61 protein-coding genes, 1 riboswitch and 1 other annotated feature (1 of these 63 running past the window's edge) are annotated in these 57671 nt (G+C 35.1%); of the genes, 18 read left to right on the forward strand and 43 right to left on the reverse strand.

Annotated elements, in window-relative coordinates:
- Window positions 1-210 precede the first annotated feature (210 nt).
- Both cmk and ACFWDE_RS15635 read right to left on the reverse strand, forming a co-directional pair.
- Window positions 211-888: a (d)CMP kinase gene (gene cmk / locus ACFWDE_RS15630; RefSeq protein WP_002149374.1), complete on the reverse strand. Its 678-nt coding sequence runs from the start codon at window positions 886-888 to the stop codon at window positions 211-213.
- A gap of 131 nt (window positions 889-1019) precedes the next feature.
- A complete protein-coding gene (locus tag ACFWDE_RS15635; RefSeq protein ID WP_377893261.1) occupies window positions 1020-1193 on the reverse strand; it encodes a DUF5359 family protein in 174 nt (57 codons plus the stop codon).
- Between the two features lie 212 nt (window positions 1194-1405).
- On the opposite strand from ACFWDE_RS15635, the gene ansA reads away from it, so the two are divergent.
- A complete protein-coding gene (ansA, locus tag ACFWDE_RS15640; RefSeq protein WP_080019176.1) occupies window positions 1406-2380 on the forward strand; it encodes an asparaginase in 975 nt (324 codons plus the stop codon).
- 32 nt (window positions 2381-2412) lie between these two features.
- On the opposite strand, the gene ACFWDE_RS15645 is transcribed toward ansA, so the two are convergent.
- The 12 genes from ACFWDE_RS15645 to ACFWDE_RS15700 all read right to left on the reverse strand — a co-directional run bounded on the left by ACFWDE_RS15645 (window position 2413) and on the right by ACFWDE_RS15700 (window position 12422).
- A complete protein-coding gene (locus ACFWDE_RS15645; RefSeq protein WP_377893263.1) occupies window positions 2413-3393 on the reverse strand; it encodes a YpdA family putative bacillithiol disulfide reductase in 981 nt (326 codons plus the stop codon).
- Between the two features lie 109 nt (window positions 3394-3502).
- Window positions 3503-4033: a peptidoglycan recognition protein family protein gene (locus ACFWDE_RS15650; RefSeq protein ID WP_002149378.1), complete on the reverse strand. Its 531-nt coding sequence runs from the start codon at window positions 4031-4033 to the stop codon at window positions 3503-3505.
- A gap of 80 nt (window positions 4034-4113) precedes the next feature.
- Window positions 4114-4350: a DUF3961 domain-containing protein gene (locus ACFWDE_RS15655; protein ID WP_002149379.1), complete on the reverse strand. Its 237-nt coding sequence runs from the start codon at window positions 4348-4350 to the stop codon at window positions 4114-4116.
- A 94-nt stretch (window positions 4351-4444) separates the two neighbouring features.
- Window positions 4445-4654: a hypothetical protein gene (locus ACFWDE_RS15660; RefSeq protein ID WP_377893264.1), complete on the reverse strand. Its 210-nt coding sequence runs from the start codon at window positions 4652-4654 to the stop codon at window positions 4445-4447.
- Between the two features lie 80 nt (window positions 4655-4734).
- Window positions 4735-5997 carry an NAD-specific glutamate dehydrogenase gene (gudB, locus tag ACFWDE_RS15665; RefSeq protein ID WP_377893312.1) on the reverse strand — a complete coding sequence of 421 codons (1263 nt, stop codon included), beginning with the start codon at window positions 5995-5997 and terminating at the stop codon, window positions 4735-4737.
- Window positions 5998-6369: 372 nt separating this feature from the next.
- Window positions 6370-6978: a genetic competence negative regulator gene (locus ACFWDE_RS15670; protein ID WP_002011786.1), complete on the reverse strand. Its 609-nt coding sequence runs from the start codon at window positions 6976-6978 to the stop codon at window positions 6370-6372.
- A gap of 77 nt (window positions 6979-7055) precedes the next feature.
- Window positions 7056-7931, reverse strand: coding sequence for a MerR family transcriptional regulator (locus tag ACFWDE_RS15675; protein ID WP_377893265.1), 876 nt, complete (start codon window positions 7929-7931; stop codon window positions 7056-7058).
- A complete protein-coding gene (locus ACFWDE_RS15680) occupies window positions 7931-8707 on the reverse strand; it encodes a metallophosphoesterase (protein WP_377893267.1) in 777 nt (258 codons plus the stop codon). Before ACFWDE_RS15680 ends, ACFWDE_RS15675 begins: the two co-directional genes overlap by 1 nt.
- 69 nt (window positions 8708-8776) lie before the next feature.
- Complete coding sequence (locus tag ACFWDE_RS15685) at window positions 8777-9256, reverse strand: LysM peptidoglycan-binding domain-containing protein (RefSeq protein ID WP_002149396.1); 480 nt, start codon at window positions 9254-9256, stop codon at window positions 8777-8779.
- 22 nt (window positions 9257-9278) lie between these two features.
- Window positions 9279-9842 (reverse strand): CPBP family intramembrane glutamic endopeptidase, encoded by a 564-nt coding sequence (locus ACFWDE_RS15690; protein WP_002149398.1) that lies wholly within the window; start codon window positions 9840-9842, stop codon window positions 9279-9281.
- On the reverse strand, window positions 9842-11371 hold the full coding sequence (locus ACFWDE_RS15695) for a RecQ family ATP-dependent DNA helicase (RefSeq protein WP_377893270.1): 1530 nt from the start codon (window positions 11369-11371) through the stop codon (window positions 9842-9844). The genes ACFWDE_RS15690 and ACFWDE_RS15695 overlap by 1 nt, the downstream gene beginning before the upstream one ends.
- Window positions 11361-12422: a YpbB family protein gene (locus ACFWDE_RS15700; RefSeq protein WP_002149404.1), complete on the reverse strand. Its 1062-nt coding sequence runs from the start codon at window positions 12420-12422 to the stop codon at window positions 11361-11363. Before ACFWDE_RS15700 ends, ACFWDE_RS15695 begins: the two co-directional genes overlap by 11 nt.
- 297 nt (window positions 12423-12719) lie before the next feature.
- On the opposite strand from ACFWDE_RS15700, the gene ACFWDE_RS15705 reads away from it, so the two are divergent.
- Window positions 12720-12968: a ferredoxin gene (locus tag ACFWDE_RS15705; RefSeq protein WP_001151994.1), complete on the forward strand. Its 249-nt coding sequence runs from the start codon at window positions 12720-12722 to the stop codon at window positions 12966-12968.
- Window positions 12969-13081: 113 nt separating this feature from the next.
- Here the strand turns inward: ACFWDE_RS15705 and ACFWDE_RS15710 are convergent, their stop codons facing one another.
- The gene (locus tag ACFWDE_RS15710; protein WP_377893272.1) at window positions 13082-13660 is read right to left on the reverse strand and encodes an ECF transporter S component; all 579 of its coding nucleotides are present in this window, start codon (window positions 13658-13660) and stop codon (window positions 13082-13084) included.
- Between the two features lie 163 nt (window positions 13661-13823).
- A riboswitch (FMN riboswitch) is annotated at window positions 13824-13963 on the reverse strand.
- A gap of 247 nt (window positions 13964-14210) precedes the next feature.
- Between ACFWDE_RS15710 and ACFWDE_RS15715 the strand changes: the two genes are divergently transcribed.
- Complete coding sequence (locus ACFWDE_RS15715; RefSeq protein WP_002149409.1) at window positions 14211-14897, forward strand: hypothetical protein; 687 nt, start codon at window positions 14211-14213, stop codon at window positions 14895-14897.
- Between the two features lie 163 nt (window positions 14898-15060).
- Here the strand turns inward: ACFWDE_RS15715 and ACFWDE_RS15720 are convergent, their stop codons facing one another.
- From ACFWDE_RS15720 to ACFWDE_RS15785, 14 genes are all read right to left on the reverse strand, one after another.
- Complete coding sequence (locus ACFWDE_RS15720; protein WP_377893275.1) at window positions 15061-15675, reverse strand: peptidoglycan DD-metalloendopeptidase family protein; 615 nt, start codon at window positions 15673-15675, stop codon at window positions 15061-15063.
- An 85-nt stretch (window positions 15676-15760) separates the two neighbouring features.
- Window positions 15761-16342: a cob(I)yrinic acid a,c-diamide adenosyltransferase gene (locus ACFWDE_RS15725; protein ID WP_002149412.1), complete on the reverse strand. Its 582-nt coding sequence runs from the start codon at window positions 16340-16342 to the stop codon at window positions 15761-15763.
- Between the two features lie 141 nt (window positions 16343-16483).
- On the reverse strand, window positions 16484-18259 hold the full coding sequence (gene resE / locus ACFWDE_RS15730) for a sensor histidine kinase ResE (protein WP_002064501.1): 1776 nt from the start codon (window positions 18257-18259) through the stop codon (window positions 16484-16486).
- A complete protein-coding gene (gene resD / locus ACFWDE_RS15735; RefSeq protein WP_002064500.1) occupies window positions 18259-18975 on the reverse strand; it encodes a DNA-binding response regulator ResD in 717 nt (238 codons plus the stop codon). The genes resE and resD overlap by 1 nt, the downstream gene beginning before the upstream one ends.
- 301 nt (window positions 18976-19276) lie before the next feature.
- A complete protein-coding gene (gene resC, locus ACFWDE_RS15740) occupies window positions 19277-20434 on the reverse strand; it encodes a cytochrome c biogenesis protein ResC (protein ID WP_002064499.1) in 1158 nt (385 codons plus the stop codon).
- A gap of 14 nt (window positions 20435-20448) precedes the next feature.
- Window positions 20449-22071, reverse strand: coding sequence for a cytochrome c biogenesis protein ResB (resB, locus tag ACFWDE_RS15745; RefSeq protein WP_377893276.1), 1623 nt, complete (start codon window positions 22069-22071; stop codon window positions 20449-20451).
- A 124-nt stretch (window positions 22072-22195) separates the two neighbouring features.
- On the reverse strand, window positions 22196-22717 hold the full coding sequence (gene resA / locus ACFWDE_RS15750; protein WP_002064495.1) for a thiol-disulfide oxidoreductase ResA: 522 nt from the start codon (window positions 22715-22717) through the stop codon (window positions 22196-22198).
- 94 nt (window positions 22718-22811) lie between these two features.
- The gene (rluB, locus tag ACFWDE_RS15755) at window positions 22812-23540 is read right to left on the reverse strand and encodes a 23S rRNA pseudouridine(2605) synthase RluB (RefSeq protein WP_002064494.1); all 729 of its coding nucleotides are present in this window, start codon (window positions 23538-23540) and stop codon (window positions 22812-22814) included.
- Between the two features lie 289 nt (window positions 23541-23829).
- The gene (spmB, locus tag ACFWDE_RS15760) at window positions 23830-24360 is read right to left on the reverse strand and encodes a spore maturation protein SpmB (protein WP_002086660.1); all 531 of its coding nucleotides are present in this window, start codon (window positions 24358-24360) and stop codon (window positions 23830-23832) included.
- Entirely contained in the window at window positions 24357-24953 is a 597-nt protein-coding gene (gene spmA, locus ACFWDE_RS15765) for a spore maturation protein SpmA (RefSeq protein ID WP_016094459.1), read from the reverse strand. Before spmA ends, spmB begins: the two co-directional genes overlap by 4 nt.
- Window positions 24946-26070, reverse strand: a complete 1125-nt coding sequence (locus tag ACFWDE_RS15770) for a serine hydrolase (protein WP_377893279.1) — start codon at window positions 26068-26070, stop codon at window positions 24946-24948. The genes spmA and ACFWDE_RS15770 overlap by 8 nt, the downstream gene beginning before the upstream one ends.
- 112 nt (window positions 26071-26182) lie before the next feature.
- Window positions 26183-27097: a superoxide dismutase gene (locus ACFWDE_RS15775; protein WP_002064491.1), complete on the reverse strand. Its 915-nt coding sequence runs from the start codon at window positions 27095-27097 to the stop codon at window positions 26183-26185.
- Window positions 27098-27202: 105 nt separating this feature from the next.
- Window positions 27203-27694: a YpuI family protein gene (locus ACFWDE_RS15780; RefSeq protein WP_002158618.1), complete on the reverse strand. Its 492-nt coding sequence runs from the start codon at window positions 27692-27694 to the stop codon at window positions 27203-27205.
- A gap of 22 nt (window positions 27695-27716) precedes the next feature.
- The gene (locus ACFWDE_RS15785; protein ID WP_002064489.1) at window positions 27717-28106 is read right to left on the reverse strand and encodes a hypothetical protein; all 390 of its coding nucleotides are present in this window, start codon (window positions 28104-28106) and stop codon (window positions 27717-27719) included.
- Between the two features lie 186 nt (window positions 28107-28292).
- Between ACFWDE_RS15785 and mprF the strand changes: the two genes are divergently transcribed.
- On the forward strand, window positions 28293-30881 hold the full coding sequence (gene mprF / locus ACFWDE_RS15790; RefSeq protein ID WP_016094461.1) for a bifunctional lysylphosphatidylglycerol flippase/synthetase MprF: 2589 nt from the start codon (window positions 28293-28295) through the stop codon (window positions 30879-30881).
- A gap of 4 nt (window positions 30882-30885) precedes the next feature.
- Here the strand turns inward: mprF and ACFWDE_RS15795 are convergent, their stop codons facing one another.
- Window positions 30886-31680 (reverse strand): hypothetical protein, encoded by a 795-nt coding sequence (locus ACFWDE_RS15795; protein WP_002149422.1) that lies wholly within the window; start codon window positions 31678-31680, stop codon window positions 30886-30888.
- A gap of 173 nt (window positions 31681-31853) precedes the next feature.
- Here ACFWDE_RS15795 and deoD point away from each other — a divergent pair, with 173 nt between their 5' ends.
- From deoD to ACFWDE_RS15815, 4 genes are all read left to right on the forward strand, one after another.
- Window positions 31854-32558: a purine-nucleoside phosphorylase gene (gene deoD, locus ACFWDE_RS15800; protein WP_002149423.1), complete on the forward strand. Its 705-nt coding sequence runs from the start codon at window positions 31854-31856 to the stop codon at window positions 32556-32558.
- 204 nt (window positions 32559-32762) lie between these two features.
- A complete protein-coding gene (locus tag ACFWDE_RS15805; RefSeq protein ID WP_242237067.1) occupies window positions 32763-34580 on the forward strand; it encodes a sensor histidine kinase in 1818 nt (605 codons plus the stop codon).
- Window positions 34581-34687: 107 nt separating this feature from the next.
- Window positions 34688-35218 (forward strand): tyrosine-type recombinase/integrase, encoded by a 531-nt coding sequence (locus tag ACFWDE_RS15810; RefSeq protein ID WP_000806236.1) that lies wholly within the window; start codon window positions 34688-34690, stop codon window positions 35216-35218.
- A gap of 121 nt (window positions 35219-35339) precedes the next feature.
- A complete protein-coding gene (locus ACFWDE_RS15815; protein ID WP_016082292.1) occupies window positions 35340-35534 on the forward strand; it encodes a DUF3924 domain-containing protein in 195 nt (64 codons plus the stop codon).
- Between the two features lie 210 nt (window positions 35535-35744).
- Here ACFWDE_RS15815 and ACFWDE_RS15820 read toward each other — a convergent pair whose 3' ends face one another.
- The gene (locus ACFWDE_RS15820; RefSeq protein WP_016094464.1) at window positions 35745-36593 is read right to left on the reverse strand and encodes a DUF72 domain-containing protein; all 849 of its coding nucleotides are present in this window, start codon (window positions 36591-36593) and stop codon (window positions 35745-35747) included.
- 160 nt (window positions 36594-36753) lie between these two features.
- Between ACFWDE_RS15820 and ACFWDE_RS15825 the strand changes: the two genes are divergently transcribed.
- The 3 genes from ACFWDE_RS15825 to ACFWDE_RS15835 all read left to right on the forward strand — a co-directional run bounded on the left by ACFWDE_RS15825 (window position 36754) and on the right by ACFWDE_RS15835 (window position 40891).
- A complete protein-coding gene (locus ACFWDE_RS15825; protein ID WP_377893284.1) occupies window positions 36754-38025 on the forward strand; it encodes an ATP-binding protein in 1272 nt (423 codons plus the stop codon).
- A gap of 251 nt (window positions 38026-38276) precedes the next feature.
- On the forward strand, window positions 38277-40265 hold the full coding sequence (locus tag ACFWDE_RS15830) for a Gly-Xaa-Xaa repeat protein (RefSeq protein ID WP_377893286.1): 1989 nt from the start codon (window positions 38277-38279) through the stop codon (window positions 40263-40265).
- Between the two features lie 197 nt (window positions 40266-40462).
- A complete protein-coding gene (locus ACFWDE_RS15835) occupies window positions 40463-40891 on the forward strand; it encodes a hypothetical protein (protein WP_377893288.1) in 429 nt (142 codons plus the stop codon).
- A gap of 118 nt (window positions 40892-41009) precedes the next feature.
- On the opposite strand, the gene ACFWDE_RS15840 is transcribed toward ACFWDE_RS15835, so the two are convergent.
- Window positions 41010-43031, reverse strand: a complete 2022-nt coding sequence (locus ACFWDE_RS15840; protein ID WP_377893289.1) for a transglycosylase domain-containing protein — start codon at window positions 43029-43031, stop codon at window positions 41010-41012.
- Window positions 43032-43342: 311 nt separating this feature from the next.
- Here ACFWDE_RS15840 and ACFWDE_RS15845 point away from each other — a divergent pair, with 311 nt between their 5' ends.
- The 3 genes from ACFWDE_RS15845 to ACFWDE_RS15855 all read left to right on the forward strand — a co-directional run bounded on the left by ACFWDE_RS15845 (window position 43343) and on the right by ACFWDE_RS15855 (window position 45891).
- On the forward strand, window positions 43343-43963 hold the full coding sequence (locus ACFWDE_RS15845) for a DUF47 domain-containing protein (RefSeq protein ID WP_000231445.1): 621 nt from the start codon (window positions 43343-43345) through the stop codon (window positions 43961-43963).
- Window positions 43964-43974: 11 nt separating this feature from the next.
- Window positions 43975-44973: an inorganic phosphate transporter gene (locus ACFWDE_RS15850; protein WP_002149443.1), complete on the forward strand. Its 999-nt coding sequence runs from the start codon at window positions 43975-43977 to the stop codon at window positions 44971-44973.
- A gap of 117 nt (window positions 44974-45090) precedes the next feature.
- A complete protein-coding gene (locus ACFWDE_RS15855; protein WP_377893292.1) occupies window positions 45091-45891 on the forward strand; it encodes a sulfite exporter TauE/SafE family protein in 801 nt (266 codons plus the stop codon).
- Between the two features lie 293 nt (window positions 45892-46184).
- On the opposite strand, the gene ACFWDE_RS15860 is transcribed toward ACFWDE_RS15855, so the two are convergent.
- Entirely contained in the window at window positions 46185-46412 is a 228-nt protein-coding gene (locus tag ACFWDE_RS15860) for a hypothetical protein (protein WP_000883004.1), read from the reverse strand.
- 170 nt (window positions 46413-46582) lie between these two features.
- Between ACFWDE_RS15860 and ACFWDE_RS15865 the strand changes: the two genes are divergently transcribed.
- Window positions 46583-47089 carry a Crp/Fnr family transcriptional regulator gene (locus ACFWDE_RS15865; RefSeq protein ID WP_377893294.1) on the forward strand — a complete coding sequence of 169 codons (507 nt, stop codon included), beginning with the start codon at window positions 46583-46585 and terminating at the stop codon, window positions 47087-47089.
- Window positions 47090-47124: 35 nt separating this feature from the next.
- On the opposite strand, the gene hmpA is transcribed toward ACFWDE_RS15865, so the two are convergent.
- From hmpA to ACFWDE_RS15880, 3 genes are all read right to left on the reverse strand, one after another.
- A complete protein-coding gene (gene hmpA, locus ACFWDE_RS15870; protein ID WP_377893296.1) occupies window positions 47125-48333 on the reverse strand; it encodes an NO-inducible flavohemoprotein in 1209 nt (402 codons plus the stop codon).
- 216 nt (window positions 48334-48549) lie between these two features.
- Complete coding sequence (locus tag ACFWDE_RS15875) at window positions 48550-49068, reverse strand: hypothetical protein (RefSeq protein ID WP_002149447.1); 519 nt, start codon at window positions 49066-49068, stop codon at window positions 48550-48552.
- Between the two features lie 114 nt (window positions 49069-49182).
- Window positions 49183-50280, reverse strand: a complete 1098-nt coding sequence (locus ACFWDE_RS15880; RefSeq protein WP_377893298.1) for a site-2 protease family protein — start codon at window positions 50278-50280, stop codon at window positions 49183-49185.
- A gap of 151 nt (window positions 50281-50431) precedes the next feature.
- Here ACFWDE_RS15880 and ACFWDE_RS15885 point away from each other — a divergent pair, with 151 nt between their 5' ends.
- Entirely contained in the window at window positions 50432-50629 is a 198-nt protein-coding gene (locus ACFWDE_RS15885) for a hypothetical protein (RefSeq protein WP_000776287.1), read from the forward strand.
- 184 nt (window positions 50630-50813) lie between these two features.
- On the opposite strand, the gene ACFWDE_RS15890 is transcribed toward ACFWDE_RS15885, so the two are convergent.
- The gene (locus ACFWDE_RS15890) at window positions 50814-51665 is read right to left on the reverse strand and encodes a YhfM domain-containing protein (RefSeq protein WP_377893300.1); all 852 of its coding nucleotides are present in this window, start codon (window positions 51663-51665) and stop codon (window positions 50814-50816) included.
- Between the two features lie 107 nt (window positions 51666-51772).
- Between ACFWDE_RS15890 and ACFWDE_RS15895 the strand changes: the two genes are divergently transcribed.
- Window positions 51773-52549, forward strand: coding sequence for a class I SAM-dependent methyltransferase (locus ACFWDE_RS15895; protein ID WP_377893302.1), 777 nt, complete (start codon window positions 51773-51775; stop codon window positions 52547-52549).
- Window positions 52550-52588: 39 nt separating this feature from the next.
- Here the strand turns inward: ACFWDE_RS15895 and ACFWDE_RS15900 are convergent, their stop codons facing one another.
- Window positions 52589-52798, reverse strand: a complete 210-nt coding sequence (locus ACFWDE_RS15900) for a hypothetical protein (RefSeq protein WP_000880631.1) — start codon at window positions 52796-52798, stop codon at window positions 52589-52591.
- Between the two features lie 262 nt (window positions 52799-53060).
- Window positions 53061-53319, forward strand: a binding site (T-box leader).
- A 57-nt stretch (window positions 53320-53376) separates the two neighbouring features.
- Between ACFWDE_RS15900 and brnQ3 the strand changes: the two genes are divergently transcribed.
- Window positions 53377-54732 carry a branched-chain amino acid transport system II carrier protein BrnQ3 gene (gene brnQ3, locus ACFWDE_RS15905; RefSeq protein WP_377893304.1) on the forward strand — a complete coding sequence of 452 codons (1356 nt, stop codon included), beginning with the start codon at window positions 53377-53379 and terminating at the stop codon, window positions 54730-54732.
- Between the two features lie 24 nt (window positions 54733-54756).
- Here the strand turns inward: brnQ3 and ACFWDE_RS15910 are convergent, their stop codons facing one another.
- The 5 genes from ACFWDE_RS15910 to ACFWDE_RS15930 all read right to left on the reverse strand — a co-directional run.
- Window positions 54757-55113: a DUF3992 domain-containing protein gene (locus ACFWDE_RS15910; RefSeq protein ID WP_377893306.1), complete on the reverse strand. Its 357-nt coding sequence runs from the start codon at window positions 55111-55113 to the stop codon at window positions 54757-54759.
- Between the two features lie 10 nt (window positions 55114-55123).
- Complete coding sequence (locus tag ACFWDE_RS15915; protein ID WP_048526925.1) at window positions 55124-55756, reverse strand: response regulator; 633 nt, start codon at window positions 55754-55756, stop codon at window positions 55124-55126.
- Window positions 55753-56808 (reverse strand): sensor histidine kinase, encoded by a 1056-nt coding sequence (locus tag ACFWDE_RS15920; RefSeq protein ID WP_377893307.1) that lies wholly within the window; start codon window positions 56806-56808, stop codon window positions 55753-55755. Before ACFWDE_RS15920 ends, ACFWDE_RS15915 begins: the two co-directional genes overlap by 4 nt.
- Window positions 56808-57548, reverse strand: coding sequence for a cell wall-active antibiotics response protein LiaF (gene liaF / locus ACFWDE_RS15925; protein ID WP_070141476.1), 741 nt, complete (start codon window positions 57546-57548; stop codon window positions 56808-56810). The genes ACFWDE_RS15920 and liaF overlap by 1 nt, the downstream gene beginning before the upstream one ends.
- A 107-nt stretch (window positions 57549-57655) precedes the next feature.
- On the reverse strand, window positions 57656-57671 hold the 3' end of the coding sequence (locus tag ACFWDE_RS15930) for a PspA/IM30 family protein (RefSeq protein ID WP_377893309.1). Its footprint extends 647 nt past the window's final position; only the last 16 of its 663 coding nucleotides appear in the window; its start codon lies beyond the right edge, outside the window — the gene reads right to left on this strand; it ends in the stop codon at window positions 57656-57658.

Consider the following 57671-nt stretch of genomic DNA (forward strand, 5'->3'; position numbering starts at 1 on the left):
ATATATTAATTCTATATAAATAGTATACAGCAAAATCGTCTTGAATAAAGTATGTTTTGAAATATAATAGCGAATATATTCTGACAGTTTCATTTCTCTTTAACTAACTTCTAATAAATTGACTCATTTGTCAAGAAAAGCAACTCATAATTCACTTATCCTTTACAATTCTAAACAAACAAAAAAAGAAAGAGGATAATCCCCCTTTCTTTATTTCGCAAACACTCCTGAAACAATCCCCATAATTTTTTGGACAACCTCTTCAATTGATAAAGAAGTTGTATCTAATTCCAATGCATCATCAGCTTTTTTCAAAGGAGAAACTTCGCGTTCTGAATCTAATTTATCACGCCTAGCAATTTCTTCTTTTAACTGCTCTAAATTAGAATCGAAACCTTTATTCATATTTTCTAAATGTCTTCTTTCCGCTCTTTCTTCTACAGAAGCAAGCATAAAGATTTTCACTTCAGCATCTGGTAGTACATGTGTACCAATATCACGACCATCCATTACTACGCCGCCTTTTTTAGCTAACTCTTGTTGACGACGTACCATTTCTTCACGAACAAGACGATGCTTTGCTACAATAGATACTCGATTCGTCACATCTGGCGTACGAATCACTTCAGAAACATCTTGTCCATTTAAAAATACAAGTTGTGTATTTTCCCCTTGCTGAAATTCAATATTTACATTTTTTACAACTTCCATTAACTTTTCTTCATTTTCAATATCCACTTTTTGTTCAAGGGCTGCATATGTAATAGCACGGTACATTGCGCCTGTATCAATGTACACATATGAAAGTTTTTTCGCAACAACTTTTGCAACTGTACTTTTCCCAGCAGCCGCTGGACCATCTATAGCAATCGAAATTTGTTTATCCATTGTAACACCTCATTTTTCACTTATAAAAACAAAACGAAAAGCAGGTATTCTCCCCCTGCTTCTTCTCATTTGCCTCACGTCATTAAATCCTCAATTATTGTAGCATAATCCATCATAGAAGAAAATGAAAACTACTTATTCACCTGTAAGATTTCCGCCTTATTTCGCGTGACGACACCTTCGTAATAAACAATTTTCGATAAATATTTCACTGAAGATTTATGTATAAAAAGCAGTTGGACGACAGAAAGACAAATAAATTGAATCAGTAATATACGAATTATAATTTTCTCCACTTTTTTCAAAAAACTCACTCCTTCCCTCTCTACACTTACACATCGTCTCCTATAATTTTCCATAAACAAAACCTAACCTAATAACCACTTACCGAAGCACACTTAAAGTAATTTATTTTATTGTCATTTTCTAACCATACTTTTATACATTTTCATTGTCGAATTTACTCAAAACATGTTATGTTCTAAATGTATTTTTCAACTTGAAAGGGGTATAAGCATTGAAAAGAATCCTAGTTTTACACACAGGTGGAACAATTGCAATGGAGGAAGATAAAGAAACCGGGGTCGTACAACCAGGTGAAAAGAATCCTCTTTTAAAATTTATTCCTGATTTAGAAGGCGATGTTGATTTAATTGTCGAAGATGTGTTCCATCTTCCATCTCCTCACATGACTCCTAGCGAAATGCTACAATTACAAGTCATCATTGACGAAAGAGTAAGACAAGATGATATTCACGGCGTAGTCATTACGCATGGTACCGATACATTAGAAGAGACAGCTTATTTTCTTGATTTAACAGTTCAAGCAACGATCCCAATCGTTGTGACAGGAGCAATGCGTTCTAGTAATGAATTAGGCGCTGATGGTCTATATAATTTCTTATCAGCTGTAAAAGTTGCTAGTAGTAATGAAGCTGCTAAAAAAGGCGTTCTAGTCGTATTAAACGACGAAATACATTGTGCTACAAATGTAACAAAAACGCACACAAGTAATGTCGCGACATTCCAAAGTCCACAGTACGGACCAATTGGCATGGTAACAAAACGTGGTGTTGTTTTCCATCATGCTTTAGTGCATCACGAAACATGCACAGTACGACAAATTTCTAAAAACGTTGTCGTTCTAAAAGCATACGCAGGTATGGATGATACATTATTATCAGCAATTGAAACACTACCAGTAGACGGAATTGTTATTGAAGCACTTGGACAAGGTAATTTACCTCCAAGAACACTTCCAAGTCTAGAACGATTAATAGGCAAAGGAATTCCTGTCGTATTAGTGTCTCGCTGTTTCAACGGTATCGTTCAAGATGTATATTCGTATGAAGGTGGCGGCAAGCAATTGAAAGATATGGGCGTTATATTCACATACGGTTTAAATGCTCAAAAGGCGCGTATTAAATTATTAGTCGCATTAGAGAATACAAATTCTCATGAAGCAATCCAAAATATGTATATGCACGATTAAAAAAGAAGCTGTCGAATTTCGACAGCTTCTTTTTATTCTTCTCTTGATGCAATGGTTTGCGCAATCGCATCTCCATGGAATCTACCGTTCTCGATAAATATTTCATTTGCGTTATTCCCCGCAGCAATTACACCTGCAATAAAAATATTTTCAGCGTTTGTTTCCATACTACCCTGTGTATAAATCGGGCGTCCTGTTTCTTCATCAATCCGAACTCCCATTTTTGTTAAGAAGCTGTGGTCTGGATGGTAACCCGTCATAGCAAATACAAAATCGTTTTGAATTGTATTTGCCTCACCATCTACTGTATACGTCAACGTATGCTCAGTAATTTCTTTTACATGCGCATGGAAATGCATTTGAATTGTCCCATTTCGTACTAGCGCCTCAAATTCCGGCAAAATCCACGGCTTAATACTTGGCGAGTATTCCCCGCCACGGTATAGAACTGCTACACGTGCACCCGATTTAACAAGCTCTAACGCCGCATCTATACTTGAATTTTTACCACCTATTACGACGACATCTCGATCAAAATAAGGATGTCCTTCTTTGAAATAATGAGCTACTTTCTCAAGTTTCTCACCAGGTACATTCATATAATTCGGGTTATCATAATATCCAGTTGCGACAACAATGTATTTCGCCACATATATTTCTTTGTTTCCATCACGCTTCTTCGTTTCAACTTTAAAAACATCACCATCTTTTTGAACTTGTTCCACTCGTTCAAATGCATTTACACGTATAGATTTACGCTTTACTACTTCACGATAATACGCAAGCGCTTGATTACGAAATGGCTTACGATTTTCTGTAATAAAAGCAACTTCACCAATTTCTAATTTTTCACTAGAGGAGAAAAATGTTTGATGAGTTGGATAATTATAAATTGCATTTACTATGTTTCCTTTTTCGATTACTAACGGATTTAACCCCACTTTTTGCAACGAAATCGCCGCTGCTAATCCGCATGGACCGCCTCCGATAATAATAACTGTTTCTTTTTGCATACTCGGTTCACTCCTAGTCTTCTACCTCTGCTTTATTTATATAAACAAGAAAAAACCTACTTACAGCAGTAGGCACCTATCTTTATTGTATTCATTTTTCATATATTTGTCATCTAAACGAAACATACATCCGATAGACATCTGCTAAAAACTGCTGAAATTTAATTCCTTGTTGCCCTAATACATTTTCAGGATCGATTTTCCGAGTAGGATCCAACGTTTTGTGTGACACAATAGCCTTTTTAGGATTTAAACCGAAATTTTGACATAAATAAGCATGATACCATGTAAAACGAGTATATGCCTCCCAAAAGTTTACGTCGCCACCATAGCAAAGTTCAACCCCAATTGCGGCCTTATTCGCATCATAACCGAATAAATCATTATCCGTTGGCACATTGTATCTAACATGATACGCAACTTCATTTATAGGGACAATTTCTAATATTGTTTTATCATCAATAAATGTATGCGCTGAAGCTTTCGGTTGTATTTCATTAAAGTAATCCCGATTTCCTATCGCATTGCTACCAGGGTTCCCCGTGTCATGACTTACAATAAATCTTACTTTTGAAAGAGGAATTCCTGGTCGTGAATTTCCATACCCAATATAATTACGCTCAATAGGGAACATCGCCATTACTACCAACTCCCGCTCTAAAAAATTACCTTACTTCCTTATATATGTATTCGGTGGCAATGTCCTTATGGCATTATTTCTTATGCGAAGAGAAAATCGAAAATATTTGATGTGAATACCATAAATAATACAATACTTACAGCCACTCCGTAAAAACCGTAAAACCAAACACAATCTTCTTTCGTATCTAAACCGAAAAACTTATTTACTGATTGTAATAATGATCCACGCTTACTATGATTATTTCGTAAAACTTCCACTCGTTCCACAACATCTGCTGGCATCATAAATCTTTGGTCTACTGTCATTTTCATCATTTATCTCTCCTTAAAATCGTTTCCGTTTTGCTTATCTAAGGAAAGTATAGCACGTTTGTTCGTGTAGAACAAGCGTTCTTTTTTATTTTTTATTCTATTTTTCAACAAGCCAAGTAATAATTGTGAATATAAACGCGATAATTGGTCCAACTACAAATGCACCAAATATTAAAAACAATAATCCTTCACCGAACACCCGAACGATACTTGTTTTTCGGGCTCTCTTAGCTCTTGCAAGTTCACCCTCTAACACCTTAACCTTTTCTTCTAATTGGTCTACTCGTTCCATCATTTCATTCCCCATATACAACACCTCATTTAATACTTCAACAAAAAAACGTGATTCCCTCGAAAGGAAATCACGTTTTCTCAAAACATTATATATTATACCCAACCTCTGAAGCGACTAGCCTCAGCCATTTTACGAACACCAATCATGTACGCAGCTAAGCGCATGTTCACTTTACGAACTTGTGATGTTTCATAAATTGAATCGAATGATCTTACCATTACTTTTTCTAAACGTTGTTCTACTTCTTCCTCAGTCCAGTAGTAACCTTGGTTATTTTGTACCCACTCAAAGTAAGATACCGTAACGCCACCAGCACTTGCTAATACGTCTGGAACAAGTAAAATACCACGATCTGTTAAGATTTTTGTTGCTTCTAATGTAGTTGGACCATTTGCAGCTTCAACTACAATTTTCGCTTTAATCTTATCAGCATTTTTTTCTGTAATTTGGTTCTCAATTGCAGCTGGAACTAAAATGTCGCAATCAAGTTCTAACAGTTCTGTATTTGAAATTGTATTATTAAATAGTTTTGTTACAGTACCGAAGCTATCGCGACGATCTAGTAAGTAGTCAATATCTAATCCATTCGGATCATGTAGTGCACCGTAAGCATCTGAAATTGCAATTACTTTCGCGCCTGCATCATGCATAAATTTAGCTAAGAAGCTACCCGCATTACCAAATCCTTGAACAACAACGCGTGCACCTTTAATATCAATGTCACGTTTTTTCGCAGCTTCACGAATACAAATTGTTACACCTTTTGCAGTTGCTGTTTCACGTCCGTGTGATCCACCTAATACAAGTGGTTTACCTGTAATAAATCCTGGTGAATTAAATTCATCGATACGGCTATACTCATCCATCATCCATGCCATAATTTGTGAGTTTGTAAATACATCTGGAGCTGGAATATCTTTTGTCGGACCAACAATTTGGCTAATTGCTCGTACATAACCGCGGCTTAATCTTTCTAATTCACGGAAAGACATCTCACGTGGGTCACAAATGATTCCACCTTTACCTCCACCATATGGTAAATCAACAATACCACATTTTAAGCTCATCCAAATAGAAAGTGCTTTCACTTCATTTTCTGTTACGTTTGGATGGAAGCGAATTCCACCTTTCGTTGGACCAACAGCATCATTATGTTGTGCACGATATCCTGTAAATATTTTAACAGTCCCGTCATCCATACGAACTGGAATTTTCACTGTCATCATACGAATTGGTTCTTTCAATAATTCATATACTTCGTTTGGATAACCCAATTTTTCTAATGCTTCATTAATTACAATTTGTGTTGAATTTAACAATTCAAAATGTTGTTCCCCTTGTTGTTGTGTTTTCATTTGAGTTCCCTTTTCGGCTACCATAGTAAGTAAACCCCCTGTAATTTCACTTGTTTAGTAAACCTTCATTGCCTAGTATACACCGTTAAATTTGGAATGCAATAGAAAACGCTAACAAATATATACAAACTATTTTGCATTGCAAGCGTTTTCACTATTATTATAGTCCTTTTATTGCTTTTAGAAAAGTAAAATACTTAAATATTTAAATATTTTTTATTTTCATCAAAATACATTCGATAAAACAATTATTTCATCAAGAAATACTGATTACATTTTAACATACAGATCGGTTAGTCTTGTTACCTACACTTCGTTTTATAGATTTTAGATTTTCAGCTGAATAAAAATAAAACCTCAAGCTACGTTACATTAGCTGAGGTTTTGTTTTTTCACAAAGTAATTGTATATTTGTTCAATCGCTTGAGAATCCATTAATTCTTTACCATATTCCATTACGCGGTAAATTGTTGCTGTTGACGGATTACCGTACTCCGCTAAAATAGCTATAAAATCCGCCTTCAATAATTGAAATTGCTCTTCTTCTTCTATCCAAAGATAAAAACGATCATCCCACGTATACAACTTCCCATCAGTTACACCAAGGTTATATAAGCGATTTGACAAATTGATTACATCATCTAATGTAGCAAACTCGTAAAGTATATGTTCACTTTCATCAAGAGTCACTTGCATTTCAATAAACTCGTCACGGAACTCATCTTCTGTGTCCACTTCGTGATTTTCTTTTGTTACAATTACAACCATACCTTGAGCTTGTAGAGAAAATACTTCAACAGCAATCGGTCCATCCGCTTCAAACCCTAATTCTGTATTTGCTTCTTGCATCATATCACGGAATAGTTGCTGTACTTTCGGTGCATTTCTCCACAAATCTTCTTTCGTTAATCCTCGTTCAGATAAATCATCAAATGTTAGGAAAATTTTAATCTTATTATAATTTAAACGTTCCAGTCTCATCTCATACCCTCCCTACGTAACCATTGCATCTAATTTTTATTATATGAAATAGAAAATAGATGGTTCTTTTCGAACGACTATTCCGACATCTTTAACCATCCATCCCATTCTTCTTTCGTGTTACCAATTAGGATATTTTGAAGATTTAATTGATCTCCAATGCCTTTTCTTCCTATAAAACCACCAGAGATGTTTTCATTTTTTTCTTGCAACAAGTCAATAAATTCTACTGCCTCTTCAAGTTCTCGTTCATCATCAAAAGATATAAACAAATATTTAGGTTGTAATTGTTCAATAGCTAGTAAAATACCTTCTTCATCTAAACTTGTCCCCATATACATTGTTTGATATCCTTTTAGTCGTAAATACGTCGCGAAAATAAATCCTTTTAATATATTATTTTCTAAAACGAAAACTTTGTTAACGGAAGAATACACCGACGCATTATGATAGATCATTCCTAAACGTGTTTGTAAGAATGATACAACATATTTGAATTGCGACATTGTAATCTCATTATTACTTTTTAAGGTTAACAACTTGTTTGCCACTTGAAGAATGATGCTTGCAACAACCTTTTCCGTTGAATATATACTAAAAACCTCGTTTAATAATGCAGAAATTGTAATTTCATCAAATTCTAACAAAGCTTGTAGTATATCGTCCACTAAAACAACTTCTGTATCAGTAATTTTTTCTTTTTGAACGTTGTTCTGCAACCGATTCCCTTCTAATAACTGAACTGCTTGTCCAATCATCATCCCCTCAGAAACTTTATTCATTAACCATTTCAAAATATGAATATGCTCTTCTGTATATAAACGATGCCCCGCACGATTTCTCTTTGGGGCAATAATATGATAGCGTCTTTCCCATGCGCGAAGTGTACTCGGTTGAATTCCGAGTATATTCGAAACAGCTTTTATATTATATGTCCCATTTAAAGTCGGCATTATTTTCCTCCGCATAACGTAATGATATGTGTTTGGGAAGGTGCCCGAAAACGAAGAGGGAATAATGTTGTTCCATACCCATTACTAACAAAGAGAGTCGTATTAGAATGCTTATATACACCACCCTTTAAATACTTTTCAGATGGAAACAACCGAATCTGACCTCCATGTGTATGTCCACTTAATACGAGCGAAATTTGTTCGTTACCAGACATTTTCTTTATTATATCTGGGTTGTGACTAATTAAAATGCGAAAACCTTCTTCTTTACAATCAGACAACGCTAAATCTAAACGATCTCGTTCTAATCCAACATCATCGATACCGAGTAAGCAAATTTTCTCTCCTAATTCAGACTCAAATACAAATCTTGTATTATCTAATACCTTCACATTATTTTCTATTAATAAAGCATCTAATTCGTGATATTCAATTTCATAATCATTATTTCCCCATACAAAATATACAGGGGCTATTTCTCTTAATTTTTGAATATTTAAAGAGATTTGTGATAAAGGTACTCCTTTTTCAGCTAAATCGCCGCCAATAATTACGATATCTACTTTTCCTTTTACTCGTTCAATTAGCGCGCTAGAAATGACCCTTCTATGAATATCCGAAATAAAAAAAACATTAACTTTTTGAAAACTTTCCGGAAATTCTTCGAATACTAAAGTATGTTCCAACACTGTATTACGCATCGCTTCTTTATACATTCCAAGAAGACATACAAAACCAATGCATATGAGAGTACATAATAATATAATCCATGACATATATTTTTTACTCTCCCTCCTCGTAAAGTATAGTCCTTAATTTTATGTGCAGCTATATCACTCATTTAGCTAGCTCTCATACTTCGTGGACTTATCTTCTATAGGAATTTTCAATTCTTGTCCTACTTTCACTTCGTCTTCTTGTAAATCATTATACTTTTTTATTATTTCTATCCCATTTTCATCCGAGAAATATTGCTTCGCTATACTTTCTAAAGTTTCTCCATCTTTCACAACATGAGTTGCTACTTTCTCAGACTGCTTCTTTGATTCAGTCTTAGCTGAATCAAAAAAAATCACTTCAAACGCACTTTTCTCAGCATTATTACTATCACTTTTTACCTGTATATACTTATCCGTATACCATAGGATACTAATAGGTAACAATATGAATAAAAATGTTAACACTCGGACGAAAATGTGATTCATTTTAAACTTTGGTTTGTTCTCTTTATTTCTATGAATTTCACTACGCGGCGGTAAACCTTCATCTTCTTCCACTCGCTCAACTTCTAACTCCTCTTCAAAATCAGGAATTCGTTTTCTCACGTTGTTCACCACCACCTTCCATTTATTTTCTTAATTGGAGCCCCATTATAAAATCAACAAGAAAGTGTGCAAAGATTGTTATAAATAAATTTCCTGTCCACTCGAATACATAGCCAAAAACAAAACTAATAAAGCAGACGAAACAAAACAAAAAAGGCTTCGTTATATACCGAATATGTAACACAGCAAAAATTAAACTCGCTATTACAATTCCGAAATGAGTCTGCACTACACCTCTAAATAAAAACTCTTCCGCAAAGCCAATAATAAACGTGATAACGAGTAAATGCATGACAGAAATCCCTTGAAACATTCTATCGTTAATACCACCATCATCAAACCAAGATTCTGGAAAGACTCGCATTGCAACATAATCTAATAACACAATACAAATCGCTAACAAGCTACCTATTACAAGTATAGAAACCGGTTCCCATTTCCACAAACTATAAACTTCTCTTTTATCTTGAAATAATATATATGCTAGTAAACAACCGATACCAATAATGATTAGTTGTGTTATGTAGAGATTCAGTCTTATTTCTCTCGGACTCATATCTTCAACATTATGCCTTTGAATGTTCATCATTCCTCCATCTTCCCTAGGCCGAAAAGCTTTTGTAACTCTGTTTCCCAATTATAGTCGAAAACTAACTGTTGCGCTCGTCTTTTTTTATAATCCGTTTTTGTAATACCACAGTAATCACAACAGTTTTCTATCTCTTTTTCTTTTCTATAACCGAATTGTTGTAATAAATATTCACGTCTACATCCTTGAACTTGTATCCATGACTTCATATTTTCTAGCTCACTATATTTATTACGCAGTCTCACTTCCACTTCCGCTATTAATCTGTGCATTATTTCATCTGACAAGCTCTCTAGCATGAGATTTCGCTGTTGTATGATTCCAAGATGTTCGAGATGATAACGTGTAAAACGCCAATACTGTTCATTAAATCTTGCTGCATTATAACAAATTTCTTCTACATCTTCTAATGGTAATACTTTCGTTTGAAACATTCTTTCTTGTAGTAACGAAAATAAAAATTGTATTTGCGATTTACTTGGTAATTCATCTTCAATGATTGAAATTGGCAAATCGTGATCCAATGGACTACATAATAAAATGGCTATACTCAATTCTCCATCTCTTCCCGCTCTTCCAATTTCTTGTAAATAGGAAGCTACATTTGTCGGATATTGAAAATGAATAATATATCTTGTATTCGCCTTATTTACCCCCATCCCAAAAGCACTTGTACATATTACAATTTGCAACTGGTCATTCATAAACTGTTGTTGAATTAACATACGCTCTTCATGTTCCATACCACCATGATAAAAAGCTACACCTGTAATTCCTTTTCCTCTTAAATACTCGGTTAAACGCTCTGTCCAGGCCCTACTTGAACAATAAACAATACCAGGCCCTTGCAAATACATTACATGCTCAAAAAGCGCCTCTTTTTTTTCTTCTATTGTTTCCACAAATTGCACTTCCATCGCAATATTTGGACGATCAATTGAGTACACATGCTCAGCGATATTTTTCAGATTTAAACTTACCGCTATATCTCGCAGTACATCCTTTGTCGCAGTTGCTGTTAATGCTAGTACTTTCGGAGATCCGATACTCTCAATTACTTTATCTAATTTTTTATAATCTGGCCGGAAATCATAGCCCCATTGTGAAATACAATGCGCTTCATCTACGACAAATAATGAAATATGAATTTTTTTCAATTCTCTTATTAGAAGTTCCGACTGCAACATCTCTGGTGATACGAAAACAAATTTATAAAAAGATAGCTTTTTCATTGCTTCTCTTTTTTCAATTAACGTCCGAAAACTATTCAATGCAATAACTCGATTTTTCACGACATACTTTAATTGCGTAACTTGGTCTTCCATTAAAGATAATAATGGTGATACAACAAGCACCGTACCCTCTTGCAGAAGCCCCGGAAGTTGATAACACATTGACTTTCCCCTTCCAGTCGGAAGCATCGCTACAACATCTTTCCCTTCCAATAAGTCCGTAATAACTCCTTTTTGCCCCGGACGAAATTCAGAATATCCAAACCACTTATATAAATATTCCTCAAGCTTCATTTATACCCTCCATCCGCGCCAATACAAGACGGACTTCAAAATAAGAGATTTCCTCTCCAACCGCTTGCTTCAACACACGCAATTTACGTGTTTGTAATGCTTCAATTACTTTTGTTACTTTTTCTATTTTTTCTTTTTCCATAAACATCTCAATAGAAAATTCTTTTTCTCGTAAAGCAATTTCTACAAAATGGTCTTCTATCGTGGCAACCTTCAAATTCCGAATTGTTGCTATTTCTTCTAAAGAGCGTCCTTGTTTCCAAAGATTATATGTTTTTTTCGTTGATAAGCTAAATAAATCAGCTTTCTCATTTGGATAAGATATAATTTCAGCTAATAATGGAAACTCATTTTCTTTATTGCGAACTTCTTGAATAAGGAAATGAATTGTACCCCAAAATAAAAAATAAACTCGAAATATATCTTGTTTCGTAATTTCCGCTAATTGTTGTAAAGTACACCCAATGCGTTCATACCCAGTTAACCGATATGTTACGATTGTCGCCTCTACTGGATTATTTTTTTGTAAAAGAGTATGCATTTCCTTCCATAATCTTTTAGCCAATTCACTTCTCATATATGGTATTCCAGTGAGGAAGCGTTTCACCCACATCATTATTTCTGTATCCTGTTGAATTGGAATAAATTTCGTATTCGCCTGTTGTAAATTCGAAATGGTTTGAACTATCAATGATAATCTCCTCCAAAACGTTTCACCTATTTCACCATAGTGTAAACCATTTAAATACGTTGGAAAGGCAAAGTCACCTTCCCATTTGTTTAATTGCATGTTACCAGCAGTCGTTAACACATATGTATTATCATGTATACCTTGAACTAAATCCGTTCGTAACAACCTTGCAACTTCTTGATCATAATCAGCTCTATTTAATGACTTATAAATCCCAAACAAAAAAGAAATTTGAAACATATTCCCATCTTGTAATGTTTGCGACGATCTCTTTCCTTTTAATAAATAATAAATCGAAGAAACGGTTCTTTCACCATTCAATTGTTTTAAACAATATAATAAAGTATATTGTAGCTGCATTACCGCTTCCACCTCTCTGTCTAACTTCATTCCTTTTTCAATACGATTGCACATTAACTGCTATTCATTTAACTTATCATATTCACACTACATGCTTGTATATATTCTATTGTATCAAACGAAATAACATTTAAGTATTTTGAAAATCTTATGAAATAATTCAAAAATAAGTTGACACTCTAATTGATAAGCATTATCATTATAATTTTATGTTGAAAAGTTTTAAAAACCGTTTTACAATAAGGTTATAATTTTTTGGCGAACTTTTCACATACATATTATCAGGAGGGAAAAAAGATGGCAAAATATACAATCGTTGACAAAGATACTTGTATCGCATGCGGTGCTTGTGGTGCTGCTGCACCAGACATTTATGACTATGATGATGAAGGTATTGCATTTGTAACATTAGACGATAACCAAGGTATCGTTGAAATTCCAGATGTATTAATTGAAGATATGATGGATGCATTCGAAGGTTGTCCAACTGACTCAATTAAAGTTGCTGACGAATCATTTGATGGCGACTCTTTAAAATTCGAATAGTCTTTTATTAACTTCAAACCCCCCTCATAAGTATGAGGGGGGTTTTTGCTCTCTTTTTCATTCTCACTAACAAAAAAACCATTGGCAGCGTAACTGCTAATGGTTTAATATTTTTAAGCATTTTTCATTTTTGTAAATACCCATACTTTCAAGCGTGAAAATAATGCTACAAATACAATTGTTACAACAATCCCTTTAATTACATTAAACGGTAATATCGCCGTTACAATAGTTTGTCGCATAATATCATTAGACATAGCTGGTGAATTTAAAAACCAAGTGTACGCTGGTAAAATAATAAAGTAGTTTAACACACTCATAATAACTGTCATAGTAATTGTGCCTAGCATTAATCCTGTCGTTAAACTTTTTACTGTGCGATACTTTCGGAATAAGAATGCTGCTGGACCAATAAATAAACATCCCGCTATAAAGTTTGCTACTTCTCCTACTGGTACTCCCGTTAAACTTCCTTGAATCCCGTAATGCAAAATATTTTTTATCGCTTCTACAATTACACCTGCAATTGGACTAAAAATTATCGCCGCAATTAAAGCTGGCACATCACTAAAATCAATCTTTAAAAATGGCGGAAGCCCTGGGAATGGAAAATCCAACATCATTAGTAAATACGCAATACTACTTAGCATCGCTACACTCACCATCTGCACTACACTGTTTTTTTGTTTCATCTTTCTCTCTCCTTTTCCATCGATCTTCTCATGGAAAGTGGAAAGGTTCTGCTATGCCCATTTTTTCATAGAACGAAAAAACCCTTTGTGATTTACACAAAGGGAGAATTTTAAGGCACATCAAACAGACGTTCAAATACTTATCTTTTTTGAACGCTTGAACCTCCATCTTCTCCCATCCAGACTGTACTGTCGGCTTTGGAATCACACCAAATCCTGCCTTAACGGCTCGCGGGCTTAGAACGAAATTATTAACTGTTCATCACCGCCGGTCGGGATTTTCACCCTGCCCCGAAGATAGACCGATATTCTATTTTCCACTTCATTATACAACAACATGATCGTATTGTGAACAAAAAAAGTGTAACTTATTAAAAATAAGTTATTTATTTTATATTATTAAAGAAGCAATCACTATATTTTACAATACAACCCATATTTTTTATAATTCGGTATTTCTCTTATGAATCCCCTAGTCATATGTCGTCAAAAGTGATAAGATGTTGAATTGTTAAGATAAGAACATTTTCTGAATTATGGAGGAAATGTCATGAAGAAAGATAAAAGACACTCTATTCGAGAAGCAATGAAAAAGAACTTAAGAAAAGAATACTTTTATTTGAAAAAAGAATTACTTTTCTACTGTCCAATTGATCTAGGCACATTCTCAAGAGAGACATACTACGCTACTTTTGACCAAGATGGCATAAGTATTTATCAGTATGATAAAAAAACAGAAAGTAAATTAAAATTGTGTGAGCGTCATCCATGGAAGAGTTGGAATAAGGTAAAAGTTGATCACTATTTAACAACTTCTCAATTTATTTTCCAAGGTGAGCGAAACTGGATTTTATCCCTTTTCCAAAAAGGAAAAGAAGCTCAAAAAATAATTGAAGAACATACATCTTTACAAACAGAAGTTGTTTCCCGTCCTTTTTCCAAGAAACTTCCTGGTTTCCGTTCTGATACACCATTGAATAAATACATCGGTAGCATTTGTTACACTGCACTTATTGCATTTTTATTAAAATGGATGATTCCATTTCAAGCACCACAAATCGCCCTGTATTCTCTTTCAATTGGCTTTATGCTTCTTGGTTTACTTTGTCTTACAATTGGTCTAATCGAACCAACTATCGTACTATTTCGGACAAAAGAAAAAACAAGAACAAAAGTCTTTTACTTATATAGCTACTTAGCTATTTCTGGATTTATATGTGTCTTTATTTTTTGGTAAAAGAAACCGTCCCAAAAGATCTTTTGGGACGGTTTTTCGTTAGTAATAGATTGCTCTTATTGTCGCATTTTGTTATTAAGTCGATATAATTTCATTTACTATCGTAATCTTAACTAAGAAGAAAATAAATCTATTCAAAAGTTATGCTTTGGGGACGTTTCCTTTACTTAACGTATAGTTGTTGATTCGGATAGATTTGCTCTTGTCGCAATCCATTCCTCACTTTAATTTCTTCAACTGTCATACTAAATTTCCGACCAATGCCAACTAAAGTATCACCTTTTTGTACAACATATAGCGATGATGACACAACTTGATTTTTTTGTTCATTTAAAACAAGCAACGGATTCATCGCATTCCTTTTCTCCATCGTCCATCTCCCTTGATGCACTTCTAAATGTAAATGCGCTCCTCGCGATTCTCCTGTATTCCCTACCTCTCCAATTAGCTCTCCTTTTGAAATGTTATCCCCTTGAACTACATATCTCTTATTTAAATGCGCATAAACAGCCTCATATTCTCCATGTTTAATAAACACAACATTTCCATAACTACTTGAAAAATAAGACTTTGTCACCTTACCATTTTGAATAGCTGCAACAGGCGTTCCAATAGGCGCAGCTATATCAATACCATAGTGTTTCCCATGTCTTGTCCCAAAATAATCACTTAGCTGCCCATCAACAGGCCATAACCACTGATTCTCTTCAGCGTAAACATGTAATTGAGATAAAAATAATATACTCAATATCACCACGCCACATTTTAACGCTTTCATATACATCCTCCGTTTTCTAATAACCGTCATACCTTCTCTATTGTGGGATATTACAGAAAAAAGTATACAAAAAAAAGAAAGTGAATTACTCCACTTCCTTCTCTTCTTTATTACGAAAAACAAGTGCACTGCGGTTATATTCCACATCTTTCACTTGTAAACGTGCATTTATTACTCTAGCAAGCGCAAATAAATAATCAGATAACCTATTTACATACTTTAGAACAATTTCATTAGTTTCTCCTTCTTTTTGCAATGACACTATACAACGTTCTGCTCTTCTTATAACTGTACGTGCAATGTGTAGTGCAGCCGATACCTCGCTACCGCCTGGTAAAATAAAACGCTCTAACGGCGGCGCTTCTTCTGTATACGAATCAATTCGTCTCTCTAAATACTCGACCATCTCTATCGTTACTTTATAAGGGATTTTCTTCTCTACTATTGCTAAATCCCCTCCACAATCAAATAGTTCATGTTGAATATTTTCAAGTTCGTTATAGATGTTACGAAAACATTCCTCTTGTAATTTAGACATGGCATATCCGATATGAGAATTCGCCTCATCAATTGTGCCATAAGCTTCTACACGTATATGATCTTTATCCACTCGGCCACCTATGACACTCGTTTCCCCTTTATCACCTGTTTTTGTATAAAGTTTCATTTCATTATGGCACCTCTCTTTTTATTTTCATTCTGATTATTAAAGAAAAAAACTTTACCATTCTTTATTTAATTGCACTTACAAAAAAATAAAAAAACAGTAAAGCTTTTATTCATGATCAACTTTAAAAAACTTATACATCTAAATTATACGATTTGGTAAATATACAGAGAATATAGTTCCTTCTCCAACGACACTTGATACAAAAATCTTTCCGTCATGACCTTGAACAATATTTTTAGCAATAGCAAGCCCGAGTCCTGTTCCAACTTTTTTCCCGCGCGTTCTTGCTTTATCAGCTTTATAGAATCGATCGAACAAGAACGGAATATCTTCTTCTGGAATACCAGCACCTGAATCTTGCACTTCGAAAGTAAGGCCACTATTTTTCGTATTAATTACAAGTGTAACATGTCCACCTGCATTTGTATGACGGATTGCATTATCAATTAAATTCGTCAGTACCTGTTCCATACGGTCTGCATCAAACGGATATTGTTCAATTGGACTTTGGAAATCCACTGTTAATTGGACTTCTTTATCCTTTGCAATCCCTTGGAATTTACGGCCAATTTTTTCGACAAATGGATGAATATCTACTTCACCTATATGTAACTCTACATGCCCACTTTCCATACGGGCTAAATCTAATAACTCATTTACAAGTTTACCTAAACGAACAGATTCATCATAAATAATTTGAACAAACTCATTAATTTCTTCTTTCGTTTGCACAATATCATCTAAAATTGCTTCACTATATCCTTGAAGCATTACCATCGGTGTACGGAGTTCATGTGATACATTTGCAATAAAGTCTTGACGCATTTTCTCCAGACGACGCTCCTCCGTCATATCTCGCAATACTGCTACAGCTCCACGAATTTTTGTCTGATTGTAAAGCGGTGTCATAAGAACTACGTAGTTACCTTTTTGCAAATTAATTTCAACAACTTGTTGTTGCTCACTTTCTACAACGAGATGGAATAGTTCAACAAGTTCAGAAGGCAGTTTTTTACTTAACTCCACTTCTTTTTCTTCTTGCCAAACTTGTAAGAAATGTTCTGCCGGTGGGTTGATAACAACGACTTCACCTTCTTGGTTTAACGTAATAACACCATCTGCCATACTACTCAAAATGCTAGCTAACTGCTCCTTTTCTTGCTGCAGGGCATTCATATTAAACTTCAACTGTTTCCCCATTTGATTTAAAGCAGTTGCAAGCTCACCAATTTCGTCCTGCGACACCATAGGGGCTTTCGTATCAAATTTCCCGCGCGCTACCTCAAATGCAACCTCACGCATTTTGCGAAGCGGTGCCGTAATTCGAGTAGATAAGAAAAATGCAAAGAAAGTTGTTAAAATAATCGCAATCCCAGCTGATAAGAAAATAAAATCAGTCGTTCTCTCCATACCTTGTATTGGAACTTGCAATGATTCATATACAAACACCGCACTTTGATTTTTTGACTGTACTGGTTTACCGACGATCATAATATCATTTTCAGTGTTCTTATTCTTCCTACTATTGGAAGCTTTTCTAATATTATTCTTAATATCCTTTTTATCTGTAAAAACAGCTGCTAATTCTTTATCATTTTTCAGATCATCTATTGTAAGAGTAACTAATCCTTCTTGTTTCGGCGAAGAAGAAATTTCCTTACCATCTTCTACAATGATAATCCTTGAAAGTGGATCAGAAAATTTGTAAGCAATATCCTCAATCGTTTTTACATCGGCACCTTCTTCAATTAATTCCGTGACACTTGTTGCAACTTTCTGAAGCCTAGCTTGACTCATATCAACATAATACGTTCTAAAAAACTGTGAAAGTAAAATAGCAACAAATCCAAGAACAAACGAAACGAGAAGTAATATGGTCATCCATAACTTCCCTACTACACTTCTCCAAAGCATCAGTCGTTCACAACCTCAAACTTGTAACCAACGCCCCAAACGGTAACAATCATCTTCGCTGCATCTGGTGATTGTTTACTTAACTTTTCACGTAAACGCTTTACATGCGTATCAACTGTACGTAAATCTCCGAAGAACTCATATTGCCATACTTCTTTTAACAATTGCTCACGGTCAAAAACTTTATCCGGTGCTTTCGCTAAAAATAATAGTAATTCATATTCTTTCGGTGTTAAGTTTACTTCATTACCATCCGCTGTAACGCGGTGCGCATCATTATCAATTGTTAAATGAGGGAACACAGTAACATCTTTCGTCGTTGTATCTTGTGTAAAGAATGTCGTTGGTACAGCGCGGCGTAATACCGCTTTCACACGAAGTACTACTTCACGCGGGCTAAACGGCTTTACAATATAATCATCAGTTCCAACTTCAAACCCTTGTACCCTATTTATTTCCTCACCTTTTGCTGTCAGCATAATAATTGGTGTCGCTTTCTTCTCACGAATCCCTTTACACACTTCGATACCATCTTTACCAGGCATCATAATATCCAATAGGATTAAATCATAATCATTTTGTAACGCCATTTCTAAAGCTGTATCACCATTATCCGCTTCTTCAATTGTGTATTGCTCTCTTTCTAAATACATCTTTAATAAACGACGAATACGATCCTCATCGTCTACAATTAAAATTCTTGATTCATTTTCCATTTCTACCCGCTGCGTACTTTTACCACAACGGTTTACACCTACCCTTCTACAATATAATGTTGCACCTATCCTCGCTTAATTAAGCATTTTTTAACGTTCTACTTCCCATATTATGCTTCACAAGAATAATAAAGTTTGTTCATTTTTTTTCCAAAACTATGTATTTTTTTTGAACAGTATATTTGGTCCTCGACATCATTTTACAGAATCAACCGCTACTTTGTCATGTTTTTCTCAAAAAAGAAGAAAATTTGACAAAAATAAAATAGGAAAGTGACATACACTCTCCTATTTTATTTCTCTATGCATATGAATGTAAACCCGCGATAATTAAGTTTACTACAATAAAGTTAAACATAATGATTGCAAAACCAATTACTGCAAGCCAGGCGGATTTTTCTCCATGCCATCCTTTAGATAAGCGTAAATGTAATACCGCAGCATAAAAGAGCCAAGTAATAAGCGCCCAAACTTCTTTTGGATCCCAACCCCAAAAGCGCGTCCAAGCGATTTGAGCCCAAATCATTGCAAAGATTAATGCTCCTAATGTAAACACTGGGAATCCTATCGCAATAGAACGATACCCAATTTCATCTAATAAATCACTATTCGTATTCTTTACTAACGGCTGAAGTGCCGCTGACACTCGCTTACGTAAAACAAGTCTTAATACAATATAAAGTAGTGTTCCGACTAACACTGACCAAATAACAGTATTTAATTTTTTCGCATTTACAATCGCGGGGACTTCAACTGTTGGCTCTAATTTATTTTCTGTCATTAACTTCCCTTCATGCGGTCCAACTAAAGCAGGGAGATTATACTTCATCTCAACTTGTTGTTCATTTTTATCAACCCATTGAAACTTCGCTTCGTATTTCATACTAGAAAATACCGTTGTGATTCCAATAAATCCAACTGTACAAACAAGTGTAAAAACTACTGTCTCTAACCAAAATGTACGCTTACTTCTTATTGATTGATCTACATTTTTCAGTAAATACATTACGCCTGTAATAAAACTAATTGCTAATATTGCTTGTCCCGCTGCCGCTGTCGTTACATGAATATGTAGCCAATTACTCTTTAAAGATGGGATAAGCGGCGAAATTTCTCTCGGGAACATACTTGCATAAGCGATTAATAAAAGAGCTACCGGTAAAGCAAATAAACCAATAATACTTACACGATATACAAAGTACATAATGATAAAAGCTCCCACAAGCATCATGCCGAAAAATGTACCAAATTCAAAAAAGTTACTAACTGGTGCATGTCCTGATGCAATCCATCTTGTAACAAAATATACTATTTGCGCAATAAATCCTAAAATTGCTATAGTTATACCTATATTTGCCCATTTATGACCTTTTTCTTTAATTGCTCCTCCAAAAAATAAAGTTGCAATTAAATATAAGATGAACGCGGCGAACAGAAAATTACTACTTATTTGTACCATATCGTTTCCCCACCTTAACTAGTTTTTTTATCATTTATTTTATCGTGTGGTTGTGGAATCGCTGTTCCTTCTAGTACTCTTTCAATATCTTTCTTTAAGCCGAACCAATTTTTATTCGTATGGCCTGCAACCCACCATTCATCATTAACACGTTGTATCCAAATACGGCGATGGTTCCAATACATACCTTGAATCACACCAACCATAAATATAAATCCTCCAATACCGAGAATCCAAAGCGTCAAATCTTTTCTTACTGTAAGAGCTGTTGCATTTTGCATTTCCACACCTGCAAATGACATTTTATATTTATTATTCCCGTCAGGCTCTATGTTTTGCTGAATACCGACGAAACTAACTTCACCATCTGGTGTTTCCGGGGTAAACATTTTAAAGACGAATGCAGGATTATTCGGTAATTTTGTTTTCGTATTCGGCCTTCCATTCTCATCAAAATAAAAATCAGGAAAATAGCTTAATAGTTCTAGAGAATACCCATTTCCTAAATCATATTTTTCTGTAGGATTCGCTAAATCTACTTTAATCGGTCCCCACTTTTGATTATTTTCTTTGTTTTGCAAATGGAAAGACATGCTTTTAAATTCACTTTCTTTGTAATCCACTTGATAAACAGCAAATTGATCAAATTTCAGTGGCTCATTCACTCGAATTTCAGCTTCTTTTACCTTTTCTAATTTTGGTTTTTGACCCGCTATATTTTCTCCTACCGCTTTATATAATACAGCATTTGTTTGGAAGTTTTTCGCAATCATTTTATCACCAACACGATCAATTGCTTTATCAAAAACTTCTTTATCCTTACTCTTATCATAAACTTCCTTGATAAACTTTTCGTTTTTCAAATAGTATTGACCATCTGTTCCTGGTATTTCTTTCGTTTCACCGTCACGTAACCAAAGTGCTTCATCTACATACATACTCGGTAAAAAACGTAGCATTGCACCGAATAGAAAGATAATAAGACCAATATGGTTTATATATGGACCCCAACGGGAAAAACGTCCCTTTTCCGCTAAAACGTTCCCGTCTTCCACTTTCACATTATAATTACGTTTCTTTAAATTAATTTGAACTCGTTCTAAGTCACCTTCATGCGGCGTACCAGTCCCGTGCACTCTCTGTCTTTTTAAAAAACTTGGGTGTCTTTTCACCCCTTGTTTTTTTAAAGCTTTATAAAGAGGAATGACACGGTCTAAACTACATATAACAAGTGAAATACCAATGGAAGCAATTAAAATCATGTACCACCATGATCCATATAAATTATTAAATCCTAATTGATAGTATAATTGTCCTAAAAATCCATACTCGGTCTTATAATATTCAGCTGGTTCGATTCCTGGAGTTATGTACATTTCTTGGGGAAAGATAGTTCCTATTGCCGATGCAGCTAAAGTTATTACAATTAACCATACACCTACTTTTACAGAAGAGAAAAAACTCCAAATTTTATCGACTATCGTTTTTGTATGTGTGAGAGATCTCCGGGCACTCCCCTCATATCTCATATCCAATAATTTCATATTTTCATTACTTTCAAATGGTTTCCCACATGCTTCACAAAAAATGGTTCCTATCGGATTAACATGTCCACATTCACACTTAATCTCTTTCAAAGCTCTCACCGCCCTTTTATCTATATGTACTATTGTATATTCCAGCTCAGAGTTACCGCAATACTCAGAATTCTTAAAACGAAGGCGCTATACGTAAGCACCTCTTATGTAAAGGCTTTCTTAATTATGGAGTAATTTTCTTTAAGTACTCTTCCAATTGTTCCTTCGTTTGCTCACCTATAATTTGCTCTACTACTTTGCCTTCTTTATCAATTAAAAAGGTTGTTGGTAATGGGCCTACTCCATATGTACCTATGATCTTTTGCCCTTTATCAATTGCAACTGGGAATTTCAAATCATATTGTTTCACAAAGTTCTTCACTGCGATATCCGTTTCATCTGCATCTAAGGCAATAATTTCAACGCCTTTTTCTTTATATTTCGGATATAACTCATTCATATAAGGCATTTCTTTTTCACAAGGTTTACACCAAGTTCCCCAAAAATTTAAAAATACACCTTTTCCCTTTAAATCTTTTAATTCAATGTTCTTTCCTTCTAAATCAGTTACAACAAAGTTAGGTGCTTCTTTTCCAATTTGCATTTTCTCTTTATCAGTAAAAAATCCTTGATATAGCGTAAACCCTACCGCACCGCTTAAAATGAGCAAAATGATAACACGAAATAATAAGCGATTTTTTTTCATATTGTCTCCCCTCTCTTCGACGAGTGATAAATATATGTATTTTTTAATAAATCACCAGCGGAGCATTCCACTGGTGAAAGTTTCACACTATAGATTAACGAGGCTTTGTAGAAGCCAATGCACGTAATTGTTTCACCTCATGTGGTGTCAATTCTCTTGCATCACCAGGACGCAAGCTACCAACTTCTAAAAAGGCATAACGTTCACGTTTTAGTTTCATTACTTTACAATCTAACGCTTCAAACATGCGGCGTACTTGACGGTTACGTCCTTCATGAATCGTTAATTGTACAATCGCCATCTCTTTACGCTTGTCCCAAGAAATAATTTTCACTTGTGCTGGTGCTGTTTTCCCATCTTCTAATGCAACACCTCGTTCTAACATGCGAATTTTATCACCTGTTAATGGCCCTTTAATTTTCGCAACATACGTTTTTTCAACCTTATATCTCGGATGCATTAATACATTTGCAAATTCACCATCATTTGTCATCAATAATACGCCAGACGTATCATAATCTAAGCGTCCGATTGGGAATAAACGTTGTCTAATTTCAGGGAAAAAGTCTGTTACAACGTTTCTTCCTTTATCATCTGATACACTTGAAATTACACCAGTTGGTTTATATAGTAAAAAATAAACAGGTTCTTCTTTTTCAAGAGGGATGTTATTTACTTCCACTTTATCTTGAGGAGTTACTTTTGTTCCTAACTCCTTCACTATTTTTCCATTAACTTTCACTTTCCCTTGCTGAATTAATTCCTCAGCCTTTCTTCTCGATGCAATACCTGCTTGCGCAATCACTTTTTGTAATCGTTCCATTTCTTTTTTTCACCTCAAATTTATCTTACCTTACATTAGAAAGACTTGGCAACCGCCTAAGCTTTATGCCATTTACTTCGCCTACCTTTAACAACATAGCAATGATAATAAACGTATAAAGGCTATACCACGTTTTCACCCTTTATTATTATTTACACTTTTTCATGTTGTCCACGATAAAAGTTCACCATTTTGTCAAAAATACCGCATAAAAAAACCACTATTAAACTACACGTTAATAGTGGTCGTATACGTATTATAAGCGAAATAGCGCAAAAAATGAATAGCATTACCGAAACAATAGGGAAACAAACACAATCGAACAAATAATTCCGATTAAATCTGCAAAAAGTCCTACCTTTAATGCATCTCCCATTTTTCTAATACCGACAGCCCCAAAGTATACTGTTAATATATAAAAAGTCGTATCTGTGCTACCTTGCATCGTTGAAGCTAACCTACCAATAAACGAGTCTGGCCCATATGTAGCGATTAAATCGGTCGTAATACTTAAACCAGCAGATCCCGAAATCGGACGTATAAGTGCAAGTGGAACGATTTCGGCTGGTACATGAATAAAGTCTAACATCGGCTTCATTACCGATATCATCGCATCTAAAGCACCTGATGCCCGGAAAATAGAAATAGATACAAGCATTCCAACCATAAACGGCAAAATGGAAACCGCAATTTGAATCCCTTCTTTTCCGCCCTCAACGAACGATTCATACGTTGGAACTTTCTTTATCGTGCCATACAAAAGGATAAAACCAATTACACAAGGAATTACCCATAATGAAATTGTATTTACAATACTCATTTTTTCCGCCCCTTTCTACTCCTTCTCCGGTAAAAATAGCGGTCAATCCAAATCGCTCCAATCATCGATAACACTTGTGCTATAAATGTTACGCCAACGATTTCAGTAGGGTTTGCTGATTCATAAGTCATTCGAATTGAAATGACAGTAGTCGGAATTAATGTAATTGCTGAAGTATTTAATGCTAGAAACGTCACCATAGAACGACTTGCTGAATCCTTTCCACCATTTAACTCTTTCAATTGTTCCATTGCTTTAATACCTAAAGGTGTTGCTGCATTACCTAACCCAAAAAAGTTCGCCATCATATTTGATAAAATGAATCCCATTGACGGGTGATCCTTCGGTATTTCTGGAAATAATCTTTTTACTATCGGCATAAAAAGTGATACTAACTTCTTTAACAATCCAGCTTCCTCAGCAATTTTCATTAAACCGAGCCAAAATACTAAAACACTAATAAGTCCAATACAAATCGTTACAGCATCTTTTGACCCTTCAAATATTGCTTTGGTCACTTCTTCCATCGTTCCATTTATCATGGCATACACAATCCCTATAACTGCCATCGCTGCCCATACGAGATTAACCATCTATCCCAACACCTATCATGTAAGAGAAGATTTCTTTTACGTTATTCCAATACATTCCCGTTGTAGCTACTAACTTTCGTTTACTGTAAAACAAATTTCGTTCTCCAACTTTCTCGTTCCCTACATAAATTTCTGTCTTCCCAATCTTTACTCCATCCGTAAGTTTTTCACTTTTATCGAGCTCAACTTTCAATAACACGCTCTTTCTTTCCTCTTCAGTTAAAGGTACAGAAAAACTATTTTTCGTATAAACATGATTGGCATATTTCTTTTCATTTATTTCAGTGATTGCTCCTTGTCCTAAAACTTTCGCTTGCTTATAGCGTTCAAAGCCTTTATCAAACAAATTCATATGATCATCCCAGTCACTAGAAGCACTCAAAGTTACGACAATTAAATCTAGTCCATCTTTTGAAGCTGTTGTGACAAGCGTCCGTCCTGCTTTCTTCGTAAAACCTGTCTTTCCCCCTGTTGCAAATTCATAATAAGATGTCACAAGCTTATGTTTATTTTTCCACGGATAATCCCAAGAATCTGATTTATACGTTTTTGTTCCAAAAATTTTCTTAAAGGTCTCGTTCCCCATTGCATATTTCGTTAATAATGCCATGTCATAAGCCGACGAATAATGCGATCCATCCCCATCCAAGCCATGCGGGTTTGAGAAATGTGTATCTTTCATTCCGATTTCTTTCGCCTTTTCATTCATTAAATATACGAACCCTTCTATACTCCCTCCCACATTTTCAGCAATTACTTGTGCTGCATCATTACCAGATCTAAGCATTAATCCGTAAACTAAATCTTCTAGCTTCACTTTTTGTCCAGGTTTTAAATAAATTGCCGATCCTTCTACTCGTACCGCTTCATTACTAACCGATACTAACTCTTTCATTTTTCCTGATTCAGCAGCTAACAATGCTGTCATAATTTTTGTTATACTAGCAATTTTTTGTGGCTCATGTTCTAATTTTCCATATAGCACACGACCGGATTGTTGCTCCATTAAGACTGCGTTACGAGCACTGACACCACCGTTCATTTTTGCATATGCAGGAATCGGTATAACGCTTGCGTACATTATAATTAGCGTAATTATTATACAAATTCGTCTCATATTTCCCCCCACGTCCTTTTGGCACTTTTTGTACAAGTGTATGCTTGGCCTTTTAAAATATGAACGAAATCTTCCTGCTGCTTCCATTAAAAAAGACGCAGGGAATTTGCGTCTAATATGGTGTCCATTCAATTTGTTTCGCAGTTTCAAATCTTTTTTCTACATCAGGCCAATTTACAACATTCCACCAGTTTTTAATATATTCATCTTTTCGATTTTGGTATTGTAAATAATACGCATGTTCCCATACATCTAGTACAAGGAGCGGTATCGTATCCCATTGTGTAAACAATTGATGAAGCGTGCTTTGCAAAATTTCTAATCTTCCGGACCGAGGCACCCATACAAGGATCGCCCATCCAGACCCCTCAACTTTCGAGGCCGCCTCTGTAAAATGTTTTTGGAAACGTAAGTAACTCCCAAAATCCTTCTCAATTTCTTGTGATAATGCCCCTCGTGGACCCCCGCCCCCATCTTTTTTCATATTATTCCAAAATATCGTGTGTAAGTAATGACCTGATCCATGAAAAGCCGCTTCTCTTTCCCAATGCTTAATTAAATCAAATTGATTTGTTTTTCTCGCTTCTTCCATCATCTTCTCTGCTTTATTTAATCCTTCCACGTAACTACGATGATGTTTATCATGGTGTAACATCATAATTTCTCGTGAAATGTACGGTTCTAGCGCGTTATATGGATAAGGTAATGGCGGAAGGGTATGCCCCCCAATCGGAACAGCTCGTTCACTATCCCCTCTTTCACATAGTTCATATTCCTCTCCTTCTTGCATAAACACTTCCTGTAAATGGTGTTGAATATGTTCTACATCCTCACTTATTTCATACATAAACTCGGCATCTGTGTCGTATTCATGCTCTTTCATACGCTCTAATAACGTTTGAATTTTATAAGCAAGCATATGGACATCATACACTTCCATTGCACGGCTATCTAATACGTGAAGAACACTTTCACACCAACTTTCTACTTCATGAAAGTAATCTGTAAATACACCTTGCTGACTCATGTTACACCTCCTTATTGCTATCCACTTAAATATATTCAATGAAAATCCCTTATATAACTGTACAAAAGGAAAAGAAGCTAAGTCTCCTTAGCTTCTTTTCCTTAATTAATATTTGTGCAACATTTTTGTTTGGTAATCTGTCTCATAATATTCTAGTTCTTCACGCATCAATTGAAATTTCCCTTCTAACTCCTTCATCACTCGTTCTATAGATCCAGGAGGGATTTGCTGAAAAACAATAGAATTTTTCCCTGTATAAGCAGAACGACTATTTTCATACCAATGATCATTCTTTGGCGAAAAAAACTCTGCAATTACTTGATGGTAAATCTTATATAAAACTTTTTCAGCTGCGGTCTTTCGAAATGGTTGGCCATTCAACAAAACAAAACATGCATCAAGTCCTTCTTCACAAAAAACAAGAAGTCTTCTTATTGATGCTAATATACCTTTATAATATTGCTCGTTTCCTGTTGGTGTCTCCTCCAATAAAGAAGGTAACGTATGATAATTCACATAATTAGTTATCAAGGAAATTACATCTTCTAAAAATATAGAAACTTGTTCTGTTTGATTTTCAACCATCAAATTAGACATGGCTTCTCTCTCCTTTGCCGTTTTACGCTATTTCTACTCTTTTATTTTTATGTAATTCAGCTAATATTTCTTGTACTTTCACCACTGTTCCCTCGTCAAAGTATCGTTGAAAGTCTGTTACTTCATTGAGATACAAGCGTTTCTGCGTCCGTAGCTCTTTATTGTTCACTAAACAAGCAATCGCTACAATATCTCGTAAATATACGTCTTGTTCTTCTACTTTATAAACTGGATTTCCTTCAAAAGGGATAATTTCTTGTAAAATTTCTTCAAAATATCGAACATATAAGACAGAAAAGGTTTTCTCTTGATTATTTAATATATATGTCACTTCAGATCTATTAAAAAAATCTTCTGATGTATTCGGTTTTGCTTTTTCTAACTCATATCCTGCATAACCTATTATAATCATCTACTTCCCCTCTCTTCCTTCTTTTATCTTATATTAACTTAATTTTCCGATAAACGAAATATTCTTTTAAATATAACCTATATAAAAAATAGCTTCCCTATACAGGAATTTACCTTTTTATTTTTCTTGAAGTTTGTCATAATAATATTATTGTCTCAGTTTTCTTACACAAGGAGAGTTGTATTTATGTCGTTTTCATGGAAACGTTTCTTACAAATCGGGAAAATAATCTTCCCATTTGTTGTCTTAACAATTGTTTTCTTTCAAGCTAAAAAAGAATTAGCTGGCATTTCTTTTTTAGAAGCAATTGAAACAATTAAAAACATTCCAACTGGTGGGGTATTTTTAGCGATTACACTCGGTGCATTTGCCGTTTCAACAATGTTCTTTTATGACTTTGTTATGCTTCGTTACTTAAAAGCAGATATACCTGTACAAAAGATTTTCCGTATCTCATGGATTGCAAACACTTTAAATGGATTTATCGGTTTTGGTGGTCTTGTTGGTGCCGGTGTACGTACAATGCTATATCGCCCACATATAAAAGAGAATGGGAAACTTATTAAAAGCATTGCTTGGATGACAACCGCTTTTATTAACGGATTAGCCATTCTGTCATTCCTCGGCCTTATTGGAATATTAGACACTAGTTTTATTCTGCACGAAAAACCGTGGTTATGGCCTGTTCTTATCTTCTTTGCTCTTTTCGTTCCTATATATATTGGGTTTTCTAAAATTAAAAATAGAAAAACAAAACAGACAGACGGACAAGATGATGAAGAAGAAGAAGAGAAAAATCCAACTGTTTTATATTCATTAGTTTCATTAGTCGAGTGGATATCGGCTGGTATCGTTATGTACGTCATTTTAATATTGTTTGGAATTGATATCGAATTTCAAAAGTTTTTAGGTGTTTATGTAATTGCTGCTTTAGCTGGTGTCGTAAGCCTTGTCCCTGGTGGCCTTGGTTCATTTGATCTTGTTTTCTTAACCGGACTAGGACAATACGGAGTTGATACAGGCGTATTACTACCCGCTATGTTATTATATCGACTTGTCTATTACATCTTACCATTCTGCCTTGGTCTCATTTTTGCAGCATTTGAAATGACAGGAGCGGCCATAAAAAAAATTGAAGACAAACCATTTATTGCACCTGCATTAGAAACAACTGGTGTAATTTGGACTTTACAACGTGATTTTTTAGGAAAATTAGGTTCCTGGGCATCCGCCGCTTTAACCGTATTCGCTGGCTTAATGGTTATTCTATCAACAATTTTACCGACTAGTATAAATCGAGCTCACGCCTTACATATTTTAGCTCCAAAGCACCTTATTCAATTTTCTTTTAGCTTATCATTAACATTCGGTATTCTCCTCCTGATTCTTTCGCGAGGCATATATTATGGAACAAAGCGTTCTTACTATATGACGATTGTTTCTTTAATTGGAGCAGCAATCTTTAATACCCTAAAAGGAATTGATATTGAAGAAACCTTTATTTTATTAATCGTACTTGCTGTGTTGTATATGCTTCGTAAAAGATTTGCACGCGAGAAAATGGAAGTCTCTCTTTCTGACATCGTAAAAGTTTTTATCTTCTTATTACTTACGTTATATTTATATAAAAACTTAGGTATTTTATTTGCGGGTGCAAAAGAAGCATTCCAACCTGATTTTGTCGTTCGAAATATTACACAAGTTAAACGAAGTGCATTAGCAGCAGCCTTTTTCGTTCCTACTTTTTTACTTATCGGTTCACTAATTGCCAATCGTTACCGTAGTCAATTTCCCGGGCAACCAGCAAATGATAAAAGGTTAGAAAACTTCTTAGATGAACATGGTGGGAACGTACTTAGTCATTTAGGTTTTTTAGGAGATAAACAGTTCTTCTTCAGTAGTGACGGAAAAGCACTTCTTCTCTTTTCAATTACTGGAAAACGTCTTGTTGTACTAGGTGATCCAATTGGTGATCCATCCTCCTACCGCACTGTGTTGCAAGAATTTTTAGCTGAGGCTGATCGATTTGGGTATATTTGCGTATTCTATCAAATTGAAAGCAAATGGATGAGCTTATACCACGATTTCGGCTACAACTTCTTTAAACTTGGCGAAGAGGCTGTCGTTGATTTAAATACCTTTACAATAACAGGAAAAAAACGTGCTGGTATGCGAGCTACTTTCAACCGTTTTGAACGAGAAGGTTATACATTCTCTATTCATGAGCCACCATTCTCAGACGAATTATACGAGGAATTAAAGAAAGTGTCTGATGCTTGGCTCGGCGGAAAAAAAGAGAAAGGATTTTCACTTGGGTACTTCGATCGTGAGTATATTAGTCGTGCCCCTATCGCTACATTATCTGATGCAGAGGGAAAAATCATTGCATTCACAACCTTTATGCCAGTATATCAAAGTGGCATATTATCTGTTGATTTAATGCGTTATTATCCAGATGCCCCTAGCGGAATTATGGATGCAATTTTTATCCACTTATTCCACTGGGCAAAAGAAAATGAATACCATTCCTTTAATATTGGTATGGCACCACTCTCAAATGTCGGTTTATCAACGCAATCGTTCTGGTCTGAACGAGTTGCTGCTGCAATATTTAATAACGTTCGTTACACATATAGCTTCAGCGGTTTACGACATTTCAAAGAAAAATACAAACCTGCATGGAGTGGAAAATATTTAGCATTTCGAAAGAATCATTCTTTACCAATTACAATGCTCTCTGTAACAAAATTAATAGGAAAACGAAAAAACAGCTAAGTACTTAGCTGTTTTTTCGTTTTTGCACTTGTATACTAAACTCCTTTTCATACTTCTTACCATTTATATAGAAATCCCCCCATATTTTATATGTTCCTTCTTCTGGAAATGTAATACGATATTGTAATTGTTCATCCGTATCAACAGGAATGGCATATAAAAGATGTTTCCTCGTTTCATCAACGATATATAGAGCGTTGACTTCACCTCTCCCTGAATTTAATTTCAGCTTTTCTCCCTTTTTCGCTTGAAATTGAAATGTTAATGTCGTTGCCTCATTCGGATGTAATGCACCAAATAAAAGAGACACTTGATGCTCTCCTATATTTTTTGTAAGTACAGTATCGACAGGTAGTTTCTTTTTATTCTTGTCCTTGTTTTTCTCCTTTTTTTCTTCACCAAAATCTTTCTTAGAAAATGATTCCACGGACTTGTTTTCATCTTCATACAAAAATATCGTGTACTCTTCACCTTTTGCTACATCTGAAGATAGCTTATACGATCCATTTCCAGCAAATATAGGCTTCGTTTGTTGTATGTTTTTCAAATTCCCATCCACTATCACTGCTCGAATTTGATCGTTCACACCACGAACTTCATTATTCATTTTATTTAGCAATTGAAACGAAATATCGACTTTTTCATTTCCCTTTTTATTTTTTACATCCCAGTTCACTTCTTGAACATCTCCGGTCGTTTCTACAGTTTCTTGATATTTTTTTATGTAAAATCCTCCTGCCACAATAAGTACTAGTGCAATAAGCCCAATGACAAGATTTTTCAAAATATCACCTACCATTTTTATTGTCTTTATCCATGCAAAACCTCTTAAATATATATTCTAGATTATGATTTATGAAATCCTCCTCTTTTGCACATATTACAAATAAAAAAGATTTTAATTGAAAGGAATCGTAGTGTATAATGCAAATGATATTGATTTCTATCAATACATTATAAGGAGGATTTTTCATGAGTGTACATATTGAAGCAAAACAAGGCGAAATTGCTGAATCTATTCTATTACCTGGTGATCCATTACGTGCAAAATATATTGCTGAAACATTTTTAGAGGATGTTACTTGTTATAACAACGTGCGTGGCATGTTAGGTTTCACTGGAACTTACAAAGGAAAGCGTGTATCTGTTCAAGGTACAGGCATGGGTGTTCCCTCTATTTCTATTTATGTAAACGAATTAATTCAAAGCTACGGAGTGAAAAATTTAATTCGTGTTGGGACATGTGGTGCAATTCAAAAAGATGTTAAGGTACGTGACGTTATTATTGCGATGACGGCTTGTACAGATTCTAATATGAACCGCTTAACATTCCCAGGTTTTGATTTTGCTCCTGCTGCAAACTTTGATCTTTTAAAGAAAGCTTACGATGCTGGAACAGAAAAAGGATTACACGTTCGTGTTGGTAACGTATTAACAGCAGATGTATTTTATCGTGAGAGCATGGACATGGTTAAAAAACTTGGAGATTACGGTGTATTAGCAGTAGAGATGGAAACAACTGCTCTTTACACATTAGCAGCTAAATATGGTGTAAATGCATTATCTGTTTTAACAGTAAGCGACCATATCTTCACTGGTGAAGAAACAACATCTGAAGAACGTCAAACTACATTTAACGAAATGATTGAAATCGCTTTAGATGCAGCAATTCAGTAACAGTACATTAAAGAACTTGTCATACGTCTGGCGAGTTCTTTTTTATGCTAAAATACTTCGACAGTCACTGCACCTTCTCTTTATGTGACTTTCTATAAAAAACTACTTTAGAGAGAGACAGATTTATCCCCTCTACTTTTTTGTAACCTTTGTTATAATTAAGAAATCATTTATATTACAGTATTTTTCATACGAGGTGAAACAGTGAAGAACAGAAGCATCGTCTTTAAACTATTTTTATTAACATCAACTTTATTTACAATCATATTTCTCCTTTTTTTCCTTGGACAATCTCTATTTTTAGAGAAGTTCTATATTAATAAGAAAGTAAAAACCGTTCAAACGGCTTTTGAAAAATTCGTAGATAATTACGAGAAAAGCGACCAAGGCTTTGAGGAAACTAGAAAATTAAAACAAGAATTTCACGATAAAACAAATGCCGAAATCCAATTTTTAGATTCTAACGGAATTATTAAAAGTGAATACAGTTTTTACATTGATGTGATTAACCCTAACAATAATAAAACCTATTCCATCCCCCTTAACAATCTTTTAACACCAGAAGAATATAATAAATTCGCAAACTTAGGATTAAAAAAAGATGGAATAATTTATGTAGACGGACTACTCCAACCGAATAATATAATAACACCTCAAGAATTAATAACTAATAATACTAGATGGGAAAATGAACAATTCAATTCAGATTTTCAATCCATTAGTGGTAATCCATCTAAAAATAAACTTAAAAATCGATATGATAATACTGGTTCTCCAATCCATTTTACTGGGGTAATATCTAAATTACAGCTTCCTTCCAAGGCTGAGGTTCGTCTTGCAAAGGATTTTGAAACATTACAAGCTGTTCAATATTTTGCAAGAACTATTAGACAAGGTACTTCTAATTCAAATCAATTAAACACGTATATTTTAGATAGTGGGGAAAATATAAAAAACAGTGTCTTTGTAAAGCCTATTATGGAAAACGGAGAAATTAAGGAGTACGCTTTTGTGATAGCATCTTTACAACCTGTTAATGAAGCGATGCTCGTTTTAAAAGATTATTATGTCTATGCCTTAATTATCGTGTTTCTCGTTATTATTTTGTTATCCTTCTACTACTCAAAAATCATTGTTAAACCATTAATTAAGATAAATCGCGTTACAAAAAAAATGGCCAACTTTGATTTTAGCGAGAAGTTACCTGTTACAGCAGACGATGAAATTGGCGGGTTATCAAGTAGTATTAATACACTCTCTGTAAATTTAAAAGATCGAATCGACCGATTAAATGTTGCCAATACAAAATTACAACAAGATATTGAACGCGAACGTCAATTAGAAAAAACCAGAAAAGAATTCATTTCTGGTGTATCTCATGAATTAAAAACACCACTTAGTGTTATTCGTAGCTTCGCTGAAGGTATTCAAGATGGCGTAAGTAAAGATACGACATATTATACAAATGTTATTTTGGAAGAGACAGATAATATGAACAGGCTCATTGTTGAAATGTTAGAATTAGCAAAACTAGAATCAGGTACGTACAAACTAGAAATGTCAACATTCTCGATCGGTGAATTAATTCAACAAGTCTATACAAAATTATTATTTAGTATGGAGGAAAAACATTTACAAGTGGACATCCATGCTGACTCTTCTCTATTTGTTAAAGCAAATCGTAGCCGTATTGAGCAAGTCGTTGTAAACTTACTTAGCAATGCAATTCGATATACTCCAGATGGTGAAAAAATACACGTCTCTGTTGTAGAAACGGAAGATACAGTAAAAATCGAAATTGAAAACACAGGCAATCCTATTCCAGAAGAAAGCCTTGAAAAAATTTGGGATCGCTTCTACCGTTTAGACGCTTCTCGTAGCCGTCATACTGGAGGTACTGGCCTTGGGTTATCCATTGTGAAAAACATTTTAGATCTCCATCGCGCCGAATACGGTGTGTATAATACCACTAATAGCGTTGTATTTTATTTTAATTTACAAAAAGTGAAAGAAGTCAAATAATTTGTCTTAATTTCACTAGGAGTTCACATGAAATTCACACTCTCCCTTTATAGTAAGAAACAAGTTAATCCTTTCCTTTACACATATAAAAGAGGAGAGTGCGTGAAATGAAACAAGCAGGACAACCTATTCAAAATGAAAAACAATTAGAAACTATCAAAAATATACTTTTACAATCTTCGAAACGTGATGGCTTATTATTCGTATTAGCTGTAAATTCTGGCTTAAAAGTAAGTGAAATCTTACAATTAAAAGTTAGTGATGTAATCGATGAAAACGAAAATGTTCGCCATTCCATTTTATTTTACAATGAAAAAGTAAAGAAACATAAATGGTTTGCTGTAAATGAAGACTTACAGCACGCAATCGAAGACTACATGAAAGAACGTAAAACTTGGAAACGTAATGAACCATTATTAAAGTCTCAAAAAGGAACAAAGTCTATTACGAGACAACATGCATGGTACATTTTAAACAAAGCTGCAAAAGAAGTTGGATTAGAAGGGATTAGCTCACATACACTTCGAAAAACTTGGGGCTATTGTGCATACAAATCAGGTGTTGATATTGCATTTTTACAACACTTCTTTGATCACAGTACTCCATCAAAAACTTTAAAGTATATCGGTATTGCTTAATAACTCTTATACAAAAAAAAGGTTACCATTTGTAAATTTGGTAACCTTTTTTTTGTTTCATATTCTCTTTTCTTGTCTCTCCTATACTGTAGTGGTACTCTAATAGTAAGGGGGAGAAATTATGAACACATTAACAATTGAATTACCGCAAGAAACGGCTGAAAAACTCGATTTATTAAAACAAGCTTATGAAAAGAAAACAGGTGCTAGCATTTCTGAGAGCACTCTTGTTCAAACACTTATCTCAAAAGAATTTATCCAAGCGATAACTCCTTTTGATTTACAACAATTCGTCAATGGAAAAGAACAGCATTAATCGCTGTTCTTTTTTCTTTTCAAAAAATAAATATAAAAAATTTTTTACATATTTTCCGAAAAACCATTGACAATGATAATGATAACCATTATCATTTATTACGAAGCCAACAATTGAATCAACCAAACGCTCAGTAACATTGTTACCCCTCTTTTTCATATAGAAAGGCACTGTACATTCCCCCTGTTTGTACAGTGCCTTTCTTGTTTATCATCGTTCAAATAAATTTAATTGCTCAGGCTTGGGCTCACCATATGTAATGTTCATTATTTTCATAAGTTGTTTCGCATTATCCGCTGCATCCCCGCCCGAATTATTATTAAATAATACGTATATGTCCTTTGACTTCTTTTTTAATTGCTCTAGTCGTTCTGCCCATTCTTCCAATTCTTTATTATTGTAGCGATATAAACAGCGAACCGCCCTCCAATTTTCTCCTTTATCCAGCCAGCCATGAATATTTCGACCATGAAAGCGAATTAATGTTATATTTGAATCCGTCGCCTCTAATACGAGCGGAACCGAACCAAGTCCCGCTTGCGGTTCATCACAAATTGTATGAATCCATTTTTCCTTCTCTAAAAATTGTAGCGTTTTATCTCTCATTTTTGGATAAAACCATGTTTGATTTCGAAACTCTATAGCACACGGCAAACCCTCCATTTTGTCTTTCGTATATCGAAGGAAATCTACATTTTTCTTTTTGCAATCAAACCATGGTGGATATTGAAATAAAATCATTTTTAATTTATTCGCTTCTATTAAAGGAAGAATCGATTGTTTATACACATCAAACATCTCATCAAACGTCGAAAAAGGAGTTTCTCCCTTCATATGCCCTGTCATTCCTTGATACGCTTTTACGACAAAAGAAAAGTCTTTCGGTGTTTCCATCGCCCATTTTGTATAATTTCGTGCCGGTTGCATCGCATAAAATGAACTATCCACTTCGACAATAGGAAAATGTTCACTATATGTTCGTAATTTATTTTTATTTTCATAGGGATCTATATATAAAGAATCATGATCTCCCCAACCTGTCACTCCAATGAAAAACAATCATATTCCTCCTTTTCAACTTTCATCTGATATTCATTCCACTGGCTTCCCAATCATCTTGGCTAATCAAATTCATTAAGTAGCTCTTTCTTTAAGAGTATCTGTATAAAAATATGATATACTAAATGGAAGAATTTTTAAATTGAGGGGTTATTTATTTATGCTTCCAACCGATGATATTTTATCTCATGAAAAACGAATAGAAGAACTAGAAAATAAAGTACGTTTTTATGAAGAACTTGTGAATCAATTGCCGCATCATTTCACATATAAAAATCCACTTATTGGTTTGCAAATAAAGAAAACAAGAACGAACCATTTTATTCAAAGCATACGAAAAGAGAATAAAGAAGCTGATTTTCAACTTACTCGCGATTCATTATTTTTATTTGAACAACTTGAAAAACACTTTGTTCATATTTTTGATGCTTTTTCACATCATGTAACCTTTATTGATAATACAGGGAATATTACATTATGTAATCAAGCTGCTGCAGATGATTTTGGTGTAATACGAAACGAAATAATTAGAAAGCCAATTCAACAATTGCTTAACTTACCTGAAGAAAAAATTAAAGCTATTGAAACCTTAAAAACAGGAATCGAAATATATAATGAAGAGGTTTTAGACAAAAACTATGGCATTATTAATAATCGAATTATTCGCGATTATAATGGAGAAATTTTTAGAGTTATTAGCGTTTTTCATTATTTAAACACAGAACGTGATGCAGAGAAATTTTCATTAGCAGGACGAATCGCCGCCGGGATTGCACATGAAGTACGCAACCCTCTTACAACAGTACGGGGATACTTACAATTTTTACAAGAGAGCGTGTCTCCATCAAATAAAGAATTATTTAAAAACTTACTTATTCCTGAATTAGATCGTGCAAATAGTATTATTACAAAATTTTTATCTATATCGAAAACACGCGAATTTAAAAGAGAACCGTTTCCCATTAATACATTTTTACGTGAATATATTCAACAGCTACTAGCAAGTGAGGTCTTCTTGCATAACATTTCAATTGATTATAATTTTTCTAATGAATTAGATGATATTTTAGTCCATATTGATCGCCATGAACTTGTTCAAGTGTTTTTAAACCTATTTCAAAACGCTGTTGATGCTCAAGGCGAAAAACCTCTTTCTATTCAAATCACTAGTTATCGCCTAGATAACTTTGTTCGGATTACTTTCACAGATAACGGAACTGGTATTCCTCCAGCTATTCAAGAATATATCTTTGACCCATTCTTCTCAACAAAAGATTCAGGAACAGGACTGGGCCTATCAGTAACGAAGAAAATTATTCAAAATCATAACGGTACATTAAAAATGACTAGTAATCCAGCCGGTACAACTTTCACTATTTCTATTCCAACTTTATCTAAAACAAACCATGAAAGAATGAATCAATACAAATGATGGACTGTTCCACGAACTGCAAACCAATTGTTACGGAATATATAACAATTGGTTTGCAGTTTTTTATTTTAACTTAATCTTCTTGAAATGATATAAATTTTTCTCTATCTCTTAATTATTCTTGCTAAGTAGGTAAACTTCTTATTTTTTGGGAAATGGTAGATTATCCATTACAAATTTAGTTTAATTTTCATTCCTTTCTATATATATAGTAATGTCTATTTACTCTATATATAGAAAGGAATGAAAAGATGAACAACAAAAATAAAGGGAAAGTATTCTATGGTAATGATTGTTGCGAAGTAAGAGCTTGCAGTTTTATTAACATCTCTAAGTCCGGACTGAAAGAGTTTGTTCGACTTCTTCAAGCCCTTGGTGAAAATATTCAAGCTGTATTCCAAAATCCTTCTCAAGCTAATATCGGTAAACTTATCGATACCCTAAATAACCTACAAAAATTCCTCAATTGCTTAGATTTATCACCCGGTCAAGAAAAGATTGGAAATTCTATTATCGCTAACTTATTAACTATTTTAAAAACAAAACCTTTCTCATGCGGAGCATTATACGTTGAACTGCAAATCCTGCTTAACTATTTATTATATATCGCTAAGTTATTCAAAGTAGATTGCTGTACTATCGACAAACTAGTTAAACTCATTACAGAGATCCAAACTATCCTAGTTCAATATGGGTCTGGTTGTCTTGGCGGAGGGGCAACTGGCGCAACCGGTCCTCAAGGTGCGACTGGACCTCAAGGTCCGGCGGGTGCTCAAGGCGCTACTGGACCTCAAGGTCCGGTGGGTACTCAAGGCGCGACTGGTGCTCAAGGTGCGACTGGTGCTCAAGGTGCGGCGGGTGCTCAAGGTGCTACTGGTGCTCAAGGTCCAGCGGGTGCTCGAGGTGCTACTGGTGCTCAAGGTTCAGCGGGCGCTCAAGGTGCTACTGGTACTCAAGGTCCAGCGGGTGCTCAGGGTGCTACTGGTGCTCAAGGTCTAGCGGGCGCTCAAGGTGCTACTGGTGCTCAAGGTGCTACTGGTGCTCAAGGTCCAGCGGGTGCTCAAGGTGCGGCGGGTGCTCAAGGTGCGGCGGGTGCTCAAGGTGCGGCGGGTGCTCAAGGTGCGGCGGGTGCTCAAGGTGCGGCGGGCGCTCAAGGTGCGGCGGGCGCTCAAGGTGCGGCGGGCGCTCAAGGTACTACTGGTGCTCAAGGTCCAGCGGGTGCTCAAGGTGCTCAAGGTGCTACTGGTGCTCAAGGTGCGGCGGGTGCTCAAGGTGCTACTGGTGCTCAAGGTCCAGCGGGTGCTCAAGGTGCTACTGGTGCTCAAGGTTCAGCGGGCGCTCAAGGTGCTACTGGTACTCAAGGTCCAGCGGGTGCTCAAGGTGCTACTGGTGCTCAAGGTCTAGCGGGCGCTCAAGGTGCTACTGGTGCTCAAGGTGCTACTGGTGCTCAAGGTCCAGCGGGTGCTCAAGGTGCGGCGGGTGCTCAAGGTGCGGCGGGTGCTCAAGGTGCGGCGGGTGCTCAAGGTGCGGCGGGTGCTCAAGGTGCTACTGGTGCTCAAGGTGCTACTGGTGCTCAAGGTCCAGCGGGCGCTCAAGGTGCTACTGGTGCTCAAGGTCTAGCGGGCGCTCAAGGTGCTACTGGTGCTCAAGGTTCAGCGGGTGCTCAAGGTGCGGCGGGTGCTCAAGGTGCTACTGGTGCTCAAGGTGCGGCGGGCGCTCAAGGTGCTACTGGTGCTCAAGGTGCTACTGGTGCTCAAGGTGCTACTGGTGCTCAAGGCGCTACTGGTGCTCAAGGTGCTACTGGTACTCAAGGTGCTACTGGTGCTACTGGACCAGCGGGTACTCCAATTCCTGTAACTACAGCTGTATTAGGAAACACAAATGCACAAACAGTATCACCAGGAAGCAATATACAATTCAATGAAACATTCGAATTAACAAACATCTCCTATAATGGTTCTGATACTCTAACTGTTTTAGAAACTGGTGTATACGATATTAGTTTCTCTGCATCTACAACTTTCCCAGGTTCTTCACCATTTGGCTTCGGTCTTTCGTTTAACGGCCAACCACCTAGTCGTAATTTTTCAACTAACGTTATCGGTAGTGCGGTTTCTTTCTCAACGATTATCACTTTAACAGCTGGCACAACAATATCTGTACAACCTACAGCAAATACTATCTCTATTCCAAACACAGGTGAAACAACTGCTGTACTAACTGTCTTCCGAATTTACTAATTTTCACTAAATAAGCGTATTTATAATAATATGCATCATTTGACTGTGGATTAAATTTCTCCTTTTATATAGAAAGGAGCACTTATTTGGGAGGATAAGTGCTCCTTCTTTACGTTTCTTTACCTCAAATTTACTCTATCTTAATCCTCATTTTGTATGATAAATAGTGAAGTCAAAGATATGAAAGAGGGATGAAAATGAGAGTTATGTCACTGATACGCATTTGGATTGCTCTTATGGTATGCATTATTTTATGTGTAGGATTTTTTTTTACTCTAAAATATTCCACTATATCAAAAGCAGAGAGAAAAACAGTTCCATACAAGCTTTTGTATACAAAACAAAGCAACATCCCTTATTCCAATGCAACAAATAATGAAAAAAAGGTTATAAAAGGAATGCTTATTACGAAAGCTTCTAGTTACGAAACGCTACTTCAAATTGCTGAAACGATTAAAGATCAGTATATAAATAGAGAAATTGATGAAATCACGCTTTCTATCCATAATGAAAATAATGGTAGTTATGAAGAAGAATTACCTTACGAACCTATTAGTAAAGGCAAAATCATTATCACATACGATTCTCAATCCTTTGGCAGTACGAACATTATACTAAACGAGTAATATCATTTCCCGATTAGTATGGGCTAATCATTAGTGGTGGATAGCCCCCCTAATGATTGAAGTTTCACTTTATTTTTCATACGAAAAAGAGGCGAATTTCGTTATTCGCCTCTTTCTTTTACCAAAATGATGGAATCCACTCTTTCACTTTATCAAACCACTCTTGCTGCTCTTGTTTTCTTTGTTGTTCCTCTTCTTTCCTTCGTTTTTCCTCTTCGATTGTTTGCAATTGTTTTTTGTAGTCAGCCTCAGGTATTAGCGATAACTGGAATGCTTTTTGAGCTGGATTTACATTTGCTTTTTTCATGATATCCCGGAACATCGTCGTCGTAATTTGACTCCCTCCCGGAACATAATGCTCGCTATCAGTTTTATCATATCCTACCCAAATCGCACCTACTAAATCTGGCGTATATCCAACAAACCATGAATCCTTTGCACCATTTCTTGGACCATTTACAATTTGAGTAGTACCTGTCTTACCCGCCGTATCAACATTATTAACTTTCGCTTTTTCACCTGTTCCCTTTTCGACAACACCTTTTAATAAATATGTCATCTTTTGAGCAATTTTCTCACTCGTCACCCGTGTCTCTTTCTTATACCATTTCCCAATCGTTTCACCTTCAGCGTTTTGAATTTCTCTAATTGCATGAGCCTCCACTTGAACACCATCATTTGCAAATGTACTATATGCTTGGGCCATTACAAATGGAGATGTACCTACATGCATCCCGCCTAAAGCAATCGGATACGTATGGTCTTCAGGCTCTAATGGAATACCAAACCGCTCTAAAGATTTCAATCCTTTATCTAACCCTATTTGCTCTAATAGCCAAACTGCTGAAACATTATATGACTTTGCCACAGCTTCATACATCGTCACATTACCATGGAACGTATGATCACTATTTTGTGGTGCATATTCTTTAATATTAAACGGTTCATCTTTTAATACATCGTATACTTCATATCCTTGCTCTAATGCTGGTACATACACTGCAAGAGGCTTTAACGTTGAACCTGGCTGTCTTTTTAATTGTGTTGCATGATTAAACTGTAAAAATTGATAAGGACCTCTACCTCCAACTAAAGCCGGAACACCGCCAGTTTTTGGATTCATAAGGACCACTCCAGTTTGCATAAGCTGATCTGAACCACTATCTTTAAAATAACTATCATTATTCACAACATCTTCAACCGCTTGTTGTTTTTTCGGGTCAAGTTCCGTATAAATACGATAACCACCTGCTAAAATTTCATTTTGTGTTAATTCATACTTGTCCATCGCTTCTCTAACAATATAATCTACGTATTGAGAATATTTCCCCTTATATTTATCGTCAACACCACGTCGTAATACAAGACCTGATTCTTTCTCCTGACTATATTGTTCTTCAGAAATATATCCTTGCTCCTTCATTAAACCTAATACGACATTACGTCTTTCAATTGATTTATTAAAATTTTTATACGGCGAATACGCAGATGGCGCTTTAATTAATCCTGCAATCGTTGCAGCTTCTGAAATTGTTAAGTCTTTTACCTCTTTATCAAAATACGATTTAGCTGCTCTTTTTATCCCCCAAGCACCTTCACCAAAATAAATTTGATTCATATACATTTCTATAATTTCATCTTTTGAATAAGTACGCTCTATTTTTTTTGTTAAAAAATATTCCTTTATTTTACGTGAGTATGTGCGATCTTGTGTCAAAAATACATTTTTTGCAAGTTGTTGTGTAATTGTACTACCACCTGCCACAACTTCACCAGCTGTAATGTTCTTAAATACAGCACTTATGATTCCACTATAGTAAATACCATGATGACTAAAAAATTCCTTATCTTCTACTGCAACAATTGCTTGAACCATAATATCAGGAATATCTTTCCTTTTAACTCCTTCTGTTTTAGAAGAAGCTAATTTAGTCGCAACTTCATTATTTGCATCATAAATTAAAGTTGGTTGTGGAACAGCTTGTTTTAATTCAGATATATCTTGAATGGAAATTATTATATTTACAACAATAAATAGAGTAGCAAGTAAACTTCCCAATACAATTAATGAATTGCGTAGTTTCTTCCTCTTATTGAACCACTCAAGCGTTTTTTTTAAGTGAGTGTTCTTCAATTTCATTGGTTCACTTCCTTCATTTGTTTACACTCTTCTTTTTAAAAGGAAGAATATACCTCCTTTTAAATTCATTATAATAACGTAGTCGTTCCTATAGTGTAAAGCTTTTCTTTCACATTCATACTTTTCACAAGAAAAGGACATTCTACAAGTAAGATATTCACTATTCAGTATTAATATTATTAATACAACAATGAGAGTTATGTTAAGTTTTTGTAAACTTTTCGATAAAATGTTTTAAAAAACGACAGTTTTTTGTTAGAATTGATTAGCCAATATATTTTACATATATTACTTTTGTGGGGGTAACAATAATGGTCTTTAAATCAAAGAAAGATAAATTTTCTGAAATGCTAATGAATGTTTCCGAAAATTTAAAAGAAGGCGCGCAGTTTTTCGTGGAGTATAAAATTAAAAATGCTAGCGATTTAAAAGAATTTTCTATGCGCATGAAAGAGTATGAGTCAAAAGGTGACTCATTCATTCACGAAATCATTATGGAGCTAAACAAAGCGTTTATTACTCCTATTGAACGTGAAGACATCCTACAGCTTGCAATGAGTATGGATGATGTATTAGACGGATTAGATCATAGTGCTGGTCTATTCGAAATGTATTCTATTACAGAAGCTGATGAATACATGATTAAATTTGTAGAAGCAATTAATCAATGTGCGATTGAAATTGCAAACTCTGTTGAATTACTATCTAAAAAGAAATTAGTCGATATTCGTACAAATGCGATTAAGATTAAGGATTACGAGTCACAATGTGATGATATTCGCCGTCATGCGATTAAGCACTTATTCTCTCGTGAGAAAGATCCGATTAAGATTATTCAATTTAAAGAGATTTACGAAGAGCTTGAAGAAGTAGCTGATAGCTGTCAAAGCGTTGCAAACGTATTAGAAACAATCATTATGAAGAACGCGTAAGGAGTTTGATCATGGATACACTCTTGATACTGACCGTTTTAGTAGTCATTTGCGCTTTAGCTTTTGACTTTATCAATGGATTTCACGATACAGCAAACGCTATTGCAACGGCTGTTTCAACGAAAGCTCTAAAGCCTAGACATGCAATTGTTATGGCAGCTATTATGAACTTTTTAGGTGCGATGACATTTACAGGTGTAGCAAAAACTATTACAAAAGATATCGTTGACCCGTTTGCCTTGCCAAATGGTTCTCTTGTAATTTTAGCTGCTTTGCTTGCGGCAATAGTCTGGAATTTGCTCACTTGGTACTATGGCATTCCAAGTAGTTCTTCGCATGCAATTATTGGTGCAATCGCTGGTGCAGCAATTGCTGCTGCTGGTATTAGCTCATTAAACTATAAAGGGTTTATAAAAATTCTTGAAGCTTTAATCATTTCACCGATTATCGCTTTTGTTATTGGTTACATCGTATATAGTATTTTCAAAGTGGTCTTTAAAAACTTTAACTTAACGAAAACGAACAAGAACTTCCGTATATTCCAGATCTTCACTGCAGCATTACAAGCTTACACACATGGTACGAATGATGCACAAAAAGCAATGGGAATCATTACGATGGCTCTTATGGCCAATAACTATCATACTTCTGACGACATCCCGTTCTGGGTACAATTATGTTGTGCAATCGCAATGGGTCTTGGTACTTCTGTCGGTGGATGGAAAATTATTAAAACTGTCGGTGGACAAATTATGAAAATTCGTCCTGTAAATGGTGTAGCTGCCGATTTATCATCATCACTTGTTATTTTCGGTGCAACATTCATTCACTTACCGGTTAGTACAACGCACGTTATCTCTTCTTCTATTTTAGGGGTTGGTGCTTCACATCGTGTGAAAGGTGTAAAATGGGGAACTGCAAAACGCATGTTAATTACATGGGTTATTACACTTCCTATTTCAGCTTCTTTAGCTGCATTATTTTACTACTTATTACACTTAATCTTTTAATCAAAAGTCGTCTTCCTTATTTTTCAAGGAAGACGACTTTTTTGTGAACAAACCTATTTTTTATTAAAAAGCGTGTATAATGATTGATGGATAAGTTATATAGAGGAGTTGGCAATTTTGGAATACATCATGTTACTTTTCATCGGATTAATCGCTGGGACAGTCGGGAGCCTAGTCGGGCTTGGAGGCGGAATTATTATCGTTCCGTTATTAATTGGATTACACAGTTTATCACCACAACTCGCAGTAGGAACTTCAATGGTAACAGTCGTTTTTACAGGGCTGTCTTCTACCCTTACTTATATGAAACATAAACGAGTAGATTATAAAAGTGGACTTATTTTATTTATCGGGAGTGGCCCTGGTGGTATTATCGGATCATGGGCAAACAAATTTTTAAACCAAGATACATTTTCTTTATACTTTGGGATTTTTCTTATATTCGTCTCCATTCTTCTTATACTACGAGACAAATTGAAACCTCTTTCCCTATCAAATATGACTGTAATTAAGCGATCTTTTACAGATAACGAAGGAAATACTATAGACTATCAATTCCCACCATTTCTCGCTATCTTTATTGCCTTTATAGTTGGATTTATATCCGGATTATTCGGAATCGGTGGTGGCGCCTTACTTGTGCCAGCGATGATGCTTCTTTTTGCGTTCCCAGCACACATTGCTGTAGCAACTTCAATGTTTATCGTATTTCTCTCAGCAATTGTAAGTTCTTTAACTCACATCTCTCTAGGAAATGTCAGCTGGGCTTATGCATTAATTCTTATTCCTGGTGCATGGATTGGCGGAAAAATCGGGGCTTATATTAACACGAAATTAAGCGGTAATGCAGTAATTAATTTATTACGTATCACATTAATTATTCTTGGAACTAGATTAATCATTACTTCATTTTTATAACGCGTTCTTTCTAGAATACGTTTTTTCTTATACACATGAATATAAAAAGGCTCCTAGGAAAACAAATAAAACTAAACAAACACTTAATAGCATAAAATTTGAAATATGTACTTTCTTCAAGTTGATCACTCCTATAGCTATGACTGTTATCCTTATGATAGCGAAAAAACAGTTATCTTACAGTTACAAAGTGCTAACAATGCAAAATCATTTATTACAAATTTTATCCTTATATTTCATTTCTTTGTATAATCTATCGATTCAATAAAAAAAGATGTCATATTGACATCTTTTTAGTGAAGAAGTGACCATCCCATAAAGTCTTCATGTACTTGGCACGCCCTCTTATCGTTTCGATCATATAATTCAGCATAACTATCTGTTTCTTCATCATAAGCCATCGTATAAATAATTTGGCCGTCTATTTCAACGGATAAAACGACTCCACCTTTCATCTCTTCTACATGAATGATAGCATTCGCCGGAATTCTCATATCCGTCATCTTCATCGCATCTAACAATATACTAAACCCCCTACAGCGTATTCATTGCTAGTACTATTACACACTAAATAGTATACTACTGTAATAGCATACATTTCGTCAATGAAATTACTGTTTAAAAAGCATATTATCTTTATACATATACGCTAAAATATAAGAAATAGAAATATTTTAATGGGGGGCTAACATTGATTCTACATAAGGGAGATATATTATTCCGTCAAGGTGAGGACGGTCCTTTATACTTTATAAAAACAGGTTTATTAAAAGTTATTCGATTAGAAGAAAACGGAACACCATTTTTATTTAATATTATCGTTCCTGGTGAAACGATACCTCACCATTCTTTAATTTCACCGAAGGAATATCACGGTACAGCTATCGCTTTAATGAAAACAGAAGTTGAGCCTATAATTAGTAATGAATGGTACGATCAACTTCAAGCAAATCCTGCATCATATGCAAATATCGCGATGCAATTACAATCGAAGTTACGAATGATGCAACAGCGTATCGATCAATTGACAACTGTCTCTCCTAAAGAGCGCCTTCATCGTTTACAAGAGTGGTTCACTTTATATTTAGGTGACATCCCTATTTATGAAATATTAACACAAACTGAAATTGGGCAGCTCATAGGTGTACGCCGCGAAACAGTAAATCGATTATTAAGAGAACAAGCAAAAACGAGGTAAAATAATACCTCGTTTTTCGCTTGTGCAAATTTAATCTATTGTAAGCTTGCTGCGGGACCGAAAAATTCATAATGAATGTTCTCTTGTTTAACACCCAAATCAATTAATGCAGCATTTATATGTTTCATAAATGGTACTGGACCGCAGAAATAAAATTCTGCTTCAGTCGTTGGAATAATAGTTTGTAACCATTCACGTTCAATGAATCCTTCTTTATCAAAATTCTTCATTTCCACATCTTGCTCTGTCGGTGAAGAATAGCAAGTATATGCTTTAACTTGTTCATACTCTTTTTCTACTGTCTCAACATGCTCTTTCATCGCATGTGTATTACTATTTATCGCCGCATGAACAAAGCATACATTACGCTTTGATTCTTGTTCAATTAACGTATTTAACATACTCATCATCGGTGTAATACCTACTCCACCACTAATTAGTACAACAGGTAATGTTGACTCCATATTTAATACGAAATCTCCCGCTGGTGCACTTACTGGTAAGACATCTCCTTCCCCTACATGATCATGTAAGTAATTAGATACTTTACCATCTGGTGTATCTACACCTTTTTCTTTCTTTACACTAATACGATAATATCCTTTTCCAGGAGCATCAGATAAGCTATATTGACGATTATGCGTATATGTTTCACCTTCAATATTTATTTGAATCGTTACATATTGTCCTGGGATGAATGAAGAAACTTTCCCGCCATCTTCAGGTTTTAAATAAAATGATGTAATAACGTCGCTTTCCTTCACTTTTTTAACAATCACAAAGTTGCGGAAATCTTTCCATCCACCTTCTTTATGTGCAGCTTCTTCATACATATCCGCTTCAATGCTAATGAATGCATCAGCAATGACGCCATACGCTTCTCCCCATGCATTTAAAACTTCATCAGGTGCGCCTGCGACCTCTTTAATCGCTCGTAGTAAGCATGTACCTACTATTGGATAATGCTCTGCTTTAATACCTAAACTTCTATGCTTATGACCGATTTGTTTTACAACTGGAATAATAGCTTCTAAATTATCAATGTACATTGCAGCTGCATATACAGCATTTGCTAACGCTTGTTGTTGTCTTCCCTTTTTCTGATTCGTATGGTTAAAAATATTCAATAACTCCGGATGTTCAGAAAATAAAATTTGATAAAATCTCGTTGTAATTTCAACGCCTTTTTCTTGTAATAATGGTACTGTTGACTTTACTATTTCAATTGTTTTTGCACTTAACATTGTATCCCACTCCTCTATTTCCTTAACTGTTTTTAGTTTAACTGAATTGTATAATACATATTGTGATTTTAATCACTATTAACACGTTGTTTTTGTGAAAAATATATGAACAATGCACATATATCGTAAAATTTTAATGTACGGAGGTCTTCCATACCCCCTCCCTCACCAATCGTCCTCAAAGAAAATAAGCTAACTAGAATTCTAGCTAGCTTACTACTTTGCTTGTATCGCTTGTTCAATTACTTTTATATTCTGCCCGTTTCCAAACTCTGTATACCCCCATATATTCGTTTCACCTTTATATTTATTTATGTGTATATCCAAGTCATGATATACGCGATGAGCATAGATTACATACTCCATATTCTGAAGCTCCACACCTTTTTTTACAATTTCATAACTTCTATTCACATCGCGCTTTATTTTTTCATTTTTTATTTCTTTATGTATATTTTTTAAAGAGGCTTCTTGCTCTTGAAACCATTGTTTAAAATGTTTCCAATCCCCATCTGTATATTTCTCTGCCTTACCATAATTCAAGAAATTATTATAACTTTCATGTGTCGTACGAACAAAATCGAGTGTCTTCTTCTTCTCTTGCACCTCTTCTATTTGTACTACTGTATTTACTCCAGCAGACTTATTCGCATAATATAATAGTACTTTCATAAGACTATAGCTCGCTATTGCCATCACAGTAATAGTTACCAATACACTTAACAATTTCTTCATATACAGAACCCCTTTTCTACTATGAATATTACAATGTACTGTTACACTTGTAACATTCTCTCGTAGAAATGTACTTCCTGTTTAAATCCTTCTTTTCATTTCGACACTATTTTTCTACAAACTTCTCCTTGGTAAATGCTCTTGTAAAACAATATAACCTTCATAAGCGGTATAACCGAGTATAGCCATTAATCCGATATAACAAGCAAATACTGTCCATTTCGTTTTCGTATCGACTTTATAATAATTTTCTTGTTGTTCCTTTTCTGTTTCCCATTCATTTAATTTTCTTTCTGACATTTCAAATGCTTCTCTTATATGAATTGTATGCATTTCTTTTTCATCTTCATATGGGACATAATCAAGTGGCTCAAATTTTGGTAAAAGGTACTCTAGCACTTCAATCTTTTGAAGTTCTCCTGTTTTTAATTCTTTTTCACGTTCTCTTTGTCTTAATACATTCATCTCATGGTGAATCATATAAATCGTTCGATGCACCGCACCAGTTTCTTTTAATTCCTCTTCAAGCCTAGCAACATATTCCTTCATTCCATCGATTTTATATCCTAATTCCTTAATCGGCTCATCTCTCTTTATTACTCTATATAATTCCATACAGCCGATAATAACAATAAATCCTCCCAAAATACTTTTAAAGTAAATTGAATAGCCTAGCAGTAAAACAAGCCCGGCTCCCCAAATTTTAGTACTTACAACTGAAATGATTCGGCCGCCATCTAGCGGTGAAACTGGAATTAAATTAAAGAAATTAATCATACTTCCAAGTAAAATAATAAGCGCCCAAAACGGCTCTTTCGTTACTATATACAGTGGGATCGCGGGTAAAAATGAAAGCAATCCAAAAAGAGGTCCCATATAGGCGATGTAAGCTTCATCTTTTGCATTTTTCGGCATCTCTTTCATCCCAATAAGAGCTCCCATAAATGGTATGAAGATTGCTGGCGATGTTGGTATACCTTTCTTTCTCGCTGCCCATAAATGCCCCATCTCATGTACAAACAATAAATACACGAGTGCTACCCCAAACTTCCAACCATATATGACTGCGTATGCACCAAGCGATAAAAACATACTAAATACTGTTGAAAATTTTGCTAACTTAAAAATTGCAAATACCCATTTTAACTTAGATAGTAAAAATAACCCTATTGTAACAATAATTCCCCATAACCCTTTTTTATTATTTTTCATATTCCTCTCCTTTATCTCGCTTTACTGAGCCATATACACTCATCAAAACTTATTCTTTTCTCTATTATGACATATTTTTTTCTATTGTTAGAAATAATGTTTATTTCATCCATTTTTAGCCAAAAATAAAAATAAAAGGAGGTAAATACAAATGAAATTACAATCTCTTATGATAGGCGCTCTATCGTTTTTAGCTTCAACTCTTATTTTTTATACCGTCAGTTACGTATTATTATTAGATTGGTTGCCAAATCACTTATTTATAGCCCTTATTATTCTTTCTGCTCTTATGATTTCCTTTCTAATTACACGAAAATCAATGAATGAGCCATCTGCAAAAGCAAAATAATAGAGGGGATCTTTCCCCTCTATTATCATTTCCTAGGAAAGGCCATATAGACTTTATGATTCTTACTGCCCGCTATTTGCAGGCAATAAGAATCCCACCTCAAAATTCGGCTGGAGCAAAGAAGTTAGGTGGGAGTCGTGCTAATAATCAGCGGTGGATGCCCCCCACTGATTAAAGTTTCACTTTATCTTTGTAAATTCATTTTTTCACCATACTCTTTAACAATTTGAATAATGTTTTGAAATGCTCCTACTTTTTCTTTCTTACTATTTAATATTTGTAAATCGTAATTATCATAATAGGTTTCTAGTGCTTTTAATTGTGATTCTGAAGCATCTTTTATCGGAACAGTAACATTCAATTCATACTGTTTATACCCTTCCTTTACTTTTTCAGCTGAAATCATTTCACTCTCTTTTGCTCCAATTAATTTTTGAATCTTTTCCGGGAAAATCAATTGCAAATAATATTCTTGTTCCTTTGCTAACTTATTATATAGTGATTGTGAAATCGTATAACGTACCGTATAATTTATTTTTTGATCGCCTGCTTTAATATGAAACGCGGTAATCTGCAAATCTTTTTTCGTTATTTCCGTTAAAGGCCCTACTTGCATCTCATCTTCTTTTTGTTCTGGAATCTTTGGAAATATAGCCAAAAGTTTTTCCGTATCTTTTTCGTTCAGCATATACATATCTTTCTTATATTGCACCCATCCTCGGCGGTCTTCTCCTCTTAACCATGCATAATATGTTTCTTTTTTTCCATCTCTACTAATTTGTATTTCATATTCCGGTTCACCAAAACTACCCGTTACTTCTTGTTTTTCCGCTTTGTTTATAATATCCACCACCAACTCCGCATCCATTTTCTTTAAATTTTTTTCTTCTTTACCTTTTTGTATAACAGTTATTTGTAATGGTTCTTTCACTTCATTCACTGTCTCCTCTACTTGTTTCGATTCCTTCTTTTGCTCGGCTTGACCACACGACGCGAGTAAAATAACACATAAAAACATTAAATATTTCCCTTTCAAATCGATTCTCCTTTCCAATAAGATATTCTTATAATCCTCATGCATAAAACAAAAACGTTACATTATATAGAATGAGCTATACTATACACTGAAGGGAGGATTTTACAATGTCCATTAATTTTCATGATGCAAATAATAAGTATACGTATGCAAATCGTAACGCACATATTTCATGGCAGGAAACAATAAACAATATTGTAGATGTACAAAACAAACAAGTAATTGATATAGGTTGTGGTGGAGGCATTTATACGAAAGAACTTGCTCTTATGGGAGCCAAAAATGTTGTTGGGCTTGATTTTTCAAAAGAAATATTACAAGCTGCAAAAGAAAATTGTAATGCCTTCCCAAACATTTCATTCATTCACGGTGATGCGCATAACATTCCATATCCTAACGAATCTTTCGACCTTGTCATTTCTCGCGCAGTCATCCATCATTTACAAGATATTCCTACATTTATACGAGAGGCTTCTCGTATATTAAAAAAAGACGGTATACTTATTTTACAAGACCGAACTATTGAAGATTGTACAATTCCAGGAAGTCCTGAACACATTCGTGGATACTTTTTCTCTGTATTTCCAAAACTCATTGAAATAGAATCAAAAAGAAGACCAAAAACCACTACTATACAGCAAGAATTACAAAAATATTCTCTTCAAGTGTTCCCCATACAAACACAATGGGAAGTACGAAAAACACATGATTCTGTAGAAGCATTGCTGCAAGATTTATCTCCTCGAACCGGACGATCCATTCTATATGAATTAACAGATCATGAACTTTCTCAACTTCTACATCATATCCAAACGGCATTACAAAACGTCTCTCCTATCATCGAAAGAGATCGTTGGACCATTTGGAGCGCTAAGAAATTGTAAGGAAGGAAGCCTCACAAAATAATGTGAGGCTTCCTTCCTTCATAATCTAGTTTTGCAACACTCTTGATATCCTCCACTCCTGGCCTGTGCACTTCCACACTTCGGACATACTAAATATCTAGACTGATTTGTCAACAAACTACCTTTTTGAAAGAGTAAAACTTCTGCTTGTTTAAACGAACGCGAATAATATAACCACATAAAACCAATTATAGCAATAATGCCAAATAATACTCCCATCGCAAGCATTTCAGTCACCTCTTTTGGTTTGTTCTTTCCAGCAAGTGGATTGTTGTATTATTCTCTGCAAATTCAAACAAATCCTCCCTTACTCCTATAAATATCGATTTTCTCCATAAACTTTACAATTCTCTATAATGTTTTACAGCATTTTTACAAACAGCATTAACCCTTATATTCTCAGCTATATTTCTACAGGAAAGTGTATTTCCCAAAAAATATGTTGACTTTCTAAAAAAAACATGTGAGAATGTTGTCAGAATACTTGTATAAAAATTCATTGACGAGAACGAGTACGTTATAGGGCTGTTCCCCAGAGAGTTGGTATTTTGCTGAAAGCCAATGCTCAGTTCGTAACCGAAAATCATCTCCGAGGAGTAGAACCGAATGCTGAAGTAAGTTCTTACCGGTCGTCCCCCGTTACAAGGAACACGTATCATGTTGTACGTTGTAAAGCCGTATACATATAGATATATTTCTACATGTATAAATTAGGGTGGTATCGCGGGTAAATATAACTCGTCCCTTTCTTAAGGGACGAGTTTTTTGTGTTCTTACAATGAATTTACAAAAAAGGAGGAAAAACAATGAACACTGTATCAAAAAAGCACGTTTTTTTCACAGGTCTTATGCTATTTTCTTTATTTTTTGGGGCAGGAAATTTAATTTTCCCTCCAATGCTTGGACAAAATGCTGGTGAAAATTTTTGGCCAGCGATGATTGGCTTTTTACTAACAGGAGTCGGCTTACCGCTACTTACTGTTATCGCTATTTCTTTATCAGGAAATGGAATGCAGCAACTTGCGAGTCATGTTCACCCATCATTCGGAATATTCTTTACGGTAATTGTATACATTGCAATCGGTCCATCTATGGGCATTCCGCGTGTCGCTAATGTCGCTTATGAAATGGGAGTTAGTTCTTTCTTACCAGAATCTATTCGCTCTAGCAGCCTAGCCCTATTTTTATACACAGTCATCTTCTTTGCTATCGTATTTTGGCTTAGTTTAAACCCTTCTAAGCTCGTCGATCGTATCGGAAGTGTATTAACCCCTATTTTATTACTCTCTATTTTCTTATTATTCGTTAAGAGTGTATTTACACCCCTCGGGCAATCTGGACCAGCCATGCAAGAGTATCAAACTTCTCCAATTTTCAAAGGTTTTATGGAAGGATACTTAACGATGGATACCATTTCAGCACTTGCATTTGGGATTATCGTTGTAAATGCAATTCGCTCAAAAGGTGTGAATGACCGTAAATCAATTGCCATCGCAACAACAAAAGCAGGACTTATTGCCGCTACCGGCCTCGTACTTGTATATGGTGCACTTGGCTGGCTCGGTACAACTAGTGTCTCTCTTGGATACGCAAACAATGGAGGACAGCTACTTACCGTTATCGTACAACAATTATTCGGTCCATATGGTCTAATTCTGTTATCTCTTATCGTTACACTCGCTTGCTTAACAACATGCGTTGGACTTGTATCTGCATGCAGTCAATACTTCTCAACATTATTTACAAAATTTTCATACAAAACGTTAGCAAGCGTCATTTGCTTGTTAGGATTATTAGTTGCCAATTTAGGTTTAACAAAAATTATTGCAATCTCTGTTCCTATTTTACTTGTTGTATATCCAGTTGCAATTGTACTCGTGTTATTATCATTACTTCATAAATATTTCGGTGGCTATCGATCTGTTTATGTATGTGCTTTAATTGGAACAGCAGTTGTTAGCGTTTTTGACGGATTAAAACAAGGGAATATTCCTGTTTCATTTATCACATCTTATTTCGAGTTTATTCCATTATATAATGAAGGAATTGGCTGGTTAGTACCAGCATTAGTTGGGGCTATTATCGGTTTTGCCATCGCAAAATTAAGTGGTGCAAAAGCAGTACCATTAACGGACCATTCACCTGAATCGAAAGCATCATAAAAAAACTCCCATTTCGGGAGTTTTTTACATTTGATAAGAAGTATGATTAAAGCTACTTACTTTATAAGCTTTCGTATAGTAATCAATATTCGTATCCACTGTTTTTACTTTTACAACATCATAGCAATCTTCTTGCTTCACTAGAAATAAATAATATTCTTCTGTTGCCTCAATAATTGCAATACGATCTGTTTCAATATCATATTGTCCACAAAGTGCTTGCAACGCATTCACATAGTTACCTAATTTTTTCGTTTCATCCATTCCAAATATCGTTTGAACTAACATACACTCTCTCCCCTTTGTATGTACTGTTAACACCTTAATGATAACGTTTACATAATTAACCGTCAACAAAAAGCTTTGACCATATATAGTCAAAGCTTCCTTCTTATTTTGTCAATTGGTGTCTAAACGCATAAATAACCGCCTGTGTCCGGTCACTTACATTTAGCTTATTTAATATATTACTCACATGTGTCTTTACTGTTTTAAGGGCAATAAACAACTCATCTGCAATCTCTTGATTACTTTTCCCCTCTGCAATTAATAACAAAATTTCAGACTCTCTTTCTGTTAACTCCTCATGCAAAGGTTGTTCTTTCTTCTGACGCATACGAGACATCATTTTGCCAGTAACTTTCGGCTCTAATACCGTTTCCCCATCATAAGTAGCTCGTACAGCATCTGCAATATCACTCGCTCTTGATGTTTTTAATAAATAACTTGTCGCCCCCGCCTCAATAACAGGATATAACTTTTCATCATCTAAAAAGCTCGTGACAACTACAATTTTCGCTTCTGGCCATTCTTGAATAATAGCACGTGTCGCTTCAACCCCATCCATCTCATCCATAACAAGGTCCATTAAAATAATATCCGGTCTTAATTGCAAAGCTAACTCTGAACCTTTTCTTCCATTTTCAGCTTCTCCAACTACTTCAATATCTGACTGCGTTGATAAATATGCTGATACACCCATTCGAACCATTTCATGATCATCAACTAATAATACTTTTATCATGATTCTCCCCCTCTCTCAATCATAATAGGTACTTTCACTTCTATTTGCGTACCTTTATTCGGAAAACTAAGAACTTTTAATGTACCACCAATTTCATGAACTCGCTCTTGCATTGACCTTAAACCGTATGAACCAGCCTTATTAACCCCAACTTTAAACCCAACACCGTCATCAATAATTTTCAAAATCGCATATTGATCAATTTTACGAAGGCGTACTTCGGTTTTCTTTGCCTTCGCATGCCGTAAAGTATTAGACAGTGCCTCTTGTACAATACGGAATAAATGATCCTCTACACCTTTTTTTAATTGAATCGGTTCAATTAACCATTCAATTTTCATATGTTGCTTTCTAGACAGTTCTGTTAATAATTCTTCTATACCCTCTGTTAGTTTCTTACCTTCTAACTGCACTGGGCGTAAATGAAGGAGCAATGCTCTCATTTCTGATTGTGCATTTACAACCATATTTTCAACAAGCTGCAACTGTTTTTGCGTCGTGTCTGGAATTTCAGCTGCTTGTTCATTAATGGCTGACATCATCATCGACATTGCAAAAAGCTGCTGACTTACAGAATCATGCAGCTCTCTCGCTAATCGATGCCTTTCTTGAGAAATCGCTTCTTGTCTCATCTCTTCATTCCAATGGGCTCGTTCATTCGTTACTTTTTGAAATAGCCCAGCTTGCTCTTCTAAGCGACGAGCAAGACCAATTACTTTTCGTTCCACTTCATGAAATTCATCATCCGCAGTAAATGAAACATCACTTGGAAAATTCCCTCGCTCTACTTCGAACAGAAAAGTATTTAATCCTTGTATACGCTGCTCTATATAATAACCGATTGCATACCCTACAATTCCTCCGATAAGGAGACTGGTACTCATAATAAACAAGCCAATTGGAACAGAAGCGATGGATTCTTTCCATAATATATCATAAACTTGTTGCTCACTTTTCCATACATAAACAATCGTACAAATAAGTGCGATACTTACAGAAGATAACATAGAATAACGAATATACATCCACGAAATATTCCTTTGTTTTTTCATTATACTTTCCTCACTTCCGTATCGCCTACGACAAGCGAAGAAATAATTTTAATACGACGAGGAGCTTCTTTATACTGTTCTGTTCTAAACGTAACATTACGGTTAAATCCAGTTTCTTCATGTCCTGGCAGGAGCACTCGCCCAACAATAACAGAATGATTTAAAGACAATTCAATATCATATGGTACATATAAACGAATATTACCAATGACGCCCCGAATAACAATAACCGTTTCCCCCTCTGGAATCATAGCAGTTGTTAAATCAATCTCGACGTCACAAGCACCATATTGGACGTTAATATCCTCTATTTCATAAATATGATCCATCATCCGGACATTACCTACAAACATATTTTTTATATACGGTTCTGTACGATATATTTGTTTTTCTTCATCTATATATCCCTTTTCTTTAATTTCAACTTTCATTGCTTTTTGCTGATGTCCTTGTTGAATAAGTTGATAACCAATTAAAGCTAAACAAGCAAACACAACAAGTACGAATGCTGCTGATGAAAATAAGAAGAATAAGAATACAATACCACCGACAAATAAAAATACATTCCCTCTTACATAACGGTTCTTCTTTCGATAATGTCTTCCAAACATAATCATAATAAATGCAAAAATTAGACCACCTGGTTCAAAATGTCCAAGTATCATATCAAGAAAAAGACCGAATCCAAATATGATGAGGAGCATCCCCATTAATTGTGTTTTTGAAAATTGCTTCTTCATTTCAGCTCCCCCCCTCCTTGTCACATATACATAGAAGAAAAGGCATTGCTTTCCAACACCTTTTCTTCTATCACTATATCATAAGCCTGTTTTATTATATACTACAATTATTTTGTTACTTCT

Origin of the sequence: Bacillus sp. NPDC060175, assembly GCF_042728695.1 — a bacterium.
Taxonomy (GTDB): Bacteria; Bacillota; Bacilli; order Bacillales; family Bacillaceae_G; genus Bacillus_A.

Coding starts and splice junctions, on each gene's coding strand:
- ACFWDE_RS15780 (WP_002158618.1), bottom strand. CDS start 27,694: ATGTCTAATTTGATGGTTGAAAATCAAACAGAACAAGTTTCTATATTT.
- ACFWDE_RS15845 (WP_000231445.1), top strand. CDS start 43,343: ATGGTCTTTAAATCAAAGAAAGATAAATTTTCTGAAATGCTAATGAAT.
- ACFWDE_RS15650 (WP_002149378.1), bottom strand. CDS start 4,033: ATGGCGATGTTCCCTATTGAGCGTAATTATATTGGGTATGGAAATTCA.
- brnQ3 (WP_377893304.1), top strand. CDS start 53,377: ATGAACACTGTATCAAAAAAGCACGTTTTTTTCACAGGTCTTATGCTA.
- ACFWDE_RS15795 (WP_002149422.1), bottom strand. CDS start 31,680: ATGGTAGGTGATATTTTGAAAAATCTTGTCATTGGGCTTATTGCACTA.
- ACFWDE_RS15680 (WP_377893267.1), bottom strand. CDS start 8,707: ATGTCATGGATTATATTATTATGTACTCTCATATGCATTGGTTTTGTA.
- ACFWDE_RS15720 (WP_377893275.1), bottom strand. CDS start 15,675: ATGAAAGCGTTAAAATGTGGCGTGGTGATATTGAGTATATTATTTTTA.
- ACFWDE_RS15895 (WP_377893302.1), top strand. CDS start 51,773: ATGTCCATTAATTTTCATGATGCAAATAATAAGTATACGTATGCAAAT.
- ACFWDE_RS15825 (WP_377893284.1), top strand. CDS start 36,754: ATGCTTCCAACCGATGATATTTTATCTCATGAAAAACGAATAGAAGAA.
- ACFWDE_RS15840 (WP_377893289.1), bottom strand. CDS start 43,031: ATGAAATTGAAGAACACTCACTTAAAAAAAACGCTTGAGTGGTTCAAT.
- gudB (WP_377893312.1), bottom strand. CDS start 5,997: ATGAAAACACAACAACAAGGGGAACAACATTTTGAATTGTTAAATTCA.
- ACFWDE_RS15705 (WP_001151994.1), top strand. CDS start 12,720: ATGGCAAAATATACAATCGTTGACAAAGATACTTGTATCGCATGCGGT.
- spmB (WP_002086660.1), bottom strand. CDS start 24,360: ATGAGTATTGTAAATACAATTTCATTATGGGTAATTCCTTGTGTAATT.
- hmpA (WP_377893296.1), bottom strand. CDS start 48,333: ATGTTAAGTGCAAAAACAATTGAAATAGTAAAGTCAACAGTACCATTA.
- ACFWDE_RS15810 (WP_000806236.1), top strand. CDS start 34,688: ATGAAACAAGCAGGACAACCTATTCAAAATGAAAAACAATTAGAAACT.
- ACFWDE_RS15715 (WP_002149409.1), top strand. CDS start 14,211: ATGAAGAAAGATAAAAGACACTCTATTCGAGAAGCAATGAAAAAGAAC.
- mprF (WP_016094461.1), top strand. CDS start 28,293: ATGTCGTTTTCATGGAAACGTTTCTTACAAATCGGGAAAATAATCTTC.
- resD (WP_002064500.1), bottom strand. CDS start 18,975: ATGGAAAATGAATCAAGAATTTTAATTGTAGACGATGAGGATCGTATT.
- cmk (WP_002149374.1), bottom strand. CDS start 888: ATGGATAAACAAATTTCGATTGCTATAGATGGTCCAGCGGCTGCTGGG.
- ACFWDE_RS15815 (WP_016082292.1), top strand. CDS start 35,340: ATGAACACATTAACAATTGAATTACCGCAAGAAACGGCTGAAAAACTC.
- ACFWDE_RS15920 (WP_377893307.1), bottom strand. CDS start 56,808: ATGAAAAAACAAAGGAATATTTCGTGGATGTATATTCGTTATTCTATG.
- ACFWDE_RS15710 (WP_377893272.1), bottom strand. CDS start 13,660: ATGAAACAAAAAAACAGTGTAGTGCAGATGGTGAGTGTAGCGATGCTA.
- ACFWDE_RS15875 (WP_002149447.1), bottom strand. CDS start 49,068: ATGAAGAAATTGTTAAGTGTATTGGTAACTATTACTGTGATGGCAATA.
- ACFWDE_RS15850 (WP_002149443.1), top strand. CDS start 43,975: ATGGATACACTCTTGATACTGACCGTTTTAGTAGTCATTTGCGCTTTA.
- liaF (WP_070141476.1), bottom strand. CDS start 57,548: ATGAAGAAGCAATTTTCAAAAACACAATTAATGGGGATGCTCCTCATC.
- ACFWDE_RS15700 (WP_002149404.1), bottom strand. CDS start 12,422: ATGCAGCTACAATATACTTTATTATATTGTTTAAAACAATTGAATGGT.
- rluB (WP_002064494.1), bottom strand. CDS start 23,540: ATGGAACGATTACAAAAAGTGATTGCGCAAGCAGGTATTGCATCGAGA.
- ACFWDE_RS15660 (WP_377893264.1), bottom strand. CDS start 4,654: ATGGGGAATGAAATGATGGAACGAGTAGACCAATTAGAAGAAAAGGTT.
- ACFWDE_RS15725 (WP_002149412.1), bottom strand. CDS start 16,342: ATGAAACTTTATACAAAAACAGGTGATAAAGGGGAAACGAGTGTCATA.
- spmA (WP_016094459.1), bottom strand. CDS start 24,953: ATGGTTAATCTCGTATGGGCAGCGATGGCAGTTATAGGGATTGTGTAT.
- resE (WP_002064501.1), bottom strand. CDS start 18,259: ATGCTTTGGAGAAGTGTAGTAGGGAAGTTATGGATGACCATATTACTT.
- ACFWDE_RS15885 (WP_000776287.1), top strand. CDS start 50,432: ATGAAATTACAATCTCTTATGATAGGCGCTCTATCGTTTTTAGCTTCA.
- ACFWDE_RS15785 (WP_002064489.1), bottom strand. CDS start 28,106: ATGATTATAATAGGTTATGCAGGATATGAGTTAGAAAAAGCAAAACCG.
- ACFWDE_RS15675 (WP_377893265.1), bottom strand. CDS start 7,931: ATGCCGACTTTAAATGGGACATATAATATAAAAGCTGTTTCGAATATA.
- ACFWDE_RS15900 (WP_000880631.1), bottom strand. CDS start 52,798: ATGCTTGCGATGGGAGTATTATTTGGCATTATTGCTATAATTGGTTTT.
- ACFWDE_RS15670 (WP_002011786.1), bottom strand. CDS start 6,978: ATGAGACTGGAACGTTTAAATTATAATAAGATTAAAATTTTCCTAACA.
- ACFWDE_RS15835 (WP_377893288.1), top strand. CDS start 40,463: ATGAGAGTTATGTCACTGATACGCATTTGGATTGCTCTTATGGTATGC.
- ACFWDE_RS15775 (WP_002064491.1), bottom strand. CDS start 27,097: ATGAGTCAGCAAGGTGTATTTACAGATTACTTTCATGAAGTAGAAAGT.
- resC (WP_002064499.1), bottom strand. CDS start 20,434: ATGGTACAAATAAGTAGTAATTTTCTGTTCGCCGCGTTCATCTTATAT.
- ACFWDE_RS15695 (WP_377893270.1), bottom strand. CDS start 11,371: ATGAAGCTTGAGGAATATTTATATAAGTGGTTTGGATATTCTGAATTT.
- ACFWDE_RS15655 (WP_002149379.1), bottom strand. CDS start 4,350: ATGATGAAAATGACAGTAGACCAAAGATTTATGATGCCAGCAGATGTT.
- ACFWDE_RS15830 (WP_377893286.1), top strand. CDS start 38,277: ATGAACAACAAAAATAAAGGGAAAGTATTCTATGGTAATGATTGTTGC.
- resA (WP_002064495.1), bottom strand. CDS start 22,717: ATGAAAAAAAATCGCTTATTATTTCGTGTTATCATTTTGCTCATTTTA.
- ACFWDE_RS15645 (WP_377893263.1), bottom strand. CDS start 3,393: ATGCAAAAAGAAACAGTTATTATTATCGGAGGCGGTCCATGCGGATTA.
- ACFWDE_RS15915 (WP_048526925.1), bottom strand. CDS start 55,756: ATGATAAAAGTATTATTAGTTGATGATCATGAAATGGTTCGAATGGGT.
- ACFWDE_RS15770 (WP_377893279.1), bottom strand. CDS start 26,070: ATGAGACGAATTTGTATAATAATTACGCTAATTATAATGTACGCAAGC.
- deoD (WP_002149423.1), top strand. CDS start 31,854: ATGAGTGTACATATTGAAGCAAAACAAGGCGAAATTGCTGAATCTATT.
- ACFWDE_RS15880 (WP_377893298.1), bottom strand. CDS start 50,280: ATGAAAAATAATAAAAAAGGGTTATGGGGAATTATTGTTACAATAGGG.
- ACFWDE_RS15690 (WP_002149398.1), bottom strand. CDS start 9,842: ATGAACATTCAAAGGCATAATGTTGAAGATATGAGTCCGAGAGAAATA.